The 57,671-nt window shown below is 44.6% G+C and carries 54 protein-coding genes and 2 tRNA genes (2 of these 56 cut by a window edge); 20 read left to right on the top strand and 36 right to left on the bottom strand.

What is annotated here, in order from left to right; translation table 11 throughout:
- The 10 genes from LG368_RS08405 to LG368_RS08360 all read left to right on the top strand — a co-directional run.
- Positions 1 to 802, top strand: the 3' portion of a protein-coding gene (locus tag LG368_RS08405) for a D-2-hydroxyacid dehydrogenase (protein ID WP_226754285.1). Its footprint begins 155 nt before the window's first position; the window shows 802 of its 957 coding nt (coding positions 156–957); the start codon falls outside the window, past its left edge; the stop codon is at positions 800 to 802.
- Positions 799 to 1,527, top strand: coding sequence for a pseudouridine synthase (locus tag LG368_RS08400; RefSeq protein ID WP_226754284.1), 729 nt, complete (start codon positions 799 to 801; stop codon positions 1,525 to 1,527). Before LG368_RS08405 ends, LG368_RS08400 begins: the two co-directional genes overlap by 4 nt.
- A gap of 81 nt (positions 1,528 to 1,608) precedes the next feature.
- Complete coding sequence (gene yciH, locus LG368_RS08395) at positions 1,609 to 1,953, top strand: stress response translation initiation inhibitor YciH (RefSeq protein ID WP_226754283.1); 345 nt, start codon at positions 1,609 to 1,611, stop codon at positions 1,951 to 1,953.
- A 116-nt stretch (positions 1,954 to 2,069) separates the two neighbouring features.
- Positions 2,070 to 3,080 carry a GGDEF domain-containing protein gene (locus LG368_RS08390; RefSeq protein WP_226754282.1) on the top strand — a complete coding sequence of 337 codons (1,011 nt, stop codon included), beginning with the start codon at positions 2,070 to 2,072 and terminating at the stop codon, positions 3,078 to 3,080.
- Positions 3,081 to 3,119: 39 nt separating this feature from the next.
- Positions 3,120 to 3,533, top strand: a complete 414-nt coding sequence (locus LG368_RS08385) for an acyl-CoA thioesterase (RefSeq protein WP_226754281.1) — start codon at positions 3,120 to 3,122, stop codon at positions 3,531 to 3,533.
- Positions 3,534 to 3,674: 141 nt separating this feature from the next.
- The gene (locus LG368_RS08380; RefSeq protein WP_226754280.1) at positions 3,675 to 4,292 is read left to right on the top strand and encodes an AcfA family outer membrane beta-barrel protein; all 618 of its coding nucleotides are present in this window, start codon (positions 3,675 to 3,677) and stop codon (positions 4,290 to 4,292) included.
- 12 nt (positions 4,293 to 4,304) lie between these two features.
- Positions 4,305 to 4,658 carry a YgiW/YdeI family stress tolerance OB fold protein gene (locus tag LG368_RS08375; RefSeq protein WP_226754279.1) on the top strand — a complete coding sequence of 118 codons (354 nt, stop codon included), beginning with the start codon at positions 4,305 to 4,307 and terminating at the stop codon, positions 4,656 to 4,658.
- A 17-nt stretch (positions 4,659 to 4,675) separates the two neighbouring features.
- Complete coding sequence (locus tag LG368_RS08370; protein ID WP_226754278.1) at positions 4,676 to 5,350, top strand: response regulator transcription factor; 675 nt, start codon at positions 4,676 to 4,678, stop codon at positions 5,348 to 5,350.
- A complete protein-coding gene (locus LG368_RS08365) occupies positions 5,337 to 6,554 on the top strand; it encodes a sensor histidine kinase (protein ID WP_226754277.1) in 1,218 nt (405 codons plus the stop codon). The genes LG368_RS08370 and LG368_RS08365 overlap by 14 nt, the downstream gene beginning before the upstream one ends.
- A 162-nt stretch (positions 6,555 to 6,716) precedes the next feature.
- Positions 6,717 to 8,570 carry an alkaline phosphatase D family protein gene (locus tag LG368_RS08360; protein ID WP_226754276.1) on the top strand — a complete coding sequence of 618 codons (1,854 nt, stop codon included), beginning with the start codon at positions 6,717 to 6,719 and terminating at the stop codon, positions 8,568 to 8,570.
- Between the two features lie 137 nt (positions 8,571 to 8,707).
- Here LG368_RS08360 and LG368_RS08355 read toward each other — a convergent pair whose 3' ends face one another.
- The 15 genes from LG368_RS08355 to LG368_RS08285 form a co-directional block, all read right to left on the bottom strand.
- Entirely contained in the window at positions 8,708 to 10,216 is a 1,509-nt protein-coding gene (locus LG368_RS08355; RefSeq protein ID WP_226754275.1) for a DUF3360 family protein, read from the bottom strand.
- Positions 10,217 to 10,484: 268 nt separating this feature from the next.
- A complete protein-coding gene (nadA, locus tag LG368_RS08350; RefSeq protein ID WP_226754274.1) occupies positions 10,485 to 11,531 on the bottom strand; it encodes a quinolinate synthase NadA in 1,047 nt (348 codons plus the stop codon).
- A 42-nt stretch (positions 11,532 to 11,573) separates the two neighbouring features.
- Positions 11,574 to 11,649: transfer RNA gene (locus LG368_RS08345), tRNA-Lys, on the bottom strand.
- 28 nt (positions 11,650 to 11,677) lie between these two features.
- A tRNA-Lys gene (locus LG368_RS08340) sits at positions 11,678 to 11,753 on the bottom strand.
- A gap of 41 nt (positions 11,754 to 11,794) precedes the next feature.
- Positions 11,795 to 12,568, bottom strand: coding sequence for a tol-pal system protein YbgF (gene ybgF, locus LG368_RS08335; protein ID WP_226754273.1), 774 nt, complete (start codon positions 12,566 to 12,568; stop codon positions 11,795 to 11,797).
- The gene (gene pal / locus LG368_RS08330; protein ID WP_226754272.1) at positions 12,568 to 13,143 is read right to left on the bottom strand and encodes a peptidoglycan-associated lipoprotein Pal; all 576 of its coding nucleotides are present in this window, start codon (positions 13,141 to 13,143) and stop codon (positions 12,568 to 12,570) included. The genes ybgF and pal overlap by 1 nt, the downstream gene beginning before the upstream one ends.
- Before the next feature lie 18 nt (positions 13,144 to 13,161).
- Positions 13,162 to 14,460, bottom strand: coding sequence for a Tol-Pal system beta propeller repeat protein TolB (tolB, locus tag LG368_RS08325; protein ID WP_226754271.1), 1,299 nt, complete (start codon positions 14,458 to 14,460; stop codon positions 13,162 to 13,164).
- Entirely contained in the window at positions 14,460 to 15,416 is a 957-nt protein-coding gene (tolA, locus tag LG368_RS08320) for a cell envelope integrity protein TolA (RefSeq protein WP_226754270.1), read from the bottom strand. The genes tolB and tolA overlap by 1 nt, the downstream gene beginning before the upstream one ends.
- The gene (gene tolR, locus LG368_RS08315) at positions 15,413 to 15,841 is read right to left on the bottom strand and encodes a protein TolR (RefSeq protein ID WP_226754269.1); all 429 of its coding nucleotides are present in this window, start codon (positions 15,839 to 15,841) and stop codon (positions 15,413 to 15,415) included. The genes tolA and tolR overlap by 4 nt, the downstream gene beginning before the upstream one ends.
- A complete protein-coding gene (gene tolQ, locus LG368_RS08310; protein ID WP_226754297.1) occupies positions 15,841 to 16,521 on the bottom strand; it encodes a protein TolQ in 681 nt (226 codons plus the stop codon). The genes tolR and tolQ overlap by 1 nt, the downstream gene beginning before the upstream one ends.
- Before the next feature lie 9 nt (positions 16,522 to 16,530).
- The gene (ruvB, locus tag LG368_RS08305; protein ID WP_226754268.1) at positions 16,531 to 17,544 is read right to left on the bottom strand and encodes a Holliday junction branch migration DNA helicase RuvB; all 1,014 of its coding nucleotides are present in this window, start codon (positions 17,542 to 17,544) and stop codon (positions 16,531 to 16,533) included.
- Between the two features lie 3 nt (positions 17,545 to 17,547).
- On the bottom strand, positions 17,548 to 18,150 hold the full coding sequence (gene ruvA, locus LG368_RS08300) for a Holliday junction branch migration protein RuvA (RefSeq protein ID WP_226754267.1): 603 nt from the start codon (positions 18,148 to 18,150) through the stop codon (positions 17,548 to 17,550).
- Entirely contained in the window at positions 18,147 to 18,704 is a 558-nt protein-coding gene (gene ruvC / locus LG368_RS08295; RefSeq protein WP_226754296.1) for a crossover junction endodeoxyribonuclease RuvC, read from the bottom strand. The genes ruvA and ruvC overlap by 4 nt, the downstream gene beginning before the upstream one ends.
- A gap of 166 nt (positions 18,705 to 18,870) precedes the next feature.
- A complete protein-coding gene (aspS, locus tag LG368_RS08290) occupies positions 18,871 to 20,643 on the bottom strand; it encodes an aspartate--tRNA ligase (protein WP_226754266.1) in 1,773 nt (590 codons plus the stop codon).
- 196 nt (positions 20,644 to 20,839) lie between these two features.
- Positions 20,840 to 21,325 (bottom strand): GreA/GreB family elongation factor, encoded by a 486-nt coding sequence (locus LG368_RS08285; protein ID WP_226754265.1) that lies wholly within the window; start codon positions 21,323 to 21,325, stop codon positions 20,840 to 20,842.
- 161 nt (positions 21,326 to 21,486) lie between these two features.
- On the opposite strand from LG368_RS08285, the gene LG368_RS08280 reads away from it, so the two are divergent.
- Both LG368_RS08280 and LG368_RS08275 read left to right on the top strand, forming a co-directional pair.
- Positions 21,487 to 21,906, top strand: a complete 420-nt coding sequence (locus LG368_RS08280; RefSeq protein ID WP_226754264.1) for a MarR family winged helix-turn-helix transcriptional regulator — start codon at positions 21,487 to 21,489, stop codon at positions 21,904 to 21,906.
- Positions 21,907 to 21,967: 61 nt separating this feature from the next.
- Complete coding sequence (locus LG368_RS08275; RefSeq protein WP_226754263.1) at positions 21,968 to 22,708, top strand: siderophore-interacting protein; 741 nt, start codon at positions 21,968 to 21,970, stop codon at positions 22,706 to 22,708.
- Positions 22,709 to 22,820: 112 nt separating this feature from the next.
- Here the strand turns inward: LG368_RS08275 and cysN are convergent, their stop codons facing one another.
- From cysN to LG368_RS08260, 3 genes are all read right to left on the bottom strand, one after another.
- Positions 22,821 to 24,437: a sulfate adenylyltransferase subunit CysN gene (cysN, locus tag LG368_RS08270; protein WP_226754262.1), complete on the bottom strand. Its 1,617-nt coding sequence runs from the start codon at positions 24,435 to 24,437 to the stop codon at positions 22,821 to 22,823.
- A gap of 16 nt (positions 24,438 to 24,453) precedes the next feature.
- Complete coding sequence (gene cysD / locus LG368_RS08265) at positions 24,454 to 25,359, bottom strand: sulfate adenylyltransferase subunit CysD (RefSeq protein WP_226754261.1); 906 nt, start codon at positions 25,357 to 25,359, stop codon at positions 24,454 to 24,456.
- A 192-nt stretch (positions 25,360 to 25,551) separates the two neighbouring features.
- Entirely contained in the window at positions 25,552 to 26,478 is a 927-nt protein-coding gene (locus tag LG368_RS08260; protein ID WP_226754260.1) for a coiled-coil domain-containing protein, read from the bottom strand.
- Between the two features lie 159 nt (positions 26,479 to 26,637).
- Here LG368_RS08260 and LG368_RS08255 point away from each other — a divergent pair, with 159 nt between their 5' ends.
- The gene (locus tag LG368_RS08255) at positions 26,638 to 27,222 is read left to right on the top strand and encodes a superoxide dismutase (protein WP_226754259.1); all 585 of its coding nucleotides are present in this window, start codon (positions 26,638 to 26,640) and stop codon (positions 27,220 to 27,222) included.
- An 86-nt stretch (positions 27,223 to 27,308) separates the two neighbouring features.
- Here the strand turns inward: LG368_RS08255 and LG368_RS08250 are convergent, their stop codons facing one another.
- Positions 27,309 to 27,740 (bottom strand): tellurite resistance TerB family protein, encoded by a 432-nt coding sequence (locus LG368_RS08250; protein ID WP_226754258.1) that lies wholly within the window; start codon positions 27,738 to 27,740, stop codon positions 27,309 to 27,311.
- Between the two features lie 240 nt (positions 27,741 to 27,980).
- On the opposite strand from LG368_RS08250, the gene LG368_RS08245 reads away from it, so the two are divergent.
- From LG368_RS08245 to LG368_RS08230, 4 genes are all read left to right on the top strand, one after another.
- Entirely contained in the window at positions 27,981 to 28,379 is a 399-nt protein-coding gene (locus tag LG368_RS08245) for a YeeE/YedE family protein (protein ID WP_226754257.1), read from the top strand.
- 10 nt (positions 28,380 to 28,389) lie between these two features.
- The gene (locus tag LG368_RS08240) at positions 28,390 to 28,809 is read left to right on the top strand and encodes a DUF6691 family protein (RefSeq protein ID WP_226754256.1); all 420 of its coding nucleotides are present in this window, start codon (positions 28,390 to 28,392) and stop codon (positions 28,807 to 28,809) included.
- Between the two features lie 263 nt (positions 28,810 to 29,072).
- Positions 29,073 to 30,239, top strand: a complete 1,167-nt coding sequence (locus LG368_RS08235) for a type III PLP-dependent enzyme (protein WP_226754255.1) — start codon at positions 29,073 to 29,075, stop codon at positions 30,237 to 30,239.
- A gap of 125 nt (positions 30,240 to 30,364) precedes the next feature.
- Positions 30,365 to 31,204, top strand: coding sequence for an MOSC domain-containing protein (locus tag LG368_RS08230; protein WP_226754254.1), 840 nt, complete (start codon positions 30,365 to 30,367; stop codon positions 31,202 to 31,204).
- 67 nt (positions 31,205 to 31,271) lie between these two features.
- Here LG368_RS08230 and LG368_RS08225 read toward each other — a convergent pair whose 3' ends face one another.
- Positions 31,272 to 32,858 (bottom strand): ABC-F family ATPase, encoded by a 1,587-nt coding sequence (locus LG368_RS08225; protein WP_226754253.1) that lies wholly within the window; start codon positions 32,856 to 32,858, stop codon positions 31,272 to 31,274.
- A 229-nt stretch (positions 32,859 to 33,087) separates the two neighbouring features.
- On the opposite strand from LG368_RS08225, the gene LG368_RS08220 reads away from it, so the two are divergent.
- Complete coding sequence (locus LG368_RS08220; RefSeq protein ID WP_226754252.1) at positions 33,088 to 33,588, top strand: cyclic nucleotide-binding domain-containing protein; 501 nt, start codon at positions 33,088 to 33,090, stop codon at positions 33,586 to 33,588.
- 61 nt (positions 33,589 to 33,649) lie between these two features.
- On the opposite strand, the gene LG368_RS08215 is transcribed toward LG368_RS08220, so the two are convergent.
- From LG368_RS08215 to LG368_RS08170, 10 genes are all read right to left on the bottom strand, one after another.
- Entirely contained in the window at positions 33,650 to 34,003 is a 354-nt protein-coding gene (locus tag LG368_RS08215) for a RidA family protein (RefSeq protein ID WP_226754251.1), read from the bottom strand.
- Positions 34,004 to 34,107: 104 nt separating this feature from the next.
- Positions 34,108 to 34,716, bottom strand: coding sequence for a cob(I)yrinic acid a,c-diamide adenosyltransferase (gene cobO, locus LG368_RS08210; RefSeq protein ID WP_226754250.1), 609 nt, complete (start codon positions 34,714 to 34,716; stop codon positions 34,108 to 34,110).
- A gap of 27 nt (positions 34,717 to 34,743) precedes the next feature.
- Positions 34,744 to 38,478 carry a methionine synthase gene (gene metH / locus LG368_RS08205; protein WP_226754249.1) on the bottom strand — a complete coding sequence of 1,245 codons (3,735 nt, stop codon included), beginning with the start codon at positions 38,476 to 38,478 and terminating at the stop codon, positions 34,744 to 34,746.
- Between the two features lie 138 nt (positions 38,479 to 38,616).
- Positions 38,617 to 40,281, bottom strand: coding sequence for a coiled-coil domain-containing protein (locus tag LG368_RS08200; protein ID WP_226754248.1), 1,665 nt, complete (start codon positions 40,279 to 40,281; stop codon positions 38,617 to 38,619).
- A 165-nt stretch (positions 40,282 to 40,446) separates the two neighbouring features.
- Entirely contained in the window at positions 40,447 to 43,080 is a 2,634-nt protein-coding gene (pepN, locus tag LG368_RS08195) for an aminopeptidase N (RefSeq protein WP_226754247.1), read from the bottom strand.
- A 12-nt stretch (positions 43,081 to 43,092) separates the two neighbouring features.
- Complete coding sequence (locus tag LG368_RS08190; protein WP_226754295.1) at positions 43,093 to 43,917, bottom strand: DUF2797 domain-containing protein; 825 nt, start codon at positions 43,915 to 43,917, stop codon at positions 43,093 to 43,095.
- Complete coding sequence (locus LG368_RS08185; RefSeq protein WP_226754246.1) at positions 43,917 to 44,198, bottom strand: YeaC family protein; 282 nt, start codon at positions 44,196 to 44,198, stop codon at positions 43,917 to 43,919. Before LG368_RS08185 ends, LG368_RS08190 begins: the two co-directional genes overlap by 1 nt.
- A gap of 119 nt (positions 44,199 to 44,317) precedes the next feature.
- The gene (locus LG368_RS08180; protein WP_226754245.1) at positions 44,318 to 45,214 is read right to left on the bottom strand and encodes a rhomboid family intramembrane serine protease; all 897 of its coding nucleotides are present in this window, start codon (positions 45,212 to 45,214) and stop codon (positions 44,318 to 44,320) included.
- A gap of 73 nt (positions 45,215 to 45,287) precedes the next feature.
- A complete protein-coding gene (locus LG368_RS08175) occupies positions 45,288 to 46,169 on the bottom strand; it encodes an NAD(+) kinase (RefSeq protein ID WP_226754244.1) in 882 nt (293 codons plus the stop codon).
- 180 nt (positions 46,170 to 46,349) lie between these two features.
- Positions 46,350 to 47,306 carry a 1-aminocyclopropane-1-carboxylate deaminase/D-cysteine desulfhydrase gene (locus LG368_RS08170; protein WP_226754243.1) on the bottom strand — a complete coding sequence of 319 codons (957 nt, stop codon included), beginning with the start codon at positions 47,304 to 47,306 and terminating at the stop codon, positions 46,350 to 46,352.
- A 208-nt stretch (positions 47,307 to 47,514) separates the two neighbouring features.
- Between LG368_RS08170 and ydiJ the strand changes: the two genes are divergently transcribed.
- Entirely contained in the window at positions 47,515 to 50,622 is a 3,108-nt protein-coding gene (gene ydiJ / locus LG368_RS08165; RefSeq protein ID WP_226754242.1) for a D-2-hydroxyglutarate dehydrogenase YdiJ, read from the top strand.
- A 116-nt stretch (positions 50,623 to 50,738) separates the two neighbouring features.
- Entirely contained in the window at positions 50,739 to 51,479 is a 741-nt protein-coding gene (locus LG368_RS08160) for a spermidine synthase (RefSeq protein WP_226754241.1), read from the top strand.
- A gap of 114 nt (positions 51,480 to 51,593) precedes the next feature.
- On the opposite strand, the gene pgm is transcribed toward LG368_RS08160, so the two are convergent.
- From pgm to lpxK, 6 genes are all read right to left on the bottom strand, one after another.
- The gene (gene pgm, locus LG368_RS08155; protein WP_226754240.1) at positions 51,594 to 53,240 is read right to left on the bottom strand and encodes a phosphoglucomutase (alpha-D-glucose-1,6-bisphosphate-dependent); all 1,647 of its coding nucleotides are present in this window, start codon (positions 53,238 to 53,240) and stop codon (positions 51,594 to 51,596) included.
- A 115-nt stretch (positions 53,241 to 53,355) separates the two neighbouring features.
- The gene (locus tag LG368_RS08150) at positions 53,356 to 54,480 is read right to left on the bottom strand and encodes a beta-ketoacyl-ACP synthase III (RefSeq protein ID WP_226754239.1); all 1,125 of its coding nucleotides are present in this window, start codon (positions 54,478 to 54,480) and stop codon (positions 53,356 to 53,358) included.
- A 157-nt stretch (positions 54,481 to 54,637) separates the two neighbouring features.
- Positions 54,638 to 55,483 (bottom strand): glutamate racemase, encoded by an 846-nt coding sequence (gene murI / locus LG368_RS08145; protein WP_226754238.1) that lies wholly within the window; start codon positions 55,481 to 55,483, stop codon positions 54,638 to 54,640.
- On the bottom strand, positions 55,477 to 56,544 hold the full coding sequence (murB, locus tag LG368_RS08140) for a UDP-N-acetylmuramate dehydrogenase (protein ID WP_226754237.1): 1,068 nt from the start codon (positions 56,542 to 56,544) through the stop codon (positions 55,477 to 55,479). The genes murI and murB overlap by 7 nt, the downstream gene beginning before the upstream one ends.
- On the bottom strand, positions 56,544 to 56,741 hold the full coding sequence (locus LG368_RS08135) for a Trm112 family protein (protein WP_226754236.1): 198 nt from the start codon (positions 56,739 to 56,741) through the stop codon (positions 56,544 to 56,546). The genes murB and LG368_RS08135 overlap by 1 nt, the downstream gene beginning before the upstream one ends.
- A gap of 60 nt (positions 56,742 to 56,801) precedes the next feature.
- A protein-coding gene (lpxK, locus tag LG368_RS08130) for a tetraacyldisaccharide 4'-kinase (RefSeq protein WP_226754235.1) crosses the window boundary here: on the bottom strand, positions 56,802 to 57,671 show its 3' portion. The gene runs 177 nt beyond the window's last position; only the last 870 of its 1,047 coding nucleotides appear in the window; its start codon lies beyond the right edge, outside the window; its stop codon occupies positions 56,802 to 56,804.

Genomic DNA, 57,671 nt, shown 5'->3' with positions numbered 1-57,671 from the left:
AGCCATACTCAATGCCGAGTCCTTACATCACGCTAAATCCGTCAAATTCATACAGGTGATGGCAACCGGAACAAATAACGTTGACCTTGATGCCTGCGAAGCAATGAGTATAAAAGTCAGTAATGTGGCAGGCTATTCTGGTATTAGTGTTCCAGAGCATACTTTTGCCATGTTGCTGGCATTGCGTCGAAACCTTATCCACTATCTAGAAGACATAAAGGCAGGAAAATGGGCAGAGGCTGAATATTTTTGCTTTATTGACCATCCAATTAAAGACTTATCAGGCAGCACTATAGCGCTGATAGGCGGTGGTGCATTAGGTCAAAAAGTCGCCACCATTGCTCGTGCTTTTGGTATGGAGGTTTTGTTTGTCGAACGCAAACAGGCTCAGACTGTGCGATCAGGTTACGTGTCTTTTCATGATGCCATACAACAAGCTGACATCGTCAGTCTGCATTGTCCTCTTAATGCAGACACAGAAAACCTGATTGGCCAGGCGGAATTTTCTATGATGAAGCCGAGTTGTTTGCTCCTCAATATGAGCCGTGGCGGTCTTGTTGACGAATCTGCCCTGGTCAATGCTCTTAAAGGCGGTCATATTGCTGGTGCGGCTTTTGATGTTGCCACCCAAGAACCTATGCCGTTAAATCACCCTCTTCAGACATTAACGCACTGCCCCAATTTTCTACTAACCCCACATATTGCCTGGGCGAGCGACGAAGCAATGCAAACGCTCATTGACATAGCGATAGACAAAATTGCAGCGTTCGCAAGCGCTGGACAGGCTGACACTCAACCATGACACTTGAAATACTGTATCAAGATGAACATCTAGTGGCGGTTAACAAGCCATCAGGCTTATTGGTGCATCGTACACACTTAGCAAAAGAGGAAGAAGACGCCGTTGTCCAACAGCTGAGAGATCAAACGGGGCAATGGGTTTTTCCAGTTCATCGCCTCGATAGAGGGACATCTGGGGTGCTTGTCATGGCTTTTACCCCAGAAGCAGCAAGACAGCTTGCTGAGCAATTTAGTGATGGTTCAACACAGAAAACCTATCATTGTTTAACCAGAGGCTTTTGTGAAGACAACGGTACGATTGATTATCCGCTTGCCAAACTCAATGAGCAAAAAGGTCGCTCACGTTTTAAAATAGAAGGTACCGAACGTGAGGCCGTGACGCATTTTCAATGTCTGCAACAATTTGAACTGCCTGTGCCGGTAAGTCGCTATGATAAAATGCGCTTAAGTTGGGTTGAAGTCTGCCCTAAACAGGGCAGAAAACATCAAATCCGACGTCATTTCAAACACTTACTTAACCCATTAGTGGGTGATACCTGTTACGGTTGCCGTCATATTAACAAGGTTGCCAGAACATTATGGCCTGATGAAGTACGTTTAATGTTACATGCCTCTCAACTGCGCTTTCACCACCCTATTACAGAAGAACTTTTGTCCATTGATGCTAAATTAAGTGAAGACATACAAAATTTACTGACCTACCTGGCTCCTTTTCGGACTACATAACTCAAAAATAGACCTTCCTCTATAAAAAGGAAATGTTAGAATCCTGACGAAAGAATCAGGCTACAACGATGAGAGAAAACTATGAAAAAACGAAACCTCGTTTACTCTACGGATCAAGGGCGGTTATGCTCTGAATGCGAAGCGCCTATTGATGATTGCCAGTGCCGTAAAACGACCCTTGTCGGCGACGGTAAAGTACGCATATCGCTTGAAACAAAAGGCCGCAAAGGCAAAGGCGTCACCTTGATAACCGGTCTGCCCATCACAGAAGACGCGTTAAAGGTGTTAGGCAAGAAACTTAAAGCTCAGTGTGGTACGGGGGGCGCAGTTAAAGAAGGCAACATTGAAATTCAAGGTGACAATCGTCAAAAAGTAAAAGTCCTACTTGAAAAAGAAGGTTTTACCAGCAAACTATCTGGTGGTTAGAGGCGCTTAGCGCTTGTGTACACGACTATATTCTTGTTATTTTTCTAGATACAAAGCTGGCTATTTAAAAATGCTATGGGGCATCTTGATTGTTAGCTTTAGAGACAGAGGTTCTCATGTTTCAACAGAGCACGGAACAAGCCAACGAGCTGATGCAGACCGCTCTTCCTCTTATGGAAAAGTTAGAGGTTCCTCCTACACCCTCAAACTACGGGTTGTGGTATGAGTATGTTTCCAATACCAACCCTAGACTCAATAAAGTCATTGATCGAGCATTGCGTCGTTTTGGCAATCTTCCTGACTTTGTCTCCAAAGAACTCTTCAATGAATTTTTATTGCCAGATCAGTTTCAACAAGCACCACGGCATGAAAAGACTTTACAGACTCTGACAGAAACGCTCACCACTGACGCCACACACATTTCTACAGAGCTGTCGACATTTAATAAGAATCTTGAAACCGCAAAAAAGGCACTTAAATTTACAACAGACAGCAAACAACTTGAAAAACTGGCTGGTTTTTTAGAAAACAGTGCCTTTAAAGCCAATCAAGCGATCAGTCATTTCGATCAGACACTAAGCGACGCCCAAGCTGAGCTAACAGCACTGCGTTCAGAGCTTAATCAACTCCGAAAATCTAATGAGCGAGACGATTTAACGTTATTGCTCAATAACAAAGGCTTTGAAAAAGCACTGTATAAAAAGTTACCGCATGCTGAAGATGATCTTTCGGTACTATTGATTGATATCGATAACCTTGGTGACATAAATCGCGAATACGATATAAAAGCAGGCGACGGTCTTATTCGTTTCATGGCGAAACTGTTACTCAGCTTATTGCCTGAAAATGCTGCGGTAGCGCGCATTGATGGCGGACGTTTTGGTGTTTTACTCAATGAAACAGAGCTGGCTGAAGCATCACGCCTTGCCGAAACCATACGCGAAAGCATCTCTACCCAGAAAATTCGCTATAAAAACACCAAGGTTTTGCTTCGCTCCGTAACCGCTTCGGTGGGGGTGGCAACGCTTTTAGGTGATGAAACCCCAAAAGCTTTGATTGAAAGAGCTGAGCACTATCTTACCTATGCAAAACGCTCGGGTAAAAATCAGATTGCTCATCATGAATAACGAACAAAGTGACACCCTATCGTTTATTAAGGCATTACTATGACGGAAGCAAAGCACGGTTACCATAGAACGGATTTTGAAGTGCGCGATTATGAATGTGACATACAAAGCATCGTAAATAATGCGGTGTATCAGAATTACCTTGAACACGCACGTCATCAGTACATTCGATCGTGTGGGTTAAATTTTGCCGATGTAACCCATGACGGTATTCATCTTGTTCTTATCAAAGCAGAACTTGATTATAAAAAATCTCTCAAAAACGATGATAAATTCTACATACAGACGCATGTAGAGCGCAGTTCTCGTCTAAAATTCGTATTTTGTCAGCGTATATTACGGTCACACGACGACCAGTTAATGTTGACCGCAAAAATGACCGTTACCTCAACGACAGCAGAAGGTCGACCTGTGGTATTCAAACAAGCCGAGCAGCTATTAAAAGCGCGCTAGTCCCCTTTTTACACCGCCCGCTTCCTTTTACAAAGGTGAAAAAGTAGCCACTTTGTCACCTTTTTTATTTTCCTTCACGTTTTCTTCACACGGGTATTGATTAAATCTGTTCTAAGAAATCAATCTAACTCGGAGAAAATCATGAAAAAAAGTCTTGTTGCACTGTCCATTATCACCTGTTGTGGCTCTGCTGTTGCTCAACCTTACATTGGTGTTGAGCTTTTCAAAGCAAACACCAGTACCGATAACAACGAATACAAAAACATAGACGTTGATGGGCAAAATTTGAGTCTTGGAGATGACTCGGAAGGTGGTAACCGTTTATTTGCTGGCTACCAGTTTGATAACCGCTTTGGTATTGAATTCGGCTACACTCAATTTGGTCGCGAGGCAGAAAAAGAAAAACAACTGTCTTACCTTCAAGAGGAAGAATGGAACGCTAGTCTTGATATTGAGCAATTGGAACTTTTATTGACTTACACACTCCCTTTGAACACCGACTTCAAGGTTCAACTTGCTGGTGGTATGGTTTGGCATAAGGCAGACCTTAGCTATGGCCATCAATACGATAATGAAAATGCGCCCGATAAAACGCTTAGCTCAGGCGGTCAATCTGAAAATGCTCAGGGTGTCAGTGCTAGATTGGCCCTTCAATACCAAGTACTTGATTCCTTTACATTATCAGGAGGCTACCAATACAGTACGAGCGATATAATAGACAGCTCAGCTCTGTTTGCTGGTATTCAATATCAATTTTAAAGGATGTATTTTATGAAACGCATTTTCGTTTTTTTAGTCCCCCTTTTGTTCACGTTAAGCCAAAACAGCTTTGCACAATACGTTGGCCCCAATGCGGTAGTCAAAACGGACTTAAAGCAAATATTGGCGGACCCTGTTGATGACGAGTACGTCAAATTAAAAGGTTATTTGATTAAAAAATTGAGTAGCGATAAGTATCTTTTCAGCGATGGTGCAGAGCAGATACGTGTCGAAATCGATCAGTTCCTTTTCCCTACCCAACCTTTTGATGATAAAGACCTTATTGAAATCGAAGGTGAAGTTGAAAAAGACTTCTTAGAGTCGGCTGAAATTGATGTTGACCGCTTAACCATTGTCAACCCATAACGAACAGGCCGCTCACCATGAAAATACTTATCGTAGAAGATAACCGACAAATTATGGAGACTTTATGCGACCTCTTAGAATTAAAAGGCCATACGGTTGATTGTGCTTGGAATGGTGAAGCGGCTGTTACCTTTATACAACAAGGTGTGTTTTTTGATGTCATTATTATGGACATCATGATGCCTAAGTTAGACGGTATTCAAACCGTGCAACAGTTAAGGCAAGAGCATCGTCTGAATACCCCTATTTTGTTTTTAACGGCCAGAGACAGCCTCATTGATAAAACGGCGGCTTTTGAGGCGGGTGGCGATGACTATCTCGTTAAGCCTTTTGCCATGGAAGAGCTGATTTTAAGATTGGATGCATTGACAAAAAGAGGACCAAGACAGCTCGATGATACGCTTCAAGTGGGTGACCTGCAGCTTAACCTTGAAAATCGTCATGTAAAAATATCAGGCAAAGATATCAAGTTAAGCAGTATTCAGTTCCAAATTCTAGCGCTACTGATGAAAAAACACCCTGCTGTTGTCAGTCGCCAGCAACTGTTCGAAAGCATTTGGCAAGGCGACGAACCCGACAGCGACGCTTTACGCAGTCATATCTATGCCCTACGCACGATTATTGATAAAGGCTTCGACACAAAGATGCTAGAAACCGTTCATGGTCAGGGGTATCGACTTGTCACACGCTAAAAAGCCTAAACTGTCTTATAAACTTATTCTGCTCACTGGTTCATTGGGTTTTGTTTTCATTTTATTTTTTTGGATGGTCATCGTTATCGCTGAAGATAAAATGGAACTGATTAGCCTACAGCATTGGCTAGAATCAGAAGCCAATATGTACGAACGAGATTATAGCTTAGATAAGAGTGACCAAAGCCTGCCGAACCACTATGAATTCGATATGTACTTTTCAACACAAGAGATGCCTAGGTGGTTAGCGCACTATAACCAACCCGGTCTCTATGAGCACCACCTAGGGCCAGAAGACAAACATTTTTTGGTCCGAGAGATGCCGTCAAAAGAAGGGCTATATTATATTGTCTTTAAAGACGATGCTGATGATTATCTTGACGACTATGAGTCCACACTCCACCTAGTGACCTTGATATTAGGTGGCGTAATTGTGGTCTTAATGTTTATTTATGGCTCCTACTTGGTCATGCAAATAGCCACGCCCTTGCAAAAAGTCTTAAATAAAATCAAACACATGCCTCCGGATAAACCTGATTTCCCTGTTGACGCCAAATACCAAGAGTTGGCTATTATTGAACAAGCACTGTTTGACAGTAAAACACGCATTGACCATTTTTTTAGGCGTGAGCAAGAATTTAGTCGCTTTGCTGCCCATGAGATCCGGACACCTCTAATGGTGTTACAAGGCTCAGCTGATTTATTAGTACAACTCGATCTCGATGTTCCTTTAGCCAATAAGGCCTCAAATCGTATTTTGAATGCCTGTGCGGATATCGGTTTATTAACCGATACATTTTTGTTACTTGGTAAGGAACAAATCGACGATTACCACTTTCAATCGATAGAAATAACGCAATTAATCACTCAGCAACTTAACGCCATGAGCAGTCTTTTCCCGGATAACCGCATCCTGTCCACGGTGAATAACGCGCAAAGTGTGAAGGTAAACGCACCCTCCAGTTTTGTGATGGTACTCATCAATAATCTTCTCAAGAACGCCTATAGTTATGCAAAAAGTGAGCTGGTCATTGAGATATCAGAATCAGAAATAATGATATGCAATGATATTGATACACTCAACACTCAAGGTGGCTACGGTTATGGCTTGGTTATTATTGAAAGAATTTGTGATCGACTGGGCTGGACAATGCACCGTTACGCGACGACTTCACACTACAAAGTGACACTGTATTTCACATAAGTTGTCTCTAAGCTGACTTTGAGCCAAGTTTCACTTTCGTTAGTATAAATAGAGGTAGACGATTGATAAAACGATAAAAGTGACCATCAGAGGAAAAACATGCAGGTTTTAGCTGGCCCAATCTTGAGAAGAATGTCACAAACTAGGTTGACGTTTTGGTGGATGACAACTGAACCGGTGAAAGTATCGTTGTCTTTGTTCAGCGCAAGGAATAACAGCACAGATACCGCCCTCAACCATTCTTTTAGTACGTCACAGTTATCGGATTACCACACAGAAATAACCGCTGGCGAACACTTTTATATTCATTTGTTAGACATACCCTTAGATTCTCCGCTGCCTTTCCAATCCCCTGTTTATTATGATTTGCAATTCAATGGCTTAAACTGGACTCACTGGGCAGACGATCTTGTTTATGATGGCCATGACTACCCTTTCTTCATATTACAGCCAAAAGTCGCCCAAATACTGCATGGCTCCTGCCGAAAACCTCACCATAAAAGTAATGACGGACTATTGCGCGTTGATCAGCTTCTTGCAGAGTCGACACCTGAAACATGGCCCAGTCTATTAATGATGAGTGGAGATCAAATATACGCTGATGATGTCGCAGCCCCCATGCTCTGGGTTATCCATCAATTAATTGGCCATTTAAAAACCGAAAATGAAATTCTTCCCTGCATTGAAGCAGAGGATACAGAGGCCTTACACGTGTCCTCCCCCTATTATTTTGCTAGGGATTCACTGCTACCCAAAAACGATCATAATCAAAATGTAGTGGAACAATTTTTTGGCGGTGTACGTAAGCCTATATTCACCACAGACACGGCGCAAAACCACTTAATATCCGTCGCAGAAGTCTTAGCAATGTATGCACTGGTATGGTCCCCGGAGGGCTGGAACAAGGTATTTTCTAAGATTGATTGGTCTACTCCAGAAAACTTAACGGAAGAGCAAACAGTCAAATTCAACGAGCAAACCTCTATTTTAAAACACTTTTCTGCGGGCTTACCCAAAGTGCGTCGAGCGATGGCTCACCTTCCCGTTGCCATGATTTTTGATGATCATGATGTGACAGACGACTGGAACTTAACCGCCTCTTGGGAGCAAGCGGCCTATGAAAATGCGTTTTCCTCAAGAATCATTGGTAATGCTTTATTAGGCTATCTCCTTTGCCAAGGTTGGGGAAACGCCCCCGAAAATTTTCCACCCAACTTATTAGAACACATACAAAAAGCACTCGATAAGCCTGGCAAACAATCCCACGTCGATCTTATCGAATCCTTGTTTCGTTTCTCGAATTGGCACTATACATGGCATACAGTCCCACCCTTAGTTGTTCTAGATACTCGCACCCATCGCTGGCGTTCTGAGCAGTCACTCGATAAACCATCAGGATTAATGGATTGGGAAGCGCTGACAGATTTACAACATCAATTGAAAGGACTCGATGCCGTTATATTGGTATCACCGGCTCCCATGTTTGGGGTAAAGCTGATCGAAGCAATTCAAAAAGTCTTCACCTGGTTTGGTAAACCGCTCATGGTTGATGCAGAAAACTGGATGGCACACCCAGGCTCAGCTTATGCTCTTATGAACCTATTTAGACACAAACAGACACCCCAAAATTTCGTTATCTTATCGGGTGATGTTCATTACTCGTTTGTGTACGACATTCAGCTTCGAGGCACGCAAAGAGGCCCAGACGTCTGGCAAATAACCAGCAGTGGCATCAGAAATGAGTTCCCTGCTCGCTTGCTCGATACCTTTGATCGTCTTAATCGCTGGCTATACGCTCCTAAATCACCTTTAAACTGGTTCACACGGCGTCGAAGCATGAAAGTAATTCCCCACAAACCAGAAAATGCATCACATGGGGAACGTTTATTGAATAGCGCCGGTATTAGCCTCGTCAGCCTTAACGAGCAAGGTGCTCCTGAATCCGTTGTACAGCTTTGCTCTCATGGAGAAAATGTTCGCTTTGTGCTTTCTGAAGAAGATGCGAGATGGGAATAAGACAATAGTCAACACTAAAGACACGAGATATGAGTAACGCTTAACATAAAAAAACAGCCAGTACCCTGTGTGGATACTGGCTGTTCTTAATAGAAAACAGTGTCACTATTAACGTTTTCTAGTGCTTGATCAAACCATTATCTAAAGCTAGGCATCAAGGCTGGAATACCTGGTAACAGGCCAACCAACGCCATCACACTAGTCAATATAAAGAACATGACAAATGGGATAATCCAACGGCTCATACTGCTCAAGTTCGCGCTTCTTTCTTTACAACCGATCAAACCTAAGTTATCTAACAACATAGTTAATGACCAACCAAATGCAGGGTTAACCAATGTAGAAGCAAACACAACAATCGCTGCAGACTGTGTGGTTTTACCCTCACGAGTCATTTCCATACCTGCTTCCAATAGGGGAATAAACACACCTACAATCAATGCCACACACAATACAGGCTGCCAAATAGCCAAATCCATTGGGTAACCCCAAACACCTGCAATGATACAGAAAATAGCGGTTAAGATGGCGCCGGCAGGAATAGGACGTTTTGCAATCGCCGCTGGCACAATGTAGGTACCCCAAGAAGAAGCGAAGTTAGAGCCACCTAAAAGAGAACCAAACGTCTGTCTTGTTGCAGCAGACAACATGGTGTCATCGATGTTCATTTGAACTTTTTCAGTACGCTGTGGGTAACTGATTTTCTGGAATACTTGATGACCAAGGAAATCAGGAGACCACATAGCAACAGCCAAGATCGCAAAAGGCAACACGACAACAAAACTTTCTGCTGTTGGCAAACCAAGCATCCAGCCGGTGTCTTCACCCCACCAGTACATTGGGTTCATATTTGGCAAACCAGGTGCTGTTTGGAATTCAAACGGCGCGCCAAGTAAAAAGGCAACACCACCACCTAAAAGACAGCTCAGCGGTACCGCCAACCAACGCTTTTTAAAATGCTCAAGTACAGCATAAAGCACAATCGTGGCTAAGATAACAATGAAGGCAATATGAGACATATCAATCGCTTCAGCCCAAGCAAATAGCTTTTTAACTTGAGAAATGGTGCCGATGAAGCCCAGATACAGCAATAAGCCACCACAAACCCCTTTACTCGTGAGGCTCGCAAGCAAACTGCCCCCTTTACTAAAGGCAAGAATTAACCCAAATGCCCCGATCAGCAAACCAAACGCCATTGGGTGACCGCCGGCTGCCACCACGATTGGAATCAAAGGAATCAATGGACCGTGGGTGCCCGCCAAGTTCGCCGTCGGCAAAATAAACCCTGAAAATAATAGGATAAACACCGCAACAATAAGAAGTTCATAACGAACGTTTTCAAGTATAAAAGATTGATCTAAACCTAAAGGGCCTGCAAATGTCGCCGCGATCGCACCAACCATGACTACTTTACCAATAGTCGCCGCCATAGCTGGGATGGTGTCTTCTAGCTCAAAGCGGTAATCTCTAAAGGGCAAATTAGGACGCCACCTTTTAGGTTGCATAATTTGCAACTCGTGCTCAAGGTATTCGTCACGACTGTTAAACTCGGAACTGGGTTTATGAAGTTTTTCATAGCTTTCAGTATGAGTATGGTCATCCATGGCCTGTTCGGCTTGAAGGTTATCTCGTGGGTTGGTGTTCATACATTCTCCAGCGACATAAACGTCACTCAAATAAAAAAAACAGCTTTTCAGAAAAGCAAATAATTGTTGTGGGAAGTATATTATGCCAGACCAAAAAATAATTCGATTAGACAAAAGTCTTGTATACTTTAGTCTGGCAACTGATTGTTCGAAAACATAAAATCCGTAATTCTTTAGATTCTCCCCGTGTTTTCAAAATAAAAAAGCAGCACCGGGGTGCTGCTTTTAAACCGATCAAAAATAAATATTTTGTTGGTTAAAAATAGGACTAGGTCACTTGAAAATCTAGCATCCGCTGTAAAGGAACTAATGCTTTGACTCTCGTGTCTTCTGGCACAAACACTTCACCAGAGGTGTCACGAAGCGCATTACGAAGCAACTCAAGACTGTTAAGCGCCATCCAAGGGCAATGTGCACAACTTCGACAGGTTGCACCAGAACCCGCTGTAGGCGCTTCAATAAAACGTTTTGATGGCGAGGCCTGCTTCATTTTATAAAAAATGCCACGATCTGTTGCGACAATAAATGTACTGTTAGGCATAGATTTAGTGGCATTCAATAATTGCGAAGTTGAACCAACAACATCGGCAATTTCCACGACAGACTCCGGTGACTCAGGATGAACAAGAATGGCAGCATCAGGATAGATTTTTTTCAAATCCAAAATCCCCTTTGCTTTAAACTCCTCATGAACGATGCAAGCACCATCCCAAAGAATCATGTCAGCGCCGGTTTCTTTTTGGATATACCCGCCCAAATGTTGATCCGGTGCCCAAATAATCTTTTCGCCTTGATCGACAAGGTGCTCAACAACATCCAAAGCGATACTTGACGTGACAACCCAATCTGCACGTGCCTTTACTGCAGCAGATGTATTCGCATAGACAACCACTTTGCGTTCAGGGTATTGATCACAAAAATCAGAGAACTCGTCTATAGGACAACCAATATCCAAAGAACAGGTTGCTTCTAGTGTGGGCATGATGATGGTTTTTTCTGGGCTGAGGATCTTAGCGGTCTCACCCATAAACTTGACACCTGCCACAACAAGCGTATCGGCTTCGTGATTCGCACCAAAACGAGCCATCTCTAAAGAGTCAGCAATAACACCGCCCGTCTCTTCGGCTAATTCCTGTATGGCATCATCTGTATAATAATGCGCAACCAACACTGCATTCTTTTGTTGTAAAAGCGCTTTAATTTCGTCTCGGATAGCTTGGTTATCAACGGATGTTGACGTAAGTTGATTCTCAGCTTCAGACAGATACTTTTGAACCGTATCTCGAAGAGCGGCTTTACTGGAAACGTCAGACATATCATTACCCCTATAAGAAACTGGGAGCGGAATGAGTGTTTTTGGTGGGTCGTACTGGATTCGAACCAGTGACCAATTGATTAAAAGTCAACTGCTCTACCAACTGAGCTAACGACCCAAAAACGACAAAAAGGAATAGAAAAAGTTGGTGGGTCGTACTGGATTCGAACCAGTGACCAATTGATTAAAAGTCAACTGCTCTACCAACTGAGCTAACGACCCAACGGGTTGCGTATAATACAGAGCCCGTGGGATAATGCAAGCTATTTAATCTTACTTAAATACCCTGCAGATAATTTAGCAGCTTTTGTGTCTGGAAAGCGTGCAATAACATCCTGTAAGTAGGATTTTGCTTTTACTGTTTCACCAAGCTGGTCGTTAACAGTTCCCAGTTTATACAAAGAATCTGGTTCTTTGTTGTGTCCTGGAAAACGTTTAATAACCGTTGAAAATGCATCCAACGCCTCGTTCGATTTACCTTGAACAAGTTTGACCTCACCAAGCCAATAGTACCCATTACCCGTCAGCGTGTTATCAGAATATGTCTTAACAAATTGACTGAGCGATGTCTCAGCTTCATCAAACTTTCTTTGTCTAATCAACGAATACGCCTGATCGTAAGCAGCTTTTGCCTGAGCCGTTGGTGGTTGTAATACCACTGGCGCAAGGGGGGATGTTGCAAGAGCATTGCTAATGGCGGGGGCTGGTTCTTTGGTAATAGCGGGAGATTTTGGAGAAGGCGGATTAACCTTTTCTGTTGAAGAAGACTGTGCAGGCGATGTCATGAGCAATGAAATCCGCTTATCAAGATCGATATAGCGATCTCTCTGGCTTGACTTCATTAATCTTATTTCATGCTGCTGCTCTTCTAGTTGCCCACGCAGACTTTGCACTTCTTGCTGCAATGTTTCGAGTTGAAACAATAACTCTGCCGCCGCATTAGGAGAAAGGCCTGAGCTCGACTCAGCCAGAGCGAATGGCGCTGTGAAACACAGCGCCATTGCAAAGGAGCGAACCTTAATGGATTTACCCACCATTATTCGTAACGTACTTCAACACGACGATTTAGCTGCCAAGCATTGTTGTCACTTCCGAAAGCAACTGGCACTTCTTCACCAAAACTGACTGTTTCAATTTGAGAAGCGGCAACACCTTGAATAGTCAAATAACGGCTAATCGCTTTTGCACGACGCTCACCCAATGCCATGTTGTATTCACGAGTGCCACGCTCATCTGCATGACCTTCAAGAACAATACGAGCATCTGGGTTAGCGACTAGAAACTCAGCGTGTTTTGCAAGTGCTTCACGAGATTCTGGACGAACAATGGACTTATCGAAATCAAAGTAAAATACCACTTGAACGTCTGCTAGCGGATCTACTTCTGCTTGTTGCGCCGCAACGTCATCAACAATCACACTCGTCACAGCATCACCTTCACCTGCACCGTATGCTTGATCCGCATTTGCGGCATCAGCTTCCGCTTGCTCCATTGCTGCTGCATCTTCTGCAACCGTTGAACTGTCTGTGTCAGACGCCGTTGTACTACAACCCACAATCCAAGCGGCTGATAAACCAATAACCGCAAACTTACCTAATTTATTTACACTCATTATTCACTCCTACTGTCTTTATTTGAAATACGGGGACCAAGATGGCTCACGTACATCACCTTCAGCTGATGGTAACCTATATTTAACAAGCCCATCAACGGATACTACGGCTAAAATGCCCTTACCTCTATCTGTTGTTGCATACATCACCATACTACCATTCGGTGCAATACTAGGTGATTCGTCTAAGTAAGTCTCAGTAAGCGTCTGCACGCGCCCTGTGTTCATATCTTGCAACGCAACGTGATAATTGCCATCATTTTTTTGCACTGTCACAAGGTAACGGCCATCCGGTGTCATTCTTGCTCGAGTATTCAACTCACCTTCAAAAGTTACCCTTTCAACACGCTTAGATCGTGTGTCCAGTCGATAAATTTGAGGATTGCCTCCTCTATCCGACGTAAAGACAATTCCTTTACCGTCTGGCTCCCAACTTGGTTCCGTGTCGATGGCGTAATGATTTGTCATTCTCTCTAATTTTTGCGTAGCAATGTCCAAGGTATAAATTTCTGGATTGTTGTCTTTTGATAAGACTAACGCAAGTTTCTTACCATCTGGTGACCACGCTGGTGCACCATTTAACCCTCTAAACTGCGCAACTTGCTGACGTTTACCTGTTGCCAACTCTTGGATAAAAATACTAGGGCGACGATTTCTAAACATAACATACGCTATGTTACGCCCATCCATACTCCAAGAAGGCGACAAAATTGGCTCTTTAGACTCAACAACGACCTGTGGGCGATGACCATCGGCATCAGCCACTTGCAGTTTAAAAAGCGGTGACCTTTTATCGCCTTCAGCAGTAACATACAAGATTCTTGTACTAAATGCGCCTCTAGACCCCGTCAATAATTCGTAAACCTTGTCACTAATGTAGTGTGCAGCATCACGAAAGTTACGTGCATTAACGTCAATCGAGGCATGTTTTTGCACAGGCTTTTGGCTCAGTACGTTAAGAAGTTCAAAGCCAATGCGATACTGCCCATTTGGAAGCTTATTGATATTACCGATCACGACATAGTCGCTTTTGAGTAACCGCCAATCTCGGTAAAAAACATCCTCTTCTTTCGAAGGCATACTCAGCATATTGGCTCGAGGAACCGGCTGAAACAAACCACTCCTTGCAAGGTCATCTTCAACGACCTGCGCAATATCTTCAGGTAACGCGTCTACACCATTGTAACCAAAAGGAACAACAGCAATTGGCAAAAGCTGATCAGCGCCACTCGTGATTTCAATGACCAATTGTGCTCTTGTGGTTCCAATTGAGACCATGCAGGCAAAGAATACATATAACCATTGTTTTAACATCATTAATTTCTCAAATCTTGCGGGTTGAATATCAAATCTACTTGACGGAAATTTCGTTCGAACACATAGGAATCAACATCAGCCAATTCCTCAATCCTTCTCACTTTATAAACAGCGTCGACTGCTCTTTGATCAAACAAAGCATCGCCACTGCCCTTGGTTATCTGAACATTCATCACTTCCCCATTAGGTAAGAAATAAATTCTCAGTTGCGTTTTCATATTGTTACGTGCACTGGGAGGGCGAATCCAAGCGGATGTCACACGGTTATTAATTAAGCTGCTGATAGACTGAACCATTTGAGCTTCCGCCACAGCACGCTCTTCCGCTTCTTTTGCCGCCGCGACACGAGCCGCTTCGGCTTCCTCTCTTGCTTTTTCTTTTGCCGCTAGCCGCGATGCCTCTTCTTGACGCTGACGCTCTTGTTCAGCAAGACGATCCGCTTCAGCTTGTCTGGCAACCTCTTCTCGACGCTTTTTCTCGGCCTTTTCTTTTGCTTGACGCTGTTTTTCAGCCTGTTGTGCTAAACGCTGCTTTTCCTGTTCCGCCAGTCGCTGCTTCTTTTCTGCTGCCGCTTTTTGTCGGTCACTTTCACGCCGCTGTGCTTCAGCCTTCTCTCTCGCTTGCTTAGCTTGAGCAACCTGTCGCTTTTTTTCTTCCAGTGCTTTGCGTTCTGTTTCACGTTTTTGCTTGGCTTTTTCGGCTTCACGCTTCTTTTTTTCAACCGCAACCTGCGCCGCTCGTTGTTGCGCAGCCCTTTCTTCTACTTCACGTTTGCCGATGATAGTTTGAGACACATCCACAACAGTCGCGTTTACAATAGGCGGTCGCTTAGGCACGGGTGTATCAGCATCATTAAAATCAACAGCAACTAAACCCACACCTAGAACACCGACATGCAAACCCACAGCCAACACAACAGGCAAACTATAACTGTCTGTTCGAAGCCATTTCATCATTGTTGATCCGGCTCAGTGACCAATCCCACATTAGGGACGCCTGCCGCTTGAAGCGTCACCATAAGGCCAATCACATCGCCATAAGGAACGCTTTTGTCGCCCCTCACTAAAACGGACATTTTAGGGTTTTGACTGATCACTTTTCTGACCCTATCTTGTAACTGGTTCAACGCAATAGACTCCTGTTCACCGCCAATATCAAGATAATAACGACCTTGTGAGTCAACGGATGCAATTAAAACATCTCCTTCAGAGTCCTGAATGGGTGAGGCATTTGCACTGGGTAGCTCGACATCAACTCCTTGGGTCATCATCGGTGCTGTGATCATAAAAATCACCAAGAGCACCAACATCACATCAATGTAGGGTACGACATTGATTTCCGCCATAGGGCGACGTTTGTTTCTTCTTCTTGGGCGAGCCACTATGCAGCCCCTCCCTCACGAACGTGAACCTTACGGTGAAGAATACTGGTAAATTCATCGGCAAAGTTTTCGTAACTTGATCCTAACGATTCAGAAGCCGTTGAAAAGCGATTGTAAGCAATAACAGCAGGAATCGCTGCAGCCAAGCCAATCGCCGTTGCAATCAATGCCTCTGCAATACCAGGTGCTACCGTTGCAAGAGTCGCTTGTTGCACTTCAGCCAAACCAATAAACGAATGCATGATTCCCCACACAGTTCCAAACAAACCAATATAAGGACTTGTTGATCCGACAGTCGCAAGAAAAGGAAGATGCTTATCAAGTTTCTCTTCTTCACGGTAGAGAGCAACCCGCATGGCTCTTTGCACACCATCCATCACAGCCTCTGGTACAACGTCATGACTTTTTCTTAAACGAGTAAATTCTTTAATCCCAGAAATGAAGATATTCTCCATTCCCGTTACTTTGCGGCCCTCTTGCGTTAACTTTTGATAAAGCTGGCTAAGATCCACACCCGACCAAAAGTTTTCCTCAAATGCAATGCTGACTTTTTTGGCTTCTTTTAGTACTCGAATGCGTTGAAAAATTACAATCCATGAAAAAATCGACGCAGCAAGCAAAATTAGCATAACCAGCTGCACCACAATGCTTGCGCTTGCAATAAGTCCCCAAATTGACATCATTGACCTCTATTTAAAATCTGTAGGTAATTGGTAATTAAAGTGTTCATAAGCACGTTTGGTCACTTGACGTCCGCGAGGCGTCCTGATCACAAAACCTTGCTGTATTAAAAATGGCTCAATAACATCCTCGATGGTATCTTTGTCTTCACCTAATGCTGCTGAAACGCTGTCTAAGCCAACCGGTCTGCCGTCAAATTTTTCTATCATAGTCAACAACATACGCCTATCCAGATGATCAAAACCTTGACTATCTACACTTAACATATCTAAGGCCCTTTGAGCAACTTTCTGACCCACCAAGACTTCCCCGCTAACTTGAGCGACATCTCGGACACGACGTAAAAGTCTATTCGCAATACGCGGTGTACCTCGTGAACGCCTTGCCACTTCAAAGCAGCCAGAATGATCTAACTGCATGCCCATTTTATCCGCTGATCGCGCCACGATGGTTGTAAGAGATTCAACATCATAAAACTCAAGCCGTTGCACGATACCAAATCGGTCACGAAGTGGAGAAGTGAGTAGCCCAGCCCTTGTTGTAGCTCCGACCAGTGTAAAAGGCGGGAGTTCAATTTTAATTGACCGAGCAGCGGGCCCTTCGCCGATCATGATATCAAGCTGGTAATCCTCCATTGCAGGATACAAAACTTCCTCAATGGCAGGACTTAATCGGTGTATCTCATCAATAAATAAGATATCGCCTTCGTTAAGGTTAGTGAGTAACGCGGCCAAATCGCCAGCGCGCTCCAGCACCGGGCCAGACGTTGTCTTGACCTCTGAGCCCATTTCATTACCAATAATATTTGCTAATGTTGTTTTACCGAGGCCCGGCGGACCAAATATTAACGTGTGATCCAAGGGCTCATCACGCTGTCTCGCCGCTTCGATAAAAATTTCCATTTGTTCTCTAACCACAGGTTGACCAATGTATTCAGCCAACGCCTGTGGACGAATCGCACGATCAACCTGACGATCGTTTCCCTTTAGTTCAGCAGAAATAATACGATCTTGTTCAATCACCGGTTATTTCCTTAACATATTTTTCAATGCAGCTTTGATGACATCTTCACTGCTTGCTGAATCCATTGGCACACCTGAAATGGCCTTAGCGGCTTCTTGTGGTTTATAGCCAAGAGAAATAAGCGCGGCTTCGGCTTCTTGCCTTGGGTCTGCTTGAACTTGCCTTAAAACGGTCGGCGTTGAGAAAAGATCGTTCTTCGCGGCTTGACCAAGTTTGTCGCGCAATTCAATAATTAAACGCTCTGCGGTTTTTTTCCCTACACCAGGAATGCGTGTGAGTGCAGTAACATCTGACTCTTGAACGTTTGCGATCAGCTCTTCTGAAGACATACTAGACAAAATAGCCAGCGCCATTTTTGGACCGATCCCGTTTACTTTGATCAATACGCGGAATAAAGCGCGCTCATTTTTATCGATAAAGCCATATAGGGTATGGGAATCTTCTTTTACTAAAAGGTGCGTAAACAGAATGACCTGCCCACCGACCTGCGGTAATTCATACACCGTTGTCATAGAAGCGCTAACGTCGTAACCAATCCCTCCAACGTCAACCATTAACTCTGGTGGAGACTTTTCTACTAAGGTTCCAACAATTCGACCGATCACACACTTTTCCTTACATCTTGTTCAGTCCAACGTTTAGACGTTCGACCCGCACGCTTACCAACACCGTATTCTAATCCACCTGACGTTCGCGTATTGGCGTGACACAATGCGATTGCCAACGCATCGGCCGCATCGGCCTGAGGTTTTGCGTTCAATGACAATAATAATTGAATCATCATTTGCACTTGAGTTTTATCAGCATTACCGTTGCCAACGACAGATTGCTTCACCCGCCGTGCAGCGTATTCATGGACATACAAATCTTGCAGCGATGCAGCAACAATCGCTGCCCCTCTCGCTTGACCTAATTTTAAGGCTGAATTGGCATTTTTCGCCAAAAAAACCTCTTCAATCGCAAACTCATTTGGCTGATATTCTTCCAATAAAGCCGACACATTGTTAAAAATATGCTTAAGCCTGACAGACAGATCTTGATCAGGCAGACGAATACAACCGCTACCAACATAAACAGACCGACCGTTTGCAACATCAATAATACCAAACCCCGTTACACGCGAGCCCGGATCAATGGCTAGAATGCGAGTTTTCGCCATGTTTTCAATATGCCCCATATAATCACTGCTTATTTCAACAGCCCTTTCGTAAGTATGCAATGACAAACGATAAAAAAGGCCGCTTAATAGCGGCCTTTTACGTTTTTCTTTCAACCCAATGACACTTATTGTTACACAAAACGTCTCATTAAAAACGACAGAGACCTTAAGACTCTACGATTGGCTTTCTAACGCGTATATTCAACTCTTTTAGTTGCTTATCGCTTACTTCGCCAGGTGCTTGAGTTAACAAACAAGTTGCACTCTGCGTTTTAGGGAATGCAATAACATCGCGAATAGACGCAGACCCTGTCATTAGCATCACCAAACGGTCAAGACCAAATGCTAAGCCGCCATGTGGTGGCGCACCGAATTTCAAAGCATCTAACAAGAAGCCAAACTTCTCTTCTTGCTCTTCTTTGGAAATCTTCAACAATTCGAAGACAATTTCCTGCATAGAAGACTGATGAATACGAATGGAACCACCGCCTAACTCAGTACCGTTTAACACCATATCATAGGCTTGAGAAAGCGCATTAAGTGGGTCTGCTTTTAACTCTTCAGGTGAACAAGAAGGTGCCGTGAATGGGTGGTGAATCGCAGTAATGCCACCATCGGACGTTTCTTCAAACATTGGGAAATCAACGACCCACAGAGGCGCCCACTCACAAGTGTAAAGATTCATGTCTTCACCTAACTTGCAACGCAATGCGCCCAACGCTTCACCCACTACTTTCTTAGAATCAGCACCAAAGAAGATCAAATCACCGTCTTGTGCATCAAGACGCTCAAGCAATGCCGCACGCACTTCAATAGGCAAGAATTTAACAATTGGTGATTGCAAGCCTTCTTCAAGATTCGCTTTGTCATTGACTTTGATGTAGGCCAAGCCTTTAGCACCGTAAATGCTAACGAATTTCGTGTAATCATCGATTTGCTTACGAGTCAATGAATTACCACCCGGCACTTTTAGTGCCGCTACACGACCTTTCGGGTCTTTTGCTGGACCAGAGAACACTTTAAAGTCAACGTCTGACATCAAATCACAAACACTCACAATAGTGAGTGGAATACGCAGATCCGGTTTGTCGCTACCATAGGTTTCCATGGCTTCTGAGTATGGCATACGCGGGAAGGCACCCAAATCAATGTCCATTAACTCTTTAAACAAGTTCGTGATCATTTCTTCTGTCATGCCCATGATTTGCTCTTCGCTCATGAAGGACGTTTCGATATCGACCTGGGTAAACTCAGGTTGACGATCGGCACGCAAATCTTCATCACGGAAACATTTTGCAATTTGGTAATAACGGTCAAAACCTGACACCATCAATAGCTGCTTAAACAACTGAGGTGACTGAGGCAAGGCAAAAAAACTGCCCTGTTGAGTACGACTCGGCACCAAGTAATCACGTGCACCTTCAGGTGTTGCACGAGTTAGAATAGGGGTTTCAATGTCCAAGAAACCATTATCATCAAGGTAACGGCGTAACACAGATGTCACTTTTGAGCGAAAACGCATTTTTTGCTGAATTTCTGGGCGACGTAAATCGATGAAGCGATTTTTTAGGCGAACGTCTTCACCAACAGATTGATGCTCATCTAACTGAAAAGGCGGTGTTTTTGCGGAATTAAGAATCTCAAGTTCTGTTCCAAGCACTTCAATTTCACCCGTGTTCATATTCGGGTTCACTGTCCCTTCAGGGCGAGCACGCACCAAGCCTTTCAACTTAACAACAAACTCGTTACGCACACTGTCAGCGATAGCAAAACTTTCAGCACGATCAGGGTCGAAAACAACCTGAGTAACGCCCTCACGGTCGCGAACATCTAAAAAGATAACACCGCCGTGGTCACGACGACGGTGAACCCAACCGCATAAAGTAATTTCTTGTGAAATGTTAGAAGCATTTAACTCGCCGCAATAATGGCTGCGCATAATTTAGATCCTATTACTGTCTCAGTAAGAGAGTGATGTGTTCTTAGAGCGTTTTCCCTCCTTATAAAATGTCACTAGGAAGAAAAAACGGAATATTTTAAGGCAAAACATTATATGCGAACCGAGACCGACTCTCTAGGCTTACAACAAAATTTGCTAAAGGATAACCGTAAAATTCACGCTCTTGCCAAGCATATTAGACAATCGCCACTATTTCATAGCCAACTTGCTGACCACTTTGGCGTATTTCCACTTCATCGCCTACTGCTTTTCCTAACAAAGCCTTACCCACTGGACTTGATCCAGTTACCAAATACACATTGCACCCTTCCATATCAATACATAAACCGCCACCACAAGGTGCTAAGAAAAAATGTTTATTTAAGCCACTGGCATTTTCTAAAACAACCAAAGACCACACCGAAGCAGCATCATTCTCATCAAACATAATCGGTGTTTTTTTATGAAAAAGTAGCCATTCAGACTCACATTGCAACACCCTTTGTGACTGTCCGTGAGCAAGGTAGGCGGCCTCCAAACCAAATGTATCGTATTTATTTTCTGCAATGCTCTCTTTACTCGTCGCGGCTTCATGCGCATGAAGCGCTGCCCACTTCGCGGTTTCATAGCGAGCAAACAAAGCGGCCACAATCGCTTGGTGCGTTTGAATCTTATCTATCATGTTTCCTCTAGCAGCACTAATAAAAGCACTTATTTGTTTTTTGCTATATTGAAACCACCCTACTAACAACTTATCAATAAGAAACACAAAAAATTAGTTGACGATGACAATCATATTTAATAAATTGATAACCATTCTCATATAATAAATTATTAATGTTTATGTCTATATACATCGGCGAGTCTACGCTCGCATTAATGCATGGATACAAAAATCGGCTCCGACAAATCAGTATTGATTCCGATGTGCATCTACCATTTTGCCATTTAAGAATACTAAAGTGCATTCACTCTACGCAAAACTGTCGTGCTAATGACATCGTGAAAGCGCTTGTACTCGACAAATCCCAAGTCACTCGCGCTGTAAAAAGTTTAGTGAATGAGGGTTATGTGACTAAGCTGCCTTGCACAGAAGATCAGCGCAGCCAACGTTTAAAAACCACAGAGTGTGGAGGCATTCTGATAAGTGAGTTACACCATTTAGAACTACAGGTAAACCAGACCATGACGACGTCGTTAACACCACAGCAAAAGGCTGAATTTTTAAAAACATTGAACATTATGCTCAATAACCTACGCTGATCTTTATTAACAACGCTGACCGCTTATTGACGTACAACACGACAAAAACAAGGACTAGAAAATGAACAGACCCAATACTCGCGAATTAACGGTTATTAAAAGCGCCCATGTTACGCCACACCTGTTTCGCGTCACCCTTGGTGGAGAAAATATAAAGTCACTCCCCGCTGGACAAGAAAGCAGCCATATAAAGCTTATTTTTCCACAAGAAACACAACGCCCAATCATGCGCACTTATACCATTCGTCATCAACGTCTGGATGAAATCGATATTGATTTTGTACTGCATGAGAATCCAGGGCCCGCTTCTACTTGGGCGCAAAATGTTAAGCCTAATGAACCTATTCTCATTGCCGGACCGGGGCCAACTAAAAAAATCTACACGGAATCTGATTGGTACTTACTCATTGGGGATATGACCGCCCTACCAGCAATCAGCGTGAATTTGGAAACCTTGCCAGAGAATGCAACAGGTTATGCCATTATTGAGGTGCTATCAGAAGAGGACATTCAAACGATAGCCCACCCTGTTGGCATGGAAATAAAATGGATCATTAATCCACATCCAGGTGAAAATGCCGAGACCCTGCTCGAACAAGTCAAGGCATTAACTTGGTATCCAGGGACAGTTTCAGTGTGGGCTGCCTGCGAATTTAGCAGTATGAAACAACTGCGCTCCTTCTTTAAAAACGACAAAGGAGTCGATAGAGATCGGTTGTACATTGCAAGCTATTGGAAACTAGGAAACAACGAAGATCAGCACAAAGCTCATAAACGAATGGATTCTGTCAACGCAGTGTAATGATTTTAGTTCAAACTGAAACGGTTAAATGACAAGGTGCCCATAGCACAATTCGTACTATCATTGAGGGCACCTTAAACGCTTCCTCTACTATGCTTTATTAGGCAAACTATTAAAGCTTTACACTTTCAATAATATTGTTCACTACTGAATCAAAGCATTCAGCGTCAATCACACAGTCAACATGACGGCTTTTATTGACTAAAAGCGCAATACCCGTCTCACGCAGTAACGCAATGTCTCTTTGTGTTGCGCCTGGCTTAGCCAAAACAACCACCCCACTCTTCATCAGGCGACGCTCTAAAGCATCACAGTCAACAAACAGCGTGTCTTGCAAACCAATGACCAATGGGCGCTGACCTAGTCGTGCAGCGCGCTCTGCAGGGCTAACAACCTTAGAGTGCTCTAACCCTCCCTTGATGGCCTCTTCGATCATGCCAGCACCAACGGTAACATTGCTCAAACGATCAATAATGATAAAAGCACCGGTAAAGCGGCTATTAATGTATTCATCAAAAACAATCTGTCTGTCCAACTCAACCACCAAGTCAGCAATACCATTTAACTCAAGTGCATCAATAGGGTGAGTCTGCAACGTATTCACATCGACCTTATGATTAAACCTATGCACCTTACCAGGCACAAGCTGCGTACCTATTTTGAAATCATACAGCTTGTTTGGAACGAGGTCTTGCTCCGCCATCCAAACCACCGATGCACGTAATGTATTGGCCATCAATGGCGGTTGTGTCAAATGTGAAATCATATCGCCCCGGCTAATATCGATTTCATCTTCTAACGTTAATGTAACGGCCTGACCTGCTTTTGCTGTTGTCAAATCCCCATCAAACGTCACAATGCGTTCAACAGTAGATGTTTTACCTGAAGGTAAAGCAATCACCTTATCGCCAGGCTTTACAACGCCTGCAGCAATGGTCCCTGAGAAACCACGAAAATCAAGATTGGGGCGATTGACATACTGAACAGGAAAGCGCAATGCATCGCGTCTAACGTCACGATTAATTTTCACGCTTTCCAAAATCGACATTAATGGCGCGCCTTGGTACCAAGGCATATTGGTAGACGCATTCACGACATTGTCGCCAGACAAAGCAGAGATAGGAACAAATTGAATGTCTGTGGCCTTACGGTCACCGAGTTGATCCGAAAAAGCCAAGTAATCTGTCTTGATTTGATCAAAGGTCTCTTCAGAAAAACCCACTAAATCCATCTTATTAATGGCCACAACCAGGTGTTTTACGCCCAATAAAGAAGCAATAAAACTATGGCGACGAGTTTGAGTTTGTACCCCATATCGCGCATCAATTAATATAATCGCCAAATCACAGGTCGATGCCCCTGTTGCCATATTACGGGTGTATTGCTCATGCCCTGGTGTGTCTGCAATGATGAACTTGCGTTTTTCTGTTGAAAAATAGCGATAGGCGACGTCAATGGTTATGCCTTGCTCTCGCTCTGCCTGCAACCCATCAACCAACAAAGCCAAATCTACTTCTTCGCCTTGGGTGCCTGATTTTTTACTGTCACGCTTTACGGCGTCTAAATGATCTTCATAAATCAACTTTGAATCATGCAATAAACGACCGATGAGCGTACTTTTGCCGTCGTCTACATTGCCACATGTGAGAAGTCGCAATAAATCTTTTTCTTCGTGCTGTTTTAAATAGCCAAGTATGTCTTGGCTGATCAATTCTGACTGGTGAGACATGCTTAATACTCCAATATTAGAAATAGCCTTGCTTTTTCTTTTCTTCCATCGAGCCGGACGAATCATGGTCAATCATTCGACCTTGACGCTCTGAACTTTTTGTTAACAGCATCTCTTGAATGATCTCAGGTAAAGACTTGGCTTCCGACTCGACGGCACCAGTCAGTGGGTAACATCCTAATGTCCGAAAACGCACCGACTTTAATTCTGGAACTTCACCGTTCAAAGGCATCCGCTCATCATCCACCATAATGAGTGTGCCATCACGTTCAACCACAGGGCGCTTGGCGGAAAAATACAGCGGGACAATGGGAATGCTTTCTAGGTAGATGTATTGCCATATATCCAACTCTGTCCAATTCGATAATGGGAATACTCGAATGCTTTCGCCTTTGTTCACCTTCCCATTGTAGGTATTCCACAGCTCTGGTCGTTGGCTCTTAGGATCCCAACGATGTTGTGTATCTCGAAAAGAATAGACTCGCTCTTTTGCACGGGATTTTTCTTCATCACGGCGAGCACCACCAAATGCGGCATCAAAATTATATTTATTGAGCGCTTGTTTAAGGCCTTGAGTCTTCATTATATCGGTATGTTTTGCACTGCCGTGTGTGAAAGGCCCAACGCCCTGATCAATACCCTCCTGGTTTTGATGAACAATCAATTCGAGCCCTAATTTGGCGATTAATTCATCGCGAAAAGTGATCATCTCTTTAAACTTCCAACCCGTGTCCACATGCATTAATGGGAAAGGGGGTTTTCCAGGAAAAAAAGCTTTCATAGCAAGGTGAAGCATAACGGCAGAATCTTTACCGATCGAATACAGCATCACGGGGTTATCAAATTCCGCAGCAACCTCGCGGATAATATGAATACTTTCTGCTTCAAGCTGCTTTAAGTGTGTCAGTCTCAACTCTGTCATAACTTTTTATCTCTCATTATCAAGCTCAAACAATTGAGCCACTATAACATTCTAAAAAGTTATAAATAACTATCCAATTAGACCGAAAGAGAATATGTATAGTCTCTGTTTTGACAGTTAGTCAAAATAATAGGCATAAAAAAAGCCGACGAATCGGCTTAATTTTTTGGTCAATAAGAGCGAGAAAGCAATTTATTCAGTGAACTGTTGCTCTAACATAAGCTGGTTAATTTGCTTTCTCAAGCGAATGATCTCAGCATTTACCTGCGTTCTAAAAGCATCACTAGAATCAATGGCATCTTGATGACGATTAAGCGTTTGCTGAATATCTACAGCACTTGTTTCGCTGGCTTCTTGCTTTTGCGAGGCCAACTGAGCAACCTTTTCTTGCAACGTATCAAGATGTTGAGATAGCTGCTCTAAACTGAGTGTCTGAGCCTCATTTTGACCCTTCTGAGCGTTTATCGCCTCGTTCGTTGTTGTCAGCCGTTTTGCTTGATTCTCTTGTGTTATCGCCAATGCCTTAAGGGTTTCATCAAGTGTGGCCACTGACGGCACCAAGGTATTATAACCGGCTTCGACCTCATTAAATGCTTGTGCTTGCACGGCAATCCGCTTCGATTGCGTTGACACTGTTTCACGTAGAGTCGACAGTTTTTTCTCAAGAGCAGCAACATTCTCTTTGTTACCAGCAATCGCTTTTCTGTTGGTGTCGTAAGAAACACCCCAAAGTTTACGAATTTCACTGTCATGAGTCTTGAGCGTTTCTTCTAATGTCTCGCCTTGCTTGTTCGCTGACACGTCGGCAGCTAATAACTGATGATCTAGATTTTGAATCTCACTTTTAGCGCCGTAAAGCTCGTTTCTGAGTTGCATGTTTTGTTGCCACAACCAATAACCGGCCCCTGATGCCGCAGCAATCAACACTATTAATAAAAAATAGATGCCTGCAAGACTTTGTTTTTTATGAACCACAGTCGGTGCATGAGCAGGCCTCGTCGGAGTTGGCTGCCTTTGTTGCGCTTTCTTCGCACTTGAAGGCGCACTAGGTCGTCTATCACTGACTTCATCTTGATCTAAAGTCAGGCTTGGGATCTCAACATCATCGTCTCTTCGCATGGAAATATTTTTAGGTCACTATTAACAAAAATTATGAAAAATCATTTAAGAACAAGGCTAAATAATATTATCTTTAGATGTTCAATGCTACTATATAACCACCATTAACTGCTTGATAACAAGCAATTTACGTTAATACTAAAGCAAGGAGAATTAACAATGGCTTTTGAATTACCTGCTCTTCCTTATGCTAAAAATGCACTAGAGCCTCATATGTCTGTTGAGACATTAGAGTACCATCATGGTAAGCACCACAACACTTACGTTGTGAAGCTTAATGGCTTAGTTCCTGGCTCTGAGTTCGAAAACAAATCGCTTGAGGAAATCATTTCTTCTGCACCAGCGGGTCCTGTTTTCAACAATGCAGCACAAATTTGGAACCACACCTTCTTCTGGAATAGCCTAAGCCCAAATGGTGGCGGTGAACCAACGGGCGCACTGGCTGACGCTATCAATGCAAAATGGGGATCTTTCGCAGACTTCCAAGCAGCATTTGATGACAAAGCGGTAAACAACTTTGGTTCAAGCTGGACTTGGTTGGTAAAAAATGCAGACGGTTCTCTAGAAATCGTTAACACAAGCAATGCTGGAACACCGATGACAAGCGGACAAACGCCTATCATCACCGTGGATCTTTGGGAACATGCTTATTACATTGATTACCGCAACGTTCGTCCTGATTACCTAAAAGGTTTCTGGGCGCTTGCTAACTGGGAATTTGCTTCCGCAAACTTCGCAGCATAAGTCAATATTGTTACCTAGACCAGTCAAAAAACGCGGCTTATGCCGCGTTTTCTTTATGGTAACATTACTGATATAAAGGCACTTTTCTACTCTTGTTGGGCCGCTATTTTGGCTTGAATAAATTCAGAGTGAGGCATGAAAAGTAACTCACTAATACGTCGAATACGATGATCCTCATGGGCATCAAGGTTTCCATCCGCTAAAGCCACACGCCAAAGTGCCTCTAGCAACTCCATCTTTTGTACATGACTCGCCTGATCATTAATGACTTTTGTAAATTGATAAAGATCATGCGCTTGCTCCGCGCCAGAATATGCTTCGCGATATAAGTCATCAAGATCCTCTCCCAAGTCACTAACGTCACGCAAAAATGACTTCACCTGTTGCCCTTCTTTTTCATCAACTTCATGATCTGCCAGCATAACCTCCATCAATAAAACGGCGACCGCTTTTTGATAGGAGACTTGTTCGCCTTGTTCTACTGGGGACAAAAAAAGACGTTTTAATGTTTCTAACATGGTTACTCCAAAATATGCTTTTCACGATCACTATCGTGTTGTTGTACGTTAAGCCTATCCTTAAAGACTATTAATATCAGCTAACCAATCAGTAAAGAGTATGCAAGAGACGATTTTACGACCCGATGACACCTCTAATAAGCAAAAGCCATTAAGAAAAATTGTTTTAAATCATTTTTTATTAGACATCTCACGCATCTTTACATTAGAATTTGCGAATATTAATTTGAGGAGTAAAACATGGATTCTATTTTTAACCCGCTTGTTGGAGGCCTGTTAATAGGTCTAACAGCAACTGTCTATATGCTCACTATCGGCAAAGTAATTGGCATCAGTGGCATCTTGTCTCAGCTGCTTTTTAGCAAAGAGCGCTTCCTACCTTTTCTGTTCATTGCTGGGTTGATCATTGGTGGCAGCGCTTATGGTGTTTTTACCGAGCAAACGGTTCCCTTTCCAGAGGTTAGAAGCCCATGGTTATTAATTATTTCAGGTCTGCTTGTTGGCTACGGCACAAGATTGGGTGGAGGCTGTACCAGTGGTCATGGTGTATGCGGTATTTCACGGTTCTCACCACGATCCATTGTTGCCACACTTACCTTTATGGCCACAGCCATTATCACTGTTGCTATTGTTAACTAGGAGATTTTTTATGTATGCATTGATTACTTTAGCGGCAGGGTTAGTATTTGGTTTAGGCCTAGCATTCTCCGAGATGACCAACCCAACGGTTGTCATTGGTTTCTTGGACATTTTGGGTGACTGGAACCCGTCACTCATCATTGTAATGGCCAGCGCTATTGGTGTTGGTGTCATCGGTTACGCCATTAAAAATAAACGTGTTGCCCCTATGGTTGCAAGTAAGTGGCAAATCCCTACCCTTAAACACATCGACTCTAAATTGATTATTGGTTCTGGTTTGTTTGGTATAGGTTGGGGGTTAAGTGGTTACTGCCCAGGACCGGGTCTGACTGCTTTAACAAATAATCCCAATGAGGGTTTTTACTTCATTGGTGCACTTATTGTTGGCAGCGGTTTACACTTTTTACAGAATAAAGCGACTCAGAAATAAGATAAAAATCCGATAAAAAAAGAGACCCAGTTGGTCTCTTTTTTTTGCTTAAAAACATGAAAAAATACTTGACCTTAACTCAATCGAGCTCTAAATTGCGCGCGCGTCATTGCTGAACATAATCCGCACCGCTTCAACTGCTGCGCTAGTCGCTTAAGGCCTTTAGGCCGGATAAGTAACAGCCATAAGTAGGACGGGAGAAGGTAAAGGCGTTTACTTATTTAATCGGTTTATGTTTTTAATGATCAAGGAGCTTATTGCCCATGTCTATTGACGTTAACACTTTTTATACGCCAGAAAGTTTTGCTCGCTTCAAAGCTTTTGCTGACACCAAAGAGACCCCTTTTGTTGTTATCGATACCAGTATTATCGACGAAGCCTACACAGAATTAACAAAAGGCTTCCCTATTGCGGATATTTTTTACGCAATCAAAGCCAACCCTGCGCCAGAAATCCTCACTTTATTGCGTGACCGCGGCTCAAATTTCGATGTCGCATCACGATATGAGCTGGATAAACTGTTCGCTATCGGTGGCATAGCACCAGAACGTGTCAGCTACGGTAATACCATCAAAAAAGCCAAAGATGTTCGCTACTTTTACGAAAAAGGCGTTCGCATGTTTGCAACGGATTCTGAAGCAGACTTGCGCAACATCGCACAAGCCGCACCCGGCTCTCGAGTGTATGTGCGTATTTTAACGGAAGGCACCGTAACAGCAGATTGGCCTTTGTCTCGCAAATTCGGTTGTCGTCCAGATATGGCAATGGATCTGCTTATTCTCGCTAAAGAGCTGGGGTTGATTCCCTATGGCATTTCATTTCACGTAGGTTCGCAACAACGTGATATTGGTGCATGGGATGCAGCCATCGCCAATGTAAAAGTGATCTTTGAGCGTCTAAAAGAAGAAGACGGTATTGAATTAGAAATGATTAACATGGGTGGTGGTTTCCCTGCGAATTACATTGCTCGGACGAATGAACTTTCTACCTATGCCGAGGAGATTTCACGTTTCTTGGAAGAAGATTTTGGCGCCGAATTGCCACGTATTATTTTGGAACCGGGTCGCTCTTTGATCTCGAACGCGGGAATACTGGTCAGTGAGGTCGTTTTGATATCACGCAAATCACATACTGCGTTAAACCGTTGGGTATATACAGATGTAGGTAAATTTTCAGGTCTAATCGAGACACTCGATGAATCCATTAAATATCCGATTCATGTTGAAAAAAGTGGCGAACTTGAAGAAGTGATCATTGCCGGTCCGACTTGCGACAGTGCAGATATCATGTATGAAAACTACAAATATGGTCTACCATTGAATCTAGCCATCGGTGATCGTATGTATTGGCTTTCAACGGGGGCTTACACAACCACTTACAGTGCTGTTGAATTTAATGGGTTTCCACCATTAGCGTCTTACTATTTATAATTAGTATTTAAGACAACCGCTTAAAACCAAAAGCAGAGGCCTCATCGATTATTCGTTGAGGCTTTTTTATTGAAATACCCTCCCTGCTAAGTAATGATATATTTTTACGAATGATCGGAGTTCTTATGTCTTTTTTCCTTAGTGCACTAAACATCTACCCCATCAAATCTATCAAAGGGATTAAAATTGATGATTCTATTGTTCGACATGATGGTCTAGTTAATGATAGACGTTTCGTACTTGTGACACCTGACGGTCAATTTATTAGTGGACGTGAGTACCCCGATCTCACCTTGGTAAGCGCTTCACAAGTTTCTCCTAATCAATGGCAAATCACTCACCCAGAAATGACCAATTCGCTCCTTCTCAATGAAACATTATTCCTAGAAAAATATAAAAACGTCACCGTATGGGAAGACAGTCTCAGCGCTCAACAGACTCAAGATAACGCCAATGACTGGTTCAGCACCCTTCTCGGCACTGAGGTAGAATTGCTATTTTTTGGTGAGCAATCCAAACGCTATACCAGCCGTCGCCCTGACGAACCCGTTGGCTTTGCTGATGGCTATCCCTTCTTGCTCACAACACAAGCCTCTCTGGATGAACTGAATCGTACCTGTCCAGAAGTGATTGCCATGTCACAGTTTCGCCCAAATATCGTAGTAGAAGGAAATGAAGCATTTGCAGAAGACAGTTGGAAGCGTATCCGTATTGGCGAAGTCGAGTTTGAAAATGTAAAGCCTTGCATTCGCTGTATTTTCACGACCCTAGACCCATTAACAGCGAAACGCATTGGAAGAGGAGAACCACTAAAAACGCTAGGGAAATTTCGTTTACTGAATAACCAAGAAGGCATCACCTTCGGTATCAATTTAATCGCTCTGAACACAGGTCACATTCACCTCAATGATCCTGTTGAAATACTAGAATACCAAAAGCCCGACGTGTATCTTGATCGTCGTTAAGCGTCTAAAACGAAAAAAGGAAGCTTAACAGGCTTCCTTTTTGATTTGCTGTGATCTTATCTAACGCTTAAGCTTCTTGTTTCGCAAGGTACTCGTCATATGTACCGTGGAAATCAACAATGCCGTCACTGGTTACTTCAACAATGCGTGTTGCCAATGATGAAACAAATTCACGGTCATGGGAAACAAAAATCAAAGTACCCGGATAATTCTCTAACGCTAGGTTTAAAGACTCAATGGACTCCATGTCCATATGGTTGGTCGGTTCGTCCATCACCAAAACGTTTGGTTTTTGCAGCATCAACTTACCGAACAACATACGCCCTTGCTCACCACCAGATAAGACTTTAACGGACTTTTTAATGTCGTTTTGTGAGAACAATAGACGACCTAGCGTGCCACGAATAACTTGCTCATCATCACCTTCTTGACCCCACTGCCCCATCCATTCAATCAAATCGACATCTTTTTCAAACTCATGGGCATGATCCTGAGCATAATAACCAATATTGGCATTTTCAGACCATTTAATATCACCTTTGGACAGGTCTGTATCACCGACCAAACATTTCAGTAACGTCGTTTTACCTATGCCGTTTGGCCCAATGACGGCAATACGCTCACCCACTTCGACCATCATGTTCAAACCACTAAACAATTCTTCGTCATACGATTTGGCAACATTTTCAACCTGCACCGCCATCCGGTGTAATTTCTTTTCTTGCTCAAAGCGAATAAAAGGATTCTGACGGCTAGAAGGTTTTACTTCTTCAAGCTGAATTTTATCGATTTGTTTTGCACGTGAGGTCGCTTGCTTAGATTTGGAAGCGTTGGCAGAAAAACGACTGACGAAAGACTTAAGCTCGTTGATTTGTGCTTTTTTCTTAGCATTGTCCGACAACAAACGCTCGCGAGCCTGGGTCGATGCCATCATGTACTCATCGTAATTACCAGAAAATAAACGCAACTCACCGTAGTCTAAATCCGCCATATTGGTACAAACGGAATTCAAAAAGTGACGGTCATGAGAAATGATGATCATGGTGCAGTTACGTTCAACCAAGACCCCTTCCAACCAACGAATGGTGTTGATATCCAAGTTGTTGGTAGGCTCGTCAAGTAATAAAATTTCTGGATCAGAGAACAAAGCCTGCGCCAGCAAAACACGCAGTTTTAAACCTGGTGCCACTTCACTCATCAGACCATAATGTTGCTCTGTTGGAATACCAACCCCCAGTAGCAACTCTCCTGCGCGGGCATCGGCAGTATAACCATCCATTTCGGCAAATTCTGCTTCTAAATCACCGGCGCGTAAGCCATCGGCCTCAGTCATTTCTGAGTTGGCATAAATCGCATCTTTTTCGGATTTAATGGCCCATAATTCTGTGTGTCCCATGATAACGGTATCAATAACAGAATACTCTTCGTAAGCAAACTGATCCTGCTTTAGCTTACCAAGGCGCTCGTTTGGGTCTTTTGACACATTACCTGAACTGGGTTCTAAATCCCCCCCTAAGATTTTCATGAAGGTGGATTTACCACATCCATTGGCCCCAATAAGACCGTAGCGTTTGCCTTCGCCGAATTTTACAGAAACGTTTTCAAAAAGAGGTTTTGCACCAAATTGCATGGTGATGTTGGCCGTTGTTAACAAAGCATTCTTCCGTTTATCATGAGGTAAAAGTGATGCGCTGAACTCAAAAATGCAGCACAATATTGATGTGGTGCATTATCGCACAGATTGAACTCAGTCTTTAAGGTACAAACCATCTATTTTATATAAGAAGCCAAGTATTTCGTTAAAAGGCGCCAACCAGAAGACGGTACGCCACATCAAAAATACCTTGGCCATGACGAACATAAGACGCTCAGCGGAGGGAATAATGCACAGCATTTTAGTGTCAGAGTCGCCCTATGATATTTCGACAGCTATCCTGAAAACAGGCTCAATCTTCGGTGCCCTATCCGATAACGCCATCGACTTTTTAATCAACCACGGCCAGTTACACCTTGTCAGTCAGCATGATGAAATATTTGCTTATGATGGCAAAGGAGAAAGTTTTCACCTTGTTTTGCACGGCAGTTTAGACTATTTCAAACATCATGATGGGAAGTTAACTCGAACTCGAACGATTCGTTTTGGGGAAGCCATTGGCTTTGTTTCTATGATTGCCTTGCATAATCGAGTCGGCAGTGTCTACGCACTAGAAGAAGGCTTACTGCTTGAAGTAAACAGCCAGCTATTCAGTGACTTTCACGATCAATATCCGTTTGATTTTGGTATTTTGTTAATGAACTTATCAAGAGACATGGCAAGGATTATTCGAGTGTTAAGTAACGAGCTCGTTGAAAACAATGTGATTGTGAAGAAGAGTGAAAACTGATTTAACAGGCTAACTTGAATAATAAGCGACCAGATAGGCTGTGGTCGCTTATCCTAGCCGTTTACTTTACCGCGGCCACAACCGAAATTTCCACCAGCAATTCTGCACGTGCCATTCTTGCTTCAACACAAGCGCGAGCAGGCGCATGACCTTCAGGGATCCAAGCATCCCAAACCGCATTCATAGCAGCAAAATCTTTCATGTCACGAAGATAGATGGTCGCCGACAAAATGTAAGATCTGTCTGAACCTGCTTGCTCCAACAACGCATCTACTTTATCAAGCATGGTACGAGTCTGCTCAGAAATATCTGTGTTCGCATCTGCACCCACCTGACCACACAAATACACGGTCTCATTGTGCTTAACAATGCGACTCATACGCTGTCCTACTTCCATGCGCTCAATTGTTGCCATAAAAACCTCTATACAATCCAAAAAAATAAAGCCCTAGTTAACTAAGACTTTGTTTATTGTCGCTACATTAAAAAACAACGCCATCAATATAAAACGAGACGACGTTAAAATTCCAGCCCTTTTTGCGCTTTAATGCCGCGTTTAAAGGCATGTTTGGTTTCTTTGATATCACTTACCGTATCTGCAAGCTCAATCAAGGCGTCAGAGGCCCCCCGCCCTGTCACCACAAGGTGCTGATTTTCTGGACGTTTCATTAAAACCTCTAAGACATCGTCTTCCACTAAGTACTCGTAATGCAATAAATACGTCAGTTCATCCAATACGACAAGGTCAATGGTTGGATCTGACAGCATGGCCACTGCTTTTTCCCAAGCTTGCTCGGAAGACGCCACATCAGATTCACGGTTTTGAGTTTCCCATGTAAAACCGGCTGGCATAATTTCCCACTGCACATTGTCTTGACGCTTGAAAAAATCAATTTCCCCTGTATTCCATTCACCTTTTAAAAACTGAACAACACCCACTTTCATACCATGACCCAGTGCTCTTGCAACCATGCCAAGCGCAGAACTGGATTTGCCTTTGCCATTACCGGTTAACAAGACAAAGGTCCCCTTGTCCTCTTGCGCTTTTGCGATGCGCTTATCCACATGAGACTTGATCGCCTGCATGCGAATTTTATGCTTCTCTGGGTCTTTGATTGCTTTTGCCATTGTGCTGTTTCCTTGAATTTGTCGTGTTTAAATTCGATCGTCTTCAGGATCGTAACCAAGGTTTGGAGCCAACCAGCGTTCGGCATCGTCCTTTGTCATACCAGTACGGGTCGCATAATCATCCACTTGATCTGGGCCTATTTTTCCAACACCAAAATAAGTAGCGTCAGGATGCCCGAAATACCAACCACTCACTGCCGCTGTCGGTAACATAGCGAAGCTCTCTGTGATCTGCATACCGATTTTTGCCTCAACATCGAGCATGGTCCATAACTTAGCCTTCTCAGTATGATCAGGGCAAGCAGGATAGCCAGGAGCAGGCCGAATACCTTGGTATTTTTCTTTAATCAATTGGGCATTGGTAAGGTCTTCATCGGCCGCATAGCCCCAGTACTCTTTACGAACCCTTTCATGCAGATATTCCGCGGTTGCCTCGGCCAATCGGTCCGCGACCGCTTTAATCATAATAGAATTGTAATCATCATGATCCGCTTCATAAGCTTCCACCAGCGGATCAATGCCAAAACCTGCGGCACAAGCAAAGGCCCCCATATAATCGCCAATACCACTGTCTTTCGGTGCAACAAAGTCCGCTAAACTGTGATTATATTTACCCGGTGCTGTCAGTTCATTTTGAATACGTAAAAAAGACAAGCGTTCGATCACTTCTGTGCGCGATTCATCCGTATAGATTTCAATATCGTCATGGTTCACTTGATTCGCTGGAAACAAACCAAATACAGCACGCGCTTGCAATGAACGACTTGCAATCACGTCATCCATCATCATCAAGGCATCTTCGTACACACGAGTGGCTTCTGTACCAACGACTTCGTCGGTCAAAATACGCGGATAAGAACCTGCCAATTCCCACGTTTGGAAGAAAGGCGTCCAATCGATATAGTTTTTGACGACAGTAAAATCGATGTCTTTTTCAGTCAATACCGTCACACCCAATTTGTTTGGTGTCACAACTTGTCCAGCAAATTCAATCGGTGCTTTATTGAGACGCGCTTTGTCTAACGACACTCGACGACCCGCTTTCGCTCGGTCTTTATAACGAATACGCGTTTTTTCGTAGTCAGCTTTAATATCGTCCACAAACGCTTGGTAACGCGCTTTGTCTTTGCTCAACAAAGCACTGGCAACTCCGACGCTTCGAGACGCATTCGTGACATGAACCACTTGGTTGCGTTTGTAGTTTTGTTCAATTTTAACCGCGGTATGCGCTTTAGAAGTGGTCGCGCCACCAATCATCACAGGCAACTCAAAACCTTGACGCTCCATTTCTTTAGCAACATGTACCATTTCATCTAAAGACGGTGTAATCAAACCAGACAAACCAATCATGTCTGCGCCTTCTTCTTTTGCCGTGCGTAAGATTTTCTCAGCAGGCACCATCACCCCTAGGTCGATGACTTCAAAATTATTACATTGCAGCACCACACCCACGATGTTTTTACCGATGTCATGCACATCGCCTTTTACCGTCGCCATCACAATTTTGCCATTACTCGACGAAGCTGTGTCCATATTAAGACGCTTTTCCTCCTCGATATAGGGCATCAAATAGGCAACGGCTTTTTTCATCACACGAGCCGATTTTACAACCTGAGGTAAAAACATTTTACCGGAGCCGAATAAATCACCGACGATGCCCATACCATCCATTAATGGCCCTTCAATGACCTCTAAAGGACGCGCAAACGCAAGACGCGCTTCTTCTGTGTCTTCGTCAATAAATTCTGTAATCCCTTTTACCAAGGCGTGACTCAAACGCTCAGAAACGGGAAAGCTTCGCCATTCCTGAGTCTCTTTTTCCGCCACTTCGCCCGTACCTGCAAATTCACCAGCCATGGCGAGTAAGTTATCTGTCGCATCTGGCGTACGATTTAAAACCGCGTCTTCTACCGCATTACGTAACTTGGGAGGAATGTCTTCATACAAAGCCAATTGCCCGGCGTTAACAATCCCCATCGTCATACCTTGCTTGATGGCGTGATATAAGAAAACCGCGTGAATGGCTTCTCGGACGGGATTGTTACCACGGAATGAGAAAGACACGTTAGACACACCACCGGACACCTTGGCATAAGGCAGCTCACGGGTAATGTCCCCTGTCGCTTCAATGAAATCTAGTGCATAGCGATTGTGTTCTTCAATGCCCGTAGCAATAGCAAAAATATTAGGATCAAAAATAATGTCTTCTGGTGGAAAGCCTACTTCGTCCACCAGAATATGATAAGAACGACGGCAAATTTCAATTTTACGCGCACGGGTGTCTGCCTGACCCACTTCATCAAACGCCATGACGATGACCGCCGCGCCGTATTTCATTAACTTACGTGCTTGATCGCGGAACTTATCCTCGCCCTCTTTCATGCTGATCGAGTTGACAACGCCCTTGCCTTGAATCCATTTTAATCCGGCTTCAAGGATTTCCCACTTAGAGGAATCAAGCATAATTGGCACACGAGAAATATCAGGCTCAGACGCAATCAATTTCAAAAAACGCTCCATGGCCGCTTGGGAGTCCAACATCCCTTCATCCATGTTGATATCGATGATCTGTGCGCCGTTTTCTACCTGCTGACGCGCCACATCAAGAGCGGTATCAAAATCACCTTCTTTAATAAGACGTTTAAACATAGCAGAGCCAGTAACATTGGTCCGCTCACCTACATTGACAAACAAACTGTTGCCATCGATGTTAAAAGGCTCTAGGCCGGATAAACGACAGGCTTTTTCAATATCTGGGATAACACGCGGTACAGAATGCGCAAATGCATTGGCAAACGCTTCAATGTGCTCTGGTGAGGTACCACAACAACCACCAATGATATTTAAGAAACCAGAATCGACCCAACCCTGAATTTCTTCAAGCATCTCTTCTGGGGTCTCATCGTATTCGCCAAAGGCATTAGGTAAACCGGCATTGGGGTGGGATGATACATAAGTGTCCGCAATTCGAGACAACTCTTCTACGTATTGGCGCAATTCTTTTGGGCCAAGGGCACAGTTAAGACCCACAGACAAAGGTTTAGCATGGGAAATGGAATTCCAAAAAGCCTCAGTGGTTTGACCCGACAGCGTCCGTCCTGATGCGTCAGTAATGGTCCCCGAGATCATTATAGGGTAGCGCACACCCGTCTTCTCGAAATAATCCAGCACGGCATAAATCGCCGCTTTGGCATTCAAGGTATCAAATATGGTTTCAATCAAAATCAGATCGGATCCACCCTTGATCAAACCATCAACGGCAACCGCGTAAGCTTCCACCAGCTCATCAAAATGAATATTACGATAACCAGGATCGTTTACATCAGGGGAAATAGTACAGGTACGACTTGTTGGTCCCAACGTGCCTGCAACAAAGCGTGGCTTACCGGGATTCTGCGTGATAAATTCGTCGGCGACTTCACGAGCTAAACGAGCCGACTCAAAGTTAAGTTCGTAGCTCAAATCTTCCATGTGATAATCCAACATGGAAATGTAGTTTGCATTAAAGGTATTGGTTTCTATGATATCAGCACCGGCGGCAAGGTAACCGGCATAAATCGCTTTTATAATGGTAGGTTGTGTCAGAGAAAGCAGGTCATTATTGCCTTTTAGGTCACTTTCCCAATCCGCAAACCGCTCACCACGATAATCTTGTTCTTCCAACTTGTACGCTTGAATCATGGTGCCCATAGCACCATCAAGGATCAACACATTTTCAGCTAGTCGTTTCTCAATAATAGAATACGAATCGGACTTTACCACGCTCACCACCTCAAAAAAGAATATGCGAACGTACTATACCGAAAAGTCAAACTTTACGCGTTGAAAAAAAGTAATAAAACATTGAGTGTTATATTGCTCAGCTATTTTATAACGATTCTTTAGGCGTTTTTCTAACACTTATAAGTTCTTTCGGCTTTTATTGGTTCTTCCAATCAAGAAACCACCTAATAAACCGAATAGAATGGCCATGCCCCAATAACCGTATTTCTCTAACAAATTGGTGTTCACCAGCGACAGAGTCTTTGCCCCCCGATACACCTGACGTTGAATAACCTGATCTTGAAAGTTCATTTGCTGAGTGACAAATACATTCAGCTGGGCATCCGGCTTCTCGTTCAAGCCAGACACACGCCAACGCCATTGCACCCGACCGTTCTGAACAACCGCGCTGGCGACACGATCACTGATCATTTGTATGTCACTGTCTGTGACCAACTCGGCTTGATAGGCTTGTCCTGACAAAGAAGGCGTCACCTCGGCAGAAACTAAGATTTCGAAGGTGTCATACAGCCCCATTTCACTGGGCAATTGCCACTGAATATTTTGCAAACTGGCATTGGTTTGAGACTGCAGAGAAGCGATGGCCGCTTCAATAGAAATACTGCGGTTCTCATTGAGTTCCAATGATTGTTGAGTACGGCTTAATTGATCGGTCATGGCACTCAACTCCGCCTGACGTAATCTCAGTGCTTCTTGGGCCGTGTTTAAACGGATTGACAAGGCTGCGTTGTCTTTTTGGGCTTGTATTAATTTGTTATCAAGCGCCTTCCAGCGCGCTTCATAATTGGCATTCTCATCCAGTGCCGCTTCTAACCTAACAATATCGATTTGATAATCTGAAAGTGCCTGCTCTTGACGTGCAATGCGACCTTGTAGCTGGGTCAATTCTGCTCTTAAGCGCTGATTCTCCAGCTCATAGGCGGCAATGGTGCTTCCCTGATCAAGCGGAATACTTTTTTGATCCGCATTTTTTCGGTCAGTATTATCCCGGCGCTCCTCTGGTTCAGCGTCAGCGGCTTTGGCCTTATCACTGAGGACATCTGTAATGTCTTTTGCCACTTCAAACGCTTGAATTCTGTCCCACAAAACTTGTTGCTGAGCCCTAGAGTCAGATAAAGCCCCTCCTAAAATGAGATTTTCTTTTTTAAGCGACGCCAATTGTTGCTGATTGGCTTCATTAGCCAACTCTAGATCTGCGTAGGCCTGTTGAAGCTGTGTATTATCACTGAGCAATGACAGGTATCTCATTGGATAATCACCCTGACTCTTTGGCAAAGACTCCAAGGCAGTAATACGCTGTTTTAAAACTTGGTTTTCGTTTTTAAGATGGCTTATATCGTTTTTTAACTGATCGTTTTCTAGATTAAGTGCGGCGTAGCGGGACTCCAACAAGGCTCTTTGCATTTTTTGCGCTTCTAAATCCGCCAGCGCTTCAGCGCTTTGATCTCGCTCTTTTTGCAAGGAGGCAATCAGGGTATCTTTTTGATTCAGCGCTTTATTGAGCTCGACGAGACGTTGTTGGTTCTTTGATAGCTGTTGTTGAAGGGAATCGATCTGACGGTTTTTGGCTTGGATGTCTTGTTCTAATTTGGCGGTATTATTTATCGACGGTGAGGGAGAAGACTCTGCGGTTGGGTTTTCTTGCCCAGACGTTTGCACAGCGGTGCTGACTTCATTCGCTCCCGTTAACATCGCGTCTGTTTGCTGCTGAGAAGTCGTACTACAGGCGGATAAGGCCAACCCAAAAGTAATCGGAATCACCATCCGCTTACATACATTCATGCTTCGCTCCTTAACAAACGCAAAATCAACAATAGAGAAGATTACCTCTTATGACAGATTTACCACTAGAATGCAAAGACCCCGTCAAGATGGTGGGCGTAGATGTCACTTCATACACACCACTTAACAGGGCCTTGTTTACTGCAAAAACCTAAACAATAGGTGTTAGTTTAAACTCTTGGTGATCACTTCATAGACATCTTTCGACAAGTCTTCTGCCAAAATGCGCTCTAACTCAGCTTTCATCAAAGCGCTCAAAGTGGGCTCTAGCTTTTTCCAACGAGTTAACGGTGTACACAAACGCGAGGCAATCTGTGGGTTACGCTTGTTGAGCAGAATAATTTGGTCGGCTAAAAAACGGTAACCACTGCCATCGGCATTATGAAAGCCTGACACATTTTGACCGAAGCCACCCAAAACAGAACGCACTTTATTAGGATTTTTTAGATCAAATGCAGGATGTGCCATTAAACTTTGCACATGTTGCAACGCATTGTCTTGCTCTTGACCTGCGCTTAATGCCAACCACTTGTTCACCACCAAAGGCTCGTTTTGCCATTGCTGATAAAATGACGCCAACAAGTCACCCGCGTTGCTCAGTTGCCCATGAACCGCAATGGATAACGCTGAGAACTGATCGGTCATGTTGTCCGCTGTTTCATACTGTTTGGTCAATGCCGCGATCGCCGCCTCAGTGCCTGTTTCGACCCAATAAGACAACGCGGTATTTTTCAAGGAGCGATGCGCAATTTGCTCTGCCGTCGCTTGATAATCCACAGCCATGTTGTGCTCGTGATAAGTGCGCTCAAATTCCTCTGATAAGGTGTTTGCCAATTGCTTTTTCAGATGCTGTCGGGCTTGCTTAATGGCGGCAGGATAAATCGGATTCGCCAGTTCAGACAAGTAAGCCTGACTCGGCAGCGCCAGTATTAACGCCACCATAGCAGGATCTAAACTGCCATCGTTTAGTAGCGCTCTAAAGCCATCCACCAATGTCGAATCAACGGATAAGGCTTGACCTTGAATGGCTTGATTAATGAGCTGTGTTAACTCGTTTACCGCCAATTGTTGTGCTGCGCTCCAACGATTGAAGCCATCTGCATCACTGGACATCAGTAGCAATAAGTCTTGCGCTGAGTACTCATAGCGTAGTTTAACCGGTGCAGAGAAACCGCGCAGTAAAGAGGGAACAGGACGAGAGGACACGTTCTCAAAAGTCATCGTTTGCTCGAAGTCAGTTAAGTGTAAAACATGCTCGTCTGACACCGTACCATCTAATGAAGACGGCAATAGATCACCCTCTTGACTCAATAGGCCCATACGCACCGGAATATGCAACGCCACCTTGCTGTCTTGGCCCGGTGTCGGCAGTGTCTCCTGCGTCATGGTCAGCTGGTAAGTCTTTGTGCTTTCATCATAAGAGTCTGTGACAGTGACAATCGGTGTCCCCGCTTGAGAATACCAATCTCTGAACTGCGTCAAGTCAATACTCGATGCGTCTTCCATCGCAGCCACAAAGTCGTCACAGGTTACCGCTTGGCCATCATGCCGCTCAAAGTACAAATCAGATCCTGCACGGAATTTTTCTTCGCCCAGCAAAGTATGAATCATGCGAACAATTTCAGAGCCTTTCTCATATACCGTCAAGGTGTAAAAATTGGAGATCTCAATGAAAGAAGCAGGACGTACGGGGTGCGCCATTGGACCCGCGTCTTCGGCAAACTGCGCCGTTTTCAAGAAAGACACATCCTCTACACGCTTGACCGTGTCAGAATGCATATCAGCCGAAAAAGACTGATCTCGGAAAACGGTGAAGCCTTCTTTCAGACTCAACTGAAACCAGTCCCGACAGGTCACACGGTTACCAGACCAGTTGTGGAAATATTCGTGAGCAACAATCGCTTCGACACGTAAGAAATTATCGTCTGTGGTGGTTTTTGGGCTGGCAAGCAAGCAAGACGAATTAAAAATATTGAGGCCTTTGTTTTCCATCGCTCCCATATTGAAGTCATCAACCGCAACGATCATAAAGATATCAAGATCGTATTCACGACCATAGGTTTCTTCGTCCCATCGCATAGAGCGTTTTAGCGCTTCCATTGCGTAATCCACTTTATCGATATTATGAGACTCGGTAAAAATTTTCAGTGCCACTTCACGCTGACTCTGAGTCAAAAAAACATCTTCTTTCACTGCTAGGTCGCCCGCCACTAAAGCAAAAAGGTACGCAGGCTTAGGGAAAGGATCGTGCCAGACAACAACAGTTTTGCCTTCCTCCGTTTTGCCACGTTCTACTTCATTGCCATTTGACAGCATCACAGGGTAACGCGTTTCATCCGCAATAATGGTCGTAGTAAACACAGACATGACGTCTGGACGGTCTAAGTAATACGTAATGTGTCGAAAGCCTTCCGCCTCACACTGAGTGCAAAACATGGAAGATGAGCGGTATAACCCCTCAAGACTTGTGTTATTTTGTGGTTCAATCAAGGTCTCACAGGTCAAGACAAAGGCATCGGGGGTGGAATCAATCACCAACTTGTCTTCGTTTACACGATACGCTTCTGCCGGTAAAGCACAGTCACCCACTGCCACGCCAATAAGTTTCACATCTTCGCCACCATCAAGAACGAGAGGTGCGTTTTGCTGTGTACTTTCTGGGTTACGGCGCATGTGCAAGCGTGATGTGACCACGGTGGTCGCTTCATCAAGATCAAAAGTTAACTCTGTTTTATCAATAAGATAAGGAGGCACCTGGTAGTCTTTCAGATAAATCGCGGAAGGTTGGCTCTCTTTCATGTTCGGTTGCTCCTAAAAATTCAATGTCGCTTGATAACCGGTGTATTTACGAATATTGATGACACCCGTATCAAGGATCCAATATTGCCCCTTAATACCCATCAAGGTGCCTTCAATAAGAGGCGTTTTTTCGGCGTTCAAACTGCTAATTTTGGTTGGGTATTCCAAAACAGGGTAGATAAACTCATGAGTCTCATTTTCGTCGGACAAGTCAGTAATGGACTGCAGTCCAAACTCTGCTTGCAAGCTGTCGAGCCCTTCGTACAGCAAACCAATTAAGCGTTCCTGTTCTTGCTCTAAATCCATTTCAATGGCCAGGCCTTTAAGCATGTTGCGCCAGTTGGTTTTGTCTGCAACCTCTGATTTAAACAGCGTTTCAACCAACCCCGACATGCGTCGATTTTGCACTCGAAACAAAGGACGAGCTTGTGTCGCACCCTGATCAATCCAACGAGTAGGCAATTGATCACCACGGGTAATACCTACTTTTAATGCCGATGAGTTGGCAAGGTAAACATAGTGGCTCTGCATGCAGTAACGCTCGGCCCATTCTGGCTCACGGCAAGTGCCTAAATGAAAGTGACACTTTTCCGGACTCATAATGCACACGTCACACGCGGCTAACTTACGAAAGCAGTTGTAGCAAAAACCTTGACTGAACGACTTCTTAGTAACCTTTTTACAGTGAGTACAATGAATCACACCGTCCAAGTGCAACGATATTTTTTTTGATATGAGGTCATTCACTGAGACACGGTCTTCACCCAGATCCAGATGATAAGAGACCTGCTTGTCGTTTACTTGCGTCAACATTTTCTTTAAATTGCCGTGCAGCATTAAGCGCGTCCCTCTGGATCGTCGCTTACCCATTTAATGGTGTCTTCTTCTTTTTCCGTGTCTTTACCACCGAGGCTTTTATGCCCTGTTGTATCAATAAAGCCAACGCGGTCCTTTTCTTCTTTGTTTTTGTAGTCATAGGTAATAATGGCTTCTAAGCAAAGCTCTGTTTGATCAGGTGTTAAACGAACACCATTGGGCCATTTACCCAATTCAACCGCTTGCTTTAATCTGACATAAACTTCAGGTGACATATTGTCGATCATTTCTTTAAAGTTCATCGCTGCTTCTCTCTTTTTTCATTTACTGTTTCATACGGTTATGCGTTGCTTTATCACGCTATATTGATACAAGCATAGGAAGGTTATGGATTCATTGTATCTCGTTTATTTGTACGACTTTATTTGTGCGCAGAACGAAGGGTCATTGCCCAATACAATAGCGCCAAGACCAAGCCGGATATCAACCCGATGGTATGCGCTGTGTTAGCAATGCTCCCTAACCCCAACATCTCGGGAAAAGGCGTGTAACCCACCAAAAGCCAAAGCGCAAAAAACACCATGAGTGGCTTACTGACCAGTGTAGGCCAGCGTCGATTCAATAAAGGAACCAACCAAGCAAAACCAATCAAGCCATACACTACACCCGATAAGCCACCAAACAAGGGATAGCCACTTATTTGATATTGTAAAAGGTTACTGGTAACAGCAATCGCCAACACACCAAGACTCCATATAAGCGAACCAAGGCGTTGTTCGAGCTTACTGCCAATATCCCACACCCATAACGTGTTAAACACCAAGTGCATCACACTAAAATGCAGCAGAGCGGGTGTAAAGAAACGCCAGTACTCTTGTTTTTCGGTCACTTGCGATAAAGTAAAAAAATAGATTTGACCATTTCTCACTTCAAACGGACTAATGGAAAAATACCCAACCGTAGCCAAATCGCCCCCCAGTTGCGTAATGACAGCCACCAGCAAGGTCGCCAGCAACACAAACGCCGTCATTGGCGCTTGTTTAAACTTGGCGGCAAAAGAACCAGAAGAATGCTGACTAGAAAGCGAATCGACTGGTTGGGAGAAGGAAGTATGAGGGTGAAAGGTGGCTAGGCGCTCTGGATCTTGCTTCCAGACAGTAAATAACGCCTCGACTGTTGAAAGTTGTTTAGGGTCTGTGATCCAAAGTTGCTGCTTTCCATCCTTTGACACGACCTGATGGGCCACCTTGTTACGCCACAAGGCAGCAGTAATCGCAGCAGGGTCCTCAGTGTTGGCAAACTCATAAATAAGATACATAGCGCCTAATATTGCCTATAAAGATAATAAAACACAGCCATTGGTACGGCTGATACCATGGCAAGGGATTAGGTTATGGACGGTAACCCGTCTGCCAACCGAGTTTGTCACGACACACATTATAAAAATCATGATTTTTAGGGTGAATCAAACGGATGCTACCGGTTTTTTTCGTAATAAAAATCTCATCTCCTGGTGCGGCTGTAATGTTCAACTGACCATCACAACTGACACTTGGGTATGTTAGATTAGACTCACACACCACAATACGAATACGCGCATTTGCATCAATCACAATAGGACGATTACTCAAGGTGTGCGGGTGCATTGGCACCAGTACAAGGGCGTCTAACTTGGGTAGCATAATAGGCCCACCCGCTGACAATGCATAGGCCGTAGAGCCGGTTGGCGTCGCCACAATAAGACCATCAGACTTTTGATTCATCACAAACTGATCGTCAATGAACAAATCAAAACGTATCATTCGTGCTGATTTACCCGGGTGCAAAACAAGATCATTCAGCGCAATGCCCTCACCACTAGGGCGATTTTGACGTTTGATTTTCGCCTCAATCATAAAGCGTTTTTCTTCGTGGTATTCGCCGCGAAAAATAGGATCGAGCTCTTCCTGTAAATTATGAGGTGAAATGTCGGTCAAAAAACCCAACGTGCCTCGGTTTATTCCCAGAACAGGGATATCGTAATTGCAAATGGCACGGGCCGCCCCTAAAAAGCTCCCGTCACCGCCAACCACCATCACCATATCGCAGTGGTCACCCAATTCCTTAAGAATAGACGACTCTACTTTAATACCTGGCATCATCGCGGCCAACTGGTCTTCAAGTACCGGCTCAACACCTTTACCTTGAAGGTATTCCATCAGTTTTTTGACTGTGTCTAAAATCTGAGGTTTGTCTAATCGAGCAATAATTCCAACACGTCTAAAAAAACCCATGCGTCATTCTCTTCCCGTCAATCGATGTTAACAAAGTCACCCACTATGCTGTTATTGTCATGACGCTAATCTTCATGTGGGTTGGCGTAAGTTCAGCAACTCTAACATGAAGGCGCCTAATATCGCTATCGGATTAATAAGCGCTATTTAGGCACGAAATAGTGGGTCATTCTGCGGCTTTTAGAAAAAAGGATTGAAGTGCTTGGCGTAACCTCGCCACCCCTGCATACCCCCTGTATGGATAAACAGGGTGCGTTTATAGGGCCAATGCCCTGCCGATATTAACTGAGACACGGTGAACATTGCCTTAGAAGTATAAATGGGGTCTAACGGAATAGCCGGATTCATGCGCGCAAAGTCACACAAAAAACGCCTCACTGTCGCATTCAGTTTTGCGTAGCCCCCTTCATGGCAATCGGAGTAAAAAAATAACCTATCCGACAAATTACGCTCTTCTCCGCTAGACACGGCACGAGCGATTGCCACTATCTCATCTCGCTGACGAGGCTCCCCTTTAAGTGCACTAAACACATGCAGATCCGGTGCATTGCCATGAGATAAATTGCTATGAGACAAATCGATATGGGACAAAAAGCCGGCTGCTGTAGTGCCCGTCCCAGAGGAAACAACCCAAGCATCAAAGTCCGGACAGTGGGCTTGAATCGATGCCGCCCAATCCCGACAACCTTGTGCACCGAGCACGCCGCCTCCACCTTCAGGGACCCAATACACCTGACCGTACAAGCGATTAATCTGAGCAACAATCTCCGCCGCGTCACCAAGGCGATAATCGGCTCTTGACGAAGGCCAAAGCTCAATACCTTTGTCCACCATGTCCCTTAAAGTCGGTGTCAAACTGGGTTGCAATTCACCGCGCACCACGGCCACTCCATTCAGCGGCAACGACTCAAGCGTAGCAGCAAAGGCATGCAGGTGATTAGAAAATGGCCCTCCAAATGTCGCAATCGTCGACACTTTTTGCGCCTTAGCGGCCAACAGATGATAGCGCAATTTATGCCATTTGTTGCCGGGCGCCTCTTTATTCTCAAGGTCACCTCGATACATGGCCACGTAATGGGATTGATCTGAAGCCTCGCCATCAGCGTAAGGCAAGACAACCGTTTGAAGGTATGACACAGCAAGATTCCAACTGAAACAGATAATAAAAAATTTGTCATAAGAGTAACACAGTCACTAATGACCTAGACCATGGTGATGCTCAAACATAATGTTGTTGATGTGATTTTTTGTCTCTTGATCCCGTCTTTTTTTCGTCACAAAAAGATCACTCAACAACCCGTTTATTTGATAAAATTTGCGCACTCATCATTTGTGGAGATGAAACATGATTCCGAAGCTCTCTGAAGTTTCGCCAGTTCAGGCGAAATACCTTTCCTTCATTGAACGCTTAAAAGCCGCTGGTTTCTCAGGCGATCTCAACCCAGACTACGCGAACCGCGTCGTTCTTTCGACCGACAATTCCATTTACCAAGTGTTACCGCAAGGGGTGATTTACCCTAAAAGCGTGCAAGACATACAACACCTCGTCAACCTTTCTAACGAAGAGGCTTTTCAAGATATTGTACTCAGTCCACGCGGTGGCGGTACTGGGACAAATGGTCAATCCTTAACGGACGGTCTTGTTGTTGATTTATCAAAACACATGAATCGCGTACTCGAAGTCAACGTCGAGGAAGGCTGGGCCAGAGTAGAAGCAGGTGTGGTAAAAGACCAACTTAACCGAGCAATAAAGCCGCACGGATTGTTTTTTGCCCCTGAACTGTCCACCAGCAACCGGGCAACAGTGGGTGGCATGATCAATACAGATGCCAGTGGCCAAGGCTCGGTGATGTACGGTAAAACCCGCGACCACGTATTGTCGTTAAAAACCGTACTGCTTGATGGTCATTTATTAGAATCAGGACCAATCGACGACGATACCCTTGCACAAATTCAAAGTGGCAATGATTATTCAGCGCATGCGCACCGAGTAGTAGACGGCATTCAGAAGAATAAAGCGCAAGAAATCAAAGAGACTTTCCCAGCGTTAAACCGCTGCTTAACCGGCTACGATTTAGCGCACATTCGTACGGATGACGGCCAGTTCAATATGAATTCCGTACTGTGTGGTTCGGAAGGCACCTTAGGCTTTATTGTAGAAGCCAAAGTGAACCTTTTGCCCGTTCCCACTTTCGCCGCTTTGGTGAACATTCGCTACGACAGTTTTGAAGGCTCATTACGTCACGCTCGCGAATTGCTTACGGCCAAGCCAACCTCCATTGAAACCGTCGACTCCAAAGTCTTAGGCCTTGCAAAAGGCGATATTATCTGGAATTCGGTTTCAGAGTTTTTCCCTGAAAACGCCGGTGAAGACATTCAAGGGATCAATCTGGTTGAGTACACCGGCAACGACGAGCAAGAAGTCGCCAACAACATCAAAGTGCTAACGGATGCGCTGGACGCTTTAGCCGAAAGTGGCGGCAGCAGTGCTTTGGGGTACACCATCGCCATGGGGCACGAAAACGTCAATAAAATTTGGGCGATGCGGAAAAAGTCTGTTGGTTTACTTGGTAATGCCAAGGGCGAAAAGCGCCCTATTCCTTTTGTCGAAGACACCGCCGTCCCACCTGAAAACTTAGCCGACTTCATTATGGAGTTCCGTGCGGTGCTTGACAGTTATCAGGTCCAATATGGCATGTTTGGCCACGTTGATGCCGGTGTATTACACGTTCGTCCGGCTTTAGACCTTAAAGATGAAAGCCAGGAGCCCATGATTCGAGACATCACGGATAAAGTGGTCGCCTTGACACAAAAGTACGATGGCTTACTTTGGGGAGAACACGGTAAAGGGGTTCGCTCAGAATACGCGCCGGCTTTTTTCGGCAACCTCTACCCAAGCGTACAACAAGTCAAAGGCGCTTTTGATCCGCGCAATCAGCTCAACCCTGGCAAGATCGCGACGCCGTTTGAATTGGGCGCTGATTTATTAAAAATTGACGAAGTCCCTTTGCGCGGTCAGCTTGATCGTCAAATTCCGATCCAAAACCGTGATCAGTTTAAAGAGGGCATGTACTGTAATGGTAACGGTGCTTGCCATAACTTTGATCCAAACGATGCCATGTGCCCTTCTTGGAAAGGCACGCGCGATCGCCGCCATACACCAAAAGGCCGTGCGTCACTGATGCGCGAATGGCTTCGCGGCATGAGTGGACAGGGTGTGGACACCGTCAAAGCAAGCAACCAAGTGAAAGACGCCAGCTTCGTAATGAACTTCATTCCAAGACTGAAAAACACGCTAGCAAAACGTCGCGGTGAATACGATTTCTCAAACGAAGTGCATGAATCCATGATGGGATGTCTTGCCTGCAAGTCCTGCGTCGGTCAATGCCCGATTAAAGTCGATGTACCGGAGTTCAGAGCCAAGTTTCTTGAGCTGTACTACAGTCGCTACTTACGCCCAGCAAAAGATTACCTTGTTGGCTCACTGGAATTCATGATGCCCACCATGGCCATGTTCCCTCAACCTTACAACTGGCTCGTCAGCCGTAGCTGGGTAAACCATCTTAGCAGCAAATACATGGGCTTAACGGACAACCCAAAACTGAGCAAGCTGAATCTCAAAAAGGAAATGTCACGTCGCGGCATCCGTCTAGCAACGCCGTTAGCGATAGAGTCGTTAAGCTTAAAAGATCGCTCTCGTGCCGTCATTGTGGTGCAAGATGCTTTTACCAGCTACTTCGAAACAGAATTGGTACTGGATACTATGGAAGCATTAAGTCGCTTAGGGTTCCAAGCGTACCTCGCGCCCTATATGCCAAATGGCAAACCCTTGCATGTCCATGGCTTTATGAAGGCATTTAACAAAACGGCTCGTAAAAACCTAGATATGCTGCAGAGTTTGTCTTTTTACGGTCTGCCCTTTATCGGGATCGACCCATCCATGACGCTGACCTATCGCTCTGAATACGCCAAATCCTTCTCAGACAGCAGACAAGTGCCCTCCATTCAGCTGATGCAAGAATGGCTTATGGACAAACAGGAGCATCTCGCCAAACAGCCTCTACGTTGTGATAGCACCACTTATCACCTCATGACACATTGTACTGAAAAGACCAATGCCGCTGGCTCAATCAAAGACTGGCAGAAAGTTTATGAAACTTTAGGACTGGAGCTCAAAGTAGAGAACGTTGGGTGTTGCGGAATGGCGGGAACCTATGGCCACGAGTCTGCCAACAAAGAGACGTCAAAAACCATCTATGACTTGTCGTGGAAAGAAAAAGTCAACGATCCCGGCCTGCTTGGTAAGTTGGTTGCCACCGGGTATTCTTGTCGAACACAAGCGAAACGTTTTGATGACGTTGCCATTCCCCACCCGATTCAGACGCTGCTTAAGCACCTACGCGAAGCGCAGCCCGCTGACACGGTGTCAGACAGCCCGGACCAGAAACACTAAGTTGATTCTCGTAAATCGACTTCCCCTATAAGTACAGCAAAGAGCTTGAAAGTGGCTCTTTGATTATCAATAAGGCTCGGTATTCCGAGCCTTATTTTTTTAGCAAAAGGAAACCCATGAGCCACCAAAACTTACTCCATGACAGCGCAGACGAGTTAGGCCCTATTCGTGTCTTCGACGATGGTCAATATCGCATTCTTTCTTTTGCTGAAGGCGATGAGCAGAGCCGTATACGTCTTTCTACTCCTCACATTTTGCAGCACGAATACACTCAAGCCATGATGCTCCCTCTCTTATTCACTGAGCCTAAACGCGTTTGTATCTTAGGGTTAGGCGGCGGCACCCTTCTTCATGCCCTGCATCACGCTGTACCGGCGATACACATCACTGCGGTTGAATTACGACAAGAGGTGATGGATGCCGCAGAAATGTATTTCAAACTACCGAGAAACAAGCGCATTACACTAGAGGTCGACAACGCCATTGAACACATGGCGAAAGGATTACCCAAAAAAGTCGATGTATTAATGACAGACCTTTACAACACTGATGGTATGGATCGCAATGTTCTGCAGGCAAGCTTTATCGCCCACTGCGCTAACAATATTAAAGAAGATGGTTGGTTAGCCTTGAATTGTTGGGTTAATGATAAAAATAATAATGAACTTACTGAAATTATCAAAAAGCATTTTAATGACATCAGAGCACTGGACACAGGCAGTGGCAACTGGGTTATTATTGCCGGAAAGCGGGTCAATACAGACAACGCCAAAGAACTCAAATCAAAAGCACAAAAACTCAGTCATACACTGGGGTTTTCTCTAACAAAATGGCTGTCTCGACTCACAGAGCTATAGCAACACTTACAGGCCACACCCACAAAACAACCTTATAGAAAGTAGCACAAAAAAACTCCCTTAGTATCTGTGACACTAAGGGAGTTTCAAGAAATAACGAATTGAACTGTCGCGCTAAGAAGCGGCGAGCACGTTATCCACCAGAGCAATGGCTTCTTTCTCCAACTCAGACAAGTGCGCTTCAGACACAAAGCTTTCTAGGTAAATCTTATAGACACTTTCTGTGCCTGATGGACGAGCAGCAAACCAGCCATTCTCGGTTGACACCTTAAGACCACCAATCGCTGCCCCATTACCCGGCGCATGAGTCAATACAGAAACAATCGCTTCGCCTGCAAGGTTTTTTTGTGTCACATTTTTTGCGTCTAAAGCACCCAAAATGGCTTTTTGTGCCGACGTAGCCGCAACATCAATACGCTTATAAAAAGGACGTCCATAGCGCTCAACCTGTGCGTCATACAGCGTCTGTGGATCTTTGCCTGTCACGGCCAAGATCTCAGCCGCCAACAACGCCATAATAAAGCCATCTTTGTCTGTGGTCCAAACACCGGCGTCTTTACGCAAGAAAGAAGCCCCTGCACTCTCTTCGCCACCAAAGGCCATACTGCCTTCTAGCATGCCATCCACATACCATTTAAAGCCAACGGGCACTTCACATAAGGTTCGATCAAGCCCCGACACGACACGGTCAATCATACCGCTCGACACCAGCGTCTTACCAAACTGAACATCTTGTGGCCAATTCGGTCTGTGTTGCGCTAAATATTCAATCGCCACCGCTAAATAAGCATTCGGATTCATCAAACCAGAACCCGCACACACAATACCATGGCGATCATAATCCGGATCATTGCCCACGGCGATATCAAAATCGTCTTTGAGCGCTAGCAGACCTTGCATAGCATAAGGGGAAGAACAATCCATACGGATACGCCCATCTTTATCCCTTGGTACAAAGCGAAAAGTGGCATCCACCTCTGTATTGACTACCGTGATGTCTAACCCATATTTTTCTGCAATGGGTTGCCAATAATGGATGCCCGACCCGCCCATAGGGTCAACCCCTATGCGTATCTTAGCGTTCGCGATGGCCGCCATATCAACCACATTACCTAGGTCATCAACATAATGATTAAGGTAGTCAAACGGCTCAATCAAACCACTTTGCACACTCTGCTCTTCAGAAAATCGCTTTACACCATCAAGCTCTGCTTCCAATAACGCATTGGCGCGTTCGGCTACCCAATCAGTGATCGCCTTGTCAGCAGGACCACCTTTACTGGAATTGTATTTGATACCACCGTCTTCTGGCGGATTGTGAGAAGGCGTAATCACAATACCATCGCTCACATCCGACTCAGACTGATTATGTGTCAACACAGCATGGGAAATCACCGGTGTAGGCGTGTAACCGCCACCAAGCTGGGTACGAACACGTACACCATTAGCGGTTAGTACACTCAATACGGTTTGAAATGCCGCTTCGGAAAGTCCATGGGTGTCTTTGCCTAGGTATAAAGGACCGGTTATCTGCTGAGCCAGGCGATATTCTGCAATCGCTTGCGCAATGGCCAATATATGACGTTCATTAAAACTGCCATTTAACGCGCTGCCGCGGTGACCAGACGTACCAAATGCCACCCGCTCATCCGGATGCGTGCTCACACGCGGTTGCTTGGTGTAATACGCCGTCATGAGCTGAGGAAGGTTAACCAGTAAATCGTGGGAAGCAAGCTGCCCTGCTTGAGGATGAAGCGCCATATAAAAAAGTCCTATTTAAGCCGTCGAAATAGATGCTTTCAGTCTCCCTTAATTTCACATCTGTTTCAACGGCTTAACCACCGAGGTAACGAAAGTCTCAGTAAAAAATACGCAATTAACGCTTACGTAATATCAAACTGCCAATTGAATACCCAGCACCAAAAGAGCAAATCACACCAATGTCACCAGAACTCATGTCGTTATGGTATTTTGCAAAAGCAATAATCGAACCCGCCGATGCGGTATTCGCATACTCATCCAACACCACAGGCGCCTCTTCCTTGGTCGCATCTCGACCCAGCAAACGCCGACTAATTAACAGGTTCATATTCAAATTGGCCTGATGAAGCCACCAGCGCTTTAAATCAGCCACACGGATCCCTTCACTTAGTAAATGGCTCTCAATATGCTCCGCCGCCATAGGGCACACTTCCTTGAAGACTTTACGGCCATTTTGATGAAACAACTTATCAGCAGAGTAAGGATCTTCATCCGTCGCATGCGTAATATAGCCAAAGTTAGAACGGATGGCGTTGGAATAGGTCGTCACACAGCGGGTACTGAGCACATCAAAGGCGTGAGTCGATTGGCAAGTCTGTGAAGACTCAACCACGACCGCTGTCGCAACATCACCAAAAATAAAATGCGAATCACGATCCCTATAATTTACTTGGGGAGACGTCAGTTCTGGGTTAATCACCAGCACACCTTTTGAGGAACCCGCTTTAATGGCATCCACCGCTCGCTGCAATCCAAATGTGGCAGATGAACACGCCACCAACATATCAAAAGCAAACCCTTCAATGCCCAAAGCCGATTGCACCTCAATGGCGACCGCAGGGTAAGAGCGTTGCGTATAAGCACACGAAACAATCACCATATCAATATCTTTTGCTGACTTATTGGCTGCTTGAAGTGCCTTTTGTGCGGCAGCAATGGCCATTTCAGCTTGATGAGAAACCTGATCATCATCGCGAACGTCCAGTGAAGGACGCATACGGTCAATATCAAGCACGCCCTCTTTTGAATAGACATAGCGACTCTTGATACCCGATGCTTTTTCAATAAAAGACGCACTGGACAAAGGCTTTGCCGTCACTTCGCCTCGCTCAATGGCAGAGGCATTATTTTGATTAAACCGCTCTGCCCAAGCATTGTAACTGTCCACTAACTCTTCGTTGCTAATTTGGTACTGTGGCGTCCACAACCCTACACCACTAATAACTGCTGATGATGTCATAATTTAAGCCCTTTTTTATTATTGTATGATCACGATGTTTTGATCAGGATGTTTTGATCAGGATGTTTTGATCAGGATGACAGAAAGTGTGAACCAGAAAGCCAAGTCTGTCTATAAGAGTAATAACTATAAGGAAAAGAAATGCAAAATACAGATATCAGTGTTTCGCTGTTTCACCAACGAGGCATGAGAGAGCCACTTGACGAGTACCACAGATCGCATCTTGATCCGTTACCCAAGCGCGTAAGCGAGACATGCTGTCTATGTTCTTTGAGCTGCACAATTCAATGGCACCCGAAGGAAGCCGCTGTAACTCTGTCGTTATTTGATGCATTTCAAGGGGATAAGCCGACGTTAAGCGCCTTATAAGCTGAGACGTCACCCCTTCACTGGGCTCAATAATATCGCAATCCATGCCCAACGCCTGCTCAAAAATGGATTTCACTAAGGGGTAATGCGTGCAAGCCAGCACAAGCGTGTCAATGTGCTTTGCTTTCATCTCTTGTGACAAACAATGAATGGTACTGACAATACGAGACTTAGACTTTGGCCAAGCATCAATGTCAAACGCCAAGGTAGCACTGGATAAAATCACCACCTCACTGTCGGCTTTCCACAAGTCAATCAACTTATTGAGACGAGCACTTTTCGCTGTGACAGGCGTGGCCAACACAGCAACTTTGCGCCGTTTGCTGATTCGGCACGCAGGTTTGACCGCTGGCTCGACGCCGATGACTGGCAACCTTGTCACCGATCGTAGCGCATCAATGGCAACCACGGTGGCGGTATTGCAGGCGACCACAATGGCAGCAACCTGCTCTTCCTCGAAAAAGCGCCCCATAGCAAGTAAACGGGACTGCAACTGCTCCACGGTTTTATCCCCATAGGGGGCAAACTGCTCATCGGCTAAATACAATAGATCAAGACAAGGCAAGGCATGATGAATACGATTTAAAATGGTTAAACCACCTGCACCGGAATCAAGAACACCTATTTTCAACATACTTCCGCAGCAGGTAATCTCACCGGCTCACGCTCCAACCTAACACCGTATTTACTCTGCACAGAATGCTGAATCAGCGCCTCTAGCTCAAGCAAAGCATCGGCTTGTTTCTCGTCTTGATTAATTAACACCAACGCTTGCTTACTGTATACGCCCACCCCTCGATGACACTTACCTTTCCAACCAGCCTGATCAATTAACCAGCCTGCCGCCAGTTTATATCCCGCCTGGAACGGAAAAGAAACTAAGTTTGGAAATTGGCGTTTTAACCTTGCGTGCTCTGAGACATCCACCACTGGGTTCTTAAAAAAACTGCCGGCATTAGCGATAATATCTGGATCGGGCAACTTCTCGCGTCGCACCTTGCAAACAAGATCAAACACAGACTTCAGCGTTGGCGTTTCCTCTAATTGCGCTGATAGCCCACCATAATGCAATGTCAAAGCAGGCTCTTTTCGTAATGTCAGCTCAATCGACACAATAAAATAATGCGCTTTCCAGTGCTGCTTAAAAAAACTGTCTCGGTACGAAAAACCACATTCGCCCGCCTCCAACCAATGCAAGGTACTGTTTTGCACGTCTATCACTTGAACACGCTTTAAAACGTCTTTAATTTCAACCCCATAGGCACCGATGTTTTGAACGGGGGCAGCACCGGCCGTGCCTGGAATCAAGGCTAAATTCTCAATACCGTACCATCGATGCTCAACGGCATACGCCACCACAGCATGCCAACGCTCGCCGGCTGATATCGCCAGTGTCACGGTATTATCACTTTCCACCGTGGCTTGCATACCAGACAACTTATTAATAATCACCAGACCAAGAATATCGTTGGTCAGCAGTAAATTACTCCCTCCTCCCAACATGGTGACTGGATGATGATGCTTTTTCGCCCATTTCAATAACGCTGACAAACAAGAAACAGAGTCAGCGACGGCAAAATATTCTGCACAATAATCAAAACGAAAGGTGTTGTACGGCAACAGCGACACATGACGCTCAATTGACAAGTCAGCATCAAACGTGACCATATTGATATCAGGGCAAGGCGAGACCATTACTTGGCAGAACCGGACTCTAAACGTTCATCCGTGGTTAATGTTCGCGCTTCCGTTTCCAATAAAACGGGAATGCCATCACGCACAGGGTACGCCATCCCGCCCATTTTACTGATCAACTCCGTGCCATCTTGACTTAACGTCAATGGCGCTTTGGTAACAGGACACACAAGAATATCTAATAAAGTTTTGTTCATGATAAAAATCCATTATAAAAAGTTAAGTCGTTCTAACACTGAATTGGGTGCCACAAAACCCTATCGCAGCTTGCTATTTTCACACGTTTTCTGCACCCCAGAAAGCCTCTCTAAAAAGGCATTTTCTACTGTTTCTGGCAACACCAATGATATCGATAAATACCATATATCTTTATTAACCAAGGCTAAAGACTGACATTTTACCGCATCTTTTTCTGTCATAATAACCGCGCCATGGTCGGGCACATCGGCTTCAACAAACTGATGATGGTCAGCAAACCAGCGATGACTTGATTGCTCTCGCGATAAACCAAGACCCTCTAGGGTATCCATAAAACGTTCTGGGTTACCGATACCCGCCATAATATGCCACTTGGGTTGCTGGATAAACGCTTCTTTTAGAGCAAGCTGTCGTTCACCGTCTAATGACATCAAGCGGGTAGGCATTAAGGTGGCTAACTTGACCGCCACTGCCATGCTCTCCAGTGCTGGCGTCATCGAATGACCGACACTGACAACAAAATCTACGTCCGACAAACGCTCTACCGGCTCCCGTAATGGTCCCACAGGGAGGAGCTGACCATTACCCACACCACGCTTGGCATCCAACATGGCAATCTCAATGTCTCGGTTCAATGCATAGTGCTGCATTCCATCATCACAGATCACCACATTGACATCACTGGCTGCTAACAGATATTTAACCGCCTCTACCCGCTTAGCAAACACCACCAAGGGGCACCCGGTACGACGCGCTAACATCACCGGCTCATCCCCAACCTCGCTCGGCAAACTGTTTTCCGTCACGTAGGTGGGTGTGGTGATATTCGCACCGTGACCACGGGACACAATGCCGGGTCGATATCCATGAGCAATAAGCAACTGACATAAGGCAACCACCATCGGAGATTTACCCGTTCCGCCGACACT

The sequence above is a fragment of the Marinomonas algarum genome, assembly GCF_020532605.1.
GTDB classification, from domain to species: Bacteria; Pseudomonadota; Gammaproteobacteria; order Pseudomonadales; family Marinomonadaceae; genus Marinomonas; species Marinomonas algarum.
The sequence above is the reverse complement of the archived record's forward strand: the minus strand, read 5'-3'. Positions and strand labels throughout refer to the sequence as shown.

Coding starts and splice junctions, on each gene's coding strand:
- LG368_RS08400 (WP_226754284.1), top strand. CDS start 799: ATGACACTTGAAATACTGTATCAAGATGAACATCTAGTGGCGGTTAAC.
- yciH (WP_226754283.1), top strand. CDS start 1,609: ATGAAAAAACGAAACCTCGTTTACTCTACGGATCAAGGGCGGTTATGC.
- LG368_RS08390 (WP_226754282.1), top strand. CDS start 2,070: ATGTTTCAACAGAGCACGGAACAAGCCAACGAGCTGATGCAGACCGCT.
- LG368_RS08385 (WP_226754281.1), top strand. CDS start 3,120: ATGACGGAAGCAAAGCACGGTTACCATAGAACGGATTTTGAAGTGCGC.
- LG368_RS08380 (WP_226754280.1), top strand. CDS start 3,675: ATGAAAAAAAGTCTTGTTGCACTGTCCATTATCACCTGTTGTGGCTCT.
- LG368_RS08375 (WP_226754279.1), top strand. CDS start 4,305: ATGAAACGCATTTTCGTTTTTTTAGTCCCCCTTTTGTTCACGTTAAGC.
- LG368_RS08370 (WP_226754278.1), top strand. CDS start 4,676: ATGAAAATACTTATCGTAGAAGATAACCGACAAATTATGGAGACTTTA.
- LG368_RS08360 (WP_226754276.1), top strand. CDS start 6,717: ATGACAACTGAACCGGTGAAAGTATCGTTGTCTTTGTTCAGCGCAAGG.
- LG368_RS08355 (WP_226754275.1), bottom strand. CDS start 10,216: ATGAACACCAACCCACGAGATAACCTTCAAGCCGAACAGGCCATGGAT.
- nadA (WP_226754274.1), bottom strand. CDS start 11,531: ATGTCTGACGTTTCCAGTAAAGCCGCTCTTCGAGATACGGTTCAAAAG.
- ybgF (WP_226754273.1), bottom strand. CDS start 12,568: ATGGTGGGTAAATCCATTAAGGTTCGCTCCTTTGCAATGGCGCTGTGT.
- pal (WP_226754272.1), bottom strand. CDS start 13,143: ATGAGTGTAAATAAATTAGGTAAGTTTGCGGTTATTGGTTTATCAGCC.
- tolB (WP_226754271.1), bottom strand. CDS start 14,460: ATGATGTTAAAACAATGGTTATATGTATTCTTTGCCTGCATGGTCTCA.
- tolA (WP_226754270.1), bottom strand. CDS start 15,416: ATGATGAAATGGCTTCGAACAGACAGTTATAGTTTGCCTGTTGTGTTG.
- tolQ (WP_226754297.1), bottom strand. CDS start 16,521: ATGTCAATTTGGGGACTTATTGCAAGCGCAAGCATTGTGGTGCAGCTG.
- ruvC (WP_226754296.1), bottom strand. CDS start 18,704: ATGGCGAAAACTCGCATTCTAGCCATTGATCCGGGCTCGCGTGTAACG.
- aspS (WP_226754266.1), bottom strand. CDS start 20,643: ATGCGCAGCCATTATTGCGGCGAGTTAAATGCTTCTAACATTTCACAA.
- LG368_RS08285 (WP_226754265.1), bottom strand. CDS start 21,325: ATGATAGATAAGATTCAAACGCACCAAGCGATTGTGGCCGCTTTGTTT.
- LG368_RS08280 (WP_226754264.1), top strand. CDS start 21,487: ATGTCTATATACATCGGCGAGTCTACGCTCGCATTAATGCATGGATAC.
- LG368_RS08275 (WP_226754263.1), top strand. CDS start 21,968: ATGAACAGACCCAATACTCGCGAATTAACGGTTATTAAAAGCGCCCAT.
- cysN (WP_226754262.1), bottom strand. CDS start 24,437: ATGTCTCACCAGTCAGAATTGATCAGCCAAGACATACTTGGCTATTTA.
- cysD (WP_226754261.1), bottom strand. CDS start 25,359: ATGACAGAGTTGAGACTGACACACTTAAAGCAGCTTGAAGCAGAAAGT.
- LG368_RS08260 (WP_226754260.1), bottom strand. CDS start 26,478: ATGCGAAGAGACGATGATGTTGAGATCCCAAGCCTGACTTTAGATCAA.
- LG368_RS08255 (WP_226754259.1), top strand. CDS start 26,638: ATGGCTTTTGAATTACCTGCTCTTCCTTATGCTAAAAATGCACTAGAG.
- LG368_RS08250 (WP_226754258.1), bottom strand. CDS start 27,740: ATGTTAGAAACATTAAAACGTCTTTTTTTGTCCCCAGTAGAACAAGGC.
- LG368_RS08245 (WP_226754257.1), top strand. CDS start 27,981: ATGGATTCTATTTTTAACCCGCTTGTTGGAGGCCTGTTAATAGGTCTA.
- LG368_RS08240 (WP_226754256.1), top strand. CDS start 28,390: ATGTATGCATTGATTACTTTAGCGGCAGGGTTAGTATTTGGTTTAGGC.
- LG368_RS08235 (WP_226754255.1), top strand. CDS start 29,073: ATGTCTATTGACGTTAACACTTTTTATACGCCAGAAAGTTTTGCTCGC.
- LG368_RS08230 (WP_226754254.1), top strand. CDS start 30,365: ATGTCTTTTTTCCTTAGTGCACTAAACATCTACCCCATCAAATCTATC.
- LG368_RS08220 (WP_226754252.1), top strand. CDS start 33,088: ATGCACAGCATTTTAGTGTCAGAGTCGCCCTATGATATTTCGACAGCT.
- LG368_RS08215 (WP_226754251.1), bottom strand. CDS start 34,003: ATGGCAACAATTGAGCGCATGGAAGTAGGACAGCGTATGAGTCGCATT.
- cobO (WP_226754250.1), bottom strand. CDS start 34,716: ATGGCAAAAGCAATCAAAGACCCAGAGAAGCATAAAATTCGCATGCAG.
- LG368_RS08200 (WP_226754248.1), bottom strand. CDS start 40,281: ATGAATGTATGTAAGCGGATGGTGATTCCGATTACTTTTGGGTTGGCC.
- pepN (WP_226754247.1), bottom strand. CDS start 43,080: ATGAAAGAGAGCCAACCTTCCGCGATTTATCTGAAAGACTACCAGGTG.
- LG368_RS08190 (WP_226754295.1), bottom strand. CDS start 43,917: ATGCTGCACGGCAATTTAAAGAAAATGTTGACGCAAGTAAACGACAAG.
- LG368_RS08185 (WP_226754246.1), bottom strand. CDS start 44,198: ATGAACTTTAAAGAAATGATCGACAATATGTCACCTGAAGTTTATGTC.
- LG368_RS08180 (WP_226754245.1), bottom strand. CDS start 45,214: ATGTATCTTATTTATGAGTTTGCCAACACTGAGGACCCTGCTGCGATT.
- LG368_RS08175 (WP_226754244.1), bottom strand. CDS start 46,169: ATGGGTTTTTTTAGACGTGTTGGAATTATTGCTCGATTAGACAAACCT.
- ydiJ (WP_226754242.1), top strand. CDS start 47,515: ATGATTCCGAAGCTCTCTGAAGTTTCGCCAGTTCAGGCGAAATACCTT.
- LG368_RS08160 (WP_226754241.1), top strand. CDS start 50,739: ATGAGCCACCAAAACTTACTCCATGACAGCGCAGACGAGTTAGGCCCT.
- pgm (WP_226754240.1), bottom strand. CDS start 53,240: ATGGCGCTTCATCCTCAAGCAGGGCAGCTTGCTTCCCACGATTTACTG.
- LG368_RS08150 (WP_226754239.1), bottom strand. CDS start 54,480: ATGACATCATCAGCAGTTATTAGTGGTGTAGGGTTGTGGACGCCACAG.
- murI (WP_226754238.1), bottom strand. CDS start 55,483: ATGTTGAAAATAGGTGTTCTTGATTCCGGTGCAGGTGGTTTAACCATT.
- murB (WP_226754237.1), bottom strand. CDS start 56,544: ATGGTCTCGCCTTGCCCTGATATCAATATGGTCACGTTTGATGCTGAC.
- LG368_RS08135 (WP_226754236.1), bottom strand. CDS start 56,741: ATGAACAAAACTTTATTAGATATTCTTGTGTGTCCTGTTACCAAAGCG.